The organism is Flammeovirga sp. SJP92 (genome assembly GCF_001583495.1).
Taxonomy (GTDB): domain Bacteria; phylum Bacteroidota; class Bacteroidia; order Cytophagales; family Flammeovirgaceae; genus Flammeovirga.
Genome location: NZ_LQAQ01000098.1, coordinates 1 through 57671 on the forward strand (window position 1 = coordinate 1; position 57671 = coordinate 57671).

The following is a 57671-nucleotide window of genomic DNA, read 5'->3' on the forward strand; positions in this document are numbered from 1 at the left end:
CATCGCTGATTTTCAACTGAATCAAATACCTTTTCATTATATCAATCACCCTGAATCGGGTTATCACATAGGATAACCCCTACGTGTTTTTTCCTCAGCCGTTTACTGAAGGGAGTGCAAAGGTAATAGGATGTTTTTTAAATGCAATAGGTTTATTCATTTTTTGATTTAAACAAAAATCAACAACAGTGCAGTTATCTAAAAATCAATTATTTAATTATCTCCTTTCTAAGTCAAAAAATATAGAATTAGAGAATAAATGCATTCCATTGATCCAAAAACCCCTAATTAATGGATTATCGACATAATAGAAGACCTGTCCTTTTTTGTATTTCTCTGCTGCTATTAATGTTGATTCTCCTAATGAGTTCTTCAATTCTTCTCCTATATATCCAGAAACAGCATCAGTTTTAGCAATTAAACCAATATTATACCCATGATTTAGTAATGGAAGCTTATGGTTATTCTCCTTTATAAGGAAATACTCTTTTGAAAGACCTTTAGAAATTAAAGAAGATTCAGGCAATCTTAACTCCATTATACAACCCAATGCTTTATTCTCTGTTTTCCCCTTCGCCATAAACATTGCTTCTATATTAAATAACTTCTGCATTTTCTTGCTCATTTCTAATTCATGAATCTCATCTACTACTTTTATCGCTTTCTCTAATAAAATAACCTTTCCTCCTCTTTCTATAAAACTCTTGACTAAACTAGATATTTTAGAATTATACTGTCCATCAGAAATTATTAGTGTATTAACTTTCGACAAATCGAAGCTTGTTACTTTATCGGCGTAAAAAACATTAATAGGATATTCAATCACTTTGTCAAAGTAATACCACAGACTACCAAACTTTACAGGATTTACATCTTCCCCAGCAAGAACTGCAATACGAGGAGTTTTCATTACTTCAACTTTCCTTTCCCAATTAGAATCATTGATATGAATCAACTGAGGTATTACATTATTTTCTTCGATTACTTTTTTAAAAGCATCAAATTTTCGAGACATCATTAAACCAAAATATGGAAATACAATACTTCCTTTGGGAATAATCTGTTGATTGTATTCAAAGTCTTTCATTAAGTGGCCCACTTTGATTTGTTCCTGCATCAACTTTGATATCAGTTTAACATCAGAAATAGATTCCCATTCTAAGACGAAGAAGGTAGAATCCGTCAATGCAGTTTCATCAATACCACTTTTACTTTTTAATACTTTTTTTTGAGTAACCTTTTCTATCACCTCTTCTGTTTCCAACATGTCCAAACCAAAAGCATAAGGCAATGACCAAGCTGTAAGATCATAAGTTGTAGAATCTGTAAAATCTGCCTTGGGCTCTAAAAGCACCTTCAGCATACGCCCCATTGTTTGGTCTGTTGAAAAAACAATGTCTCCTTTCTCAATTTTTCTTTTTATTTGTTTTTGCTCAAAGTAGCTGTAACCTTTAACTGTTTTACTTTTTAAAACCTGTTCTCTTACGACTCCTTGTCTTTCCAATATAGAAGACATTAATTCAATGTTCTCTGAGTTCTTCTTTGTAGGAGTAATTATATAATTTTTCACAACTCCTCTATTAGCGTGGAAAAAGGCCTCATATTCTCTCAATAATTCATTTTGATATTCTTCTGCTATTATTAAAGTCATCAAGGATGTCTCAAAATGTTTCTGAATTCTGCCTTCTAGTGTTATTTCTTTCGTTTCATCTTTCGACTTATAAGATAATCCCGCCACTCCGTGTCCTCCTTGTTCAAAAGTAAAACCTACAGCTCCATTAAAACACGTCCAGCTATCCCCATAACTTGGGTACAATAAATCGAACACTTTACGTGTGAAGTATTCCCAATCCTGAGTTTTGAAATAAGATTCATATTTTTCGGATGCAATCTTTTGATACTTTTTTTGCCATGAAGTTACCTCTTTATGAATAGGATCTGCTGATGGCCCGAAGAAATATGAATATTGTGGCATCATTTCGTGAAAATCTACAAACACCTGAGGGTACCACTTTCTATATAATTCGGTTCTTTGGATTGTTTCTATTTGTGTACCCCATGCCCAATCTCTATTCAAATCAAATAAGTAATGGTTATATCTCCCCGTAGGCCATGGTTCAAGATGTTCCCATGTAGAAGGTTTTTGATTAATAAAGGATCCTTCTTTTGCTCTAAAATTGTTTACATATCGATCCCTACCATCAGGATTTAAACATGGATCAATTATCACTATCAAATTTTCTAGAAGACCGGCGTATTTATCTTTCAAAAGTTCAAATGCTACTTTCATAGAGACCTCAGAACCTGATGCTTCATTACCATGCACATTATAACCTAACCAAACTATAGCATTAGAATGTGAAGGTTTGCCTTCTAAAAAACCTGCTCTCTGTAAATTGGATTGACGAATACTTTCTAAATTCTGAATGTTTTTTGGAGAAGATATAGCCAATACAAAAAGAGGTCGACCTTCATAGGTCTCTCCATAAGGAATATATTCGACTTTTAATGACTCATCAGCTAGATAAGATAAATAATCATGTATTTTATGATGATAGGTAAATTGAGTTCCTAAATTATATTCTAAAAATTCGGATGGCGACTTTAAAGTTTGACTGTATGAAAATGTTGATAAAAAAAATAAACAGATCCACTGAATATAGAACAGTAGTCTTTGCATAGTTTCAGTTATAATATTTATGAATAGATTAGTAAAATAGTAAGAGTATTAATGAAAGCCTAAAATCTAATCAAAAAGAATTACCTATTTCAACTCCCAAAAGGTTACTTATTGATTTTCAATGAATTCTATGTTTATAAAACAGAATATTATATTAGTATTATTAAAAATGATAACACATAATGTTAATATCTTATTTATATTTATTATATAACAGAATTATATTTCGGTTAACATAAAATTATCAATATTTTAATCTGAATATAAAAGAAGTTCAATATTTATATTAATCAATGGTGTGAAATACATTTTTTATATAATTTATTTTATATAAAAAATTTATTCATTATAATTGTACTAAGGTATCCCCTTATATAACAATTAAATAACATATTACTACTGATCATTTTTTTCAATGCGATTAAATTCCTTACTAGCATTTATGTTTTTACTTTTCACAGTAAATACATCATTTGCCATTGTCGACAGTAATGAACCGACTTCAAAGGCTACAAAGTTGGAGGAGAGTGCTACTGCGTCTAGCACACGTTACATCTTTCTTAAAACAGTAAAGAAAGATTGTTTAGAAGGAGACACAGAGATTGTTTCTTCAATCATTCAGGTAAATATCAAGAATTTTGCACAGGAGAAATTTAAGATTCTAGCAAAATTTGAGAATGAAGTTTCAAAAAAGTATCCAAAAAATGTAATTCATGTAAATCTTAACTGTATAGAAGGTGTCTATACTGATCTTAGAAGTGCTACAGATGCTAAAAAAGCATTAATTGACAATGTAGAGAAATCAAGATCTATCGTTTTAAGATAAAAAAGCGAAATCTCACAAGGAAATTCCGCTTCTTATTAAATTCTCAGAAACTATTTATTCTTAAAAACTAATTGATCGTTTTCAACATCAATTAATACTATTGAATCTTTTTGGACATCACCTTTCAAGATAGATTTTGATAAATCATTCAGAATATATCTTTGCATTACTCTTTTCAATGGTCGTGCTCCAAATTCAGGTTCATATCCCAAATCTGACACTTTATTCAAAGCATCAGGAGTAATTTCAATTTCTATTCCGTTGCTATGAATCCTATTCCGTATATCCTTGAATTGAATAGAGGCAATTTTTCTCATATTCTCTCTGGTTAGAGGCTGGAACATCAGTATTTCGTCTATTCTGTTTAAAAATTCAGGACGTACCGTATTCTTAAGTAAATCCAAAGCTTTATCCCTACAGTTTTCTAGAATTTCTTCTTTCTGAATTGAAGAAGTTGCTTTCTCAAGATCATTTATCTTATCCATCATAAAATGTGCTCCCATATTTGAAGTCATGATTACAATGGTATTCTTGAAGTCAGCAACACGTCCTTTGTTATCTGTAAGACGACCATCATCCAATACTTGCAACAAGATATTAAAAACATCAGGATGAGCTTTTTCTATTTCATCCAATAAGATAACAGAGTAAGGTCTTCTTCTCACCTCTTCTGTAAGTTGACCACCTTCATCATATCCAACATAACCTGGAGGCGCTCCAATCAGACGACTTACTGCATGCTTCTCCTGATATTCAGACATATCAATACGCACCATTGCTTTCTCATCATCAAACAAGTAATCTGCTAGTGCTTTTGCTAACTCAGTTTTACCAACACCAGTTGAACCTAGGAATAAGAAAGAACCTATTGGCCTGCGTGGGTCTTGCAACCCTGCACGACTTCTTCTTACTGCATCTGATATGGCTGTTATAGCTTCATCTTGTCCTGCCACGCGTTTTCCAAGCTCATTTTCAAGATAAAGCAGTTTTTCCCTTTCGCCTTGTACCATCTTAGCCACTGGAATTCCTGTCCATCTTGACACTACTTCGGCAATATCTTCAGAATTGACCTCTGTACGAAGCATCACATTTCCAGAAGTAGATTCAGCTTCAGCATCTTTTTGCAATACTTCCAGCTGCTTTTCTGCCTCTACAATCTTACCATAACGTATTTCTGCAACCCTGCCATAGTCACCAGCACGTTCAGCTTGATCAGCTTCAATTTTATATTTATCAATATCACGTTTCAATTGCTTTATGCCATCCAATGTCTGCTTTTCACGTTTCCATTCATCTTCTAGCTCATTAAGCTTTCCCGTTAGAATTCGAATTTGATCCGTTAATATGTTTTCCTTCTCTACATCCTTTTCCCTACGGATAGCTTCCCTTTCAATTTCTAACTGCATGACTTTTCTTTTGATCTCATCTACCTCTTCAGGCATAGAGTTCATTTGAATCCTCATTCTTGAAGCAGCTTCGTCCATCAAATCAATAGCTTTATCAGGAAGAAAACGATCTGAAATATATCTATCAGAAAGCTTTACAGAAGCAATGATCGCATCATCTTTAATTCTTACGCCATGATGTACTTCGTACTTTTCTTTTATACCTCTAAGAATTGAAATAGCATCATCAACAGAAGGTTCGCCAACAGTTACAGGCTGGAAACGTCTTTCAAGTGCTTTGTCTTTCTCTATATATTTCTGATACTCTTTTAGCGTAGTTGCACCAATAGATCTCAATTCACCTCTTGCTAATGCTGGCTTCAATAAGTTAGCCGCATCCATAGCACTATCGCCTCCTGCTCCTGCACCAATCAATGTATGGATCTCATCAATAAATAAAATGATTTTTCCATCTGCACTTTGTACTTCTTTGATTACTGCTTTCAAACGTTCCTCAAACTCACCTTTATATTTTGCACCAGCAACCAAAGCCCCCATATCAAGAGAAGCAATGCTTATGTCTTCCAAGTTTTCTGGAATATCACCTGCAACAATTCTCTGTGCTAACCCTTCAGCAATTGCTGTTTTACCTACACCCGGTTCTCCAATCAGCATTGGATTGTTTTTGGTTCTTCTAGATAAGATTTGAAGCACACGTCGGATTTCCTCATCACGTCCAATTACAGGGTCCAACTTACCATCTCTCGCCATTTGAGTTAAATCAATCGCATATCTTTCAAGCGACTGATATTGTCCCTCTGCATTCTGGTCCGTGACTTTATTTCCTTTTCTTAATTCCTTAATGGCCTTTTTTAGGTAATCTTTCGTAAAACCAGCTTGTTTTAAAAGCTGTGCAACTTTATCACTTCCATCTAATAGGCCTAATAATATATGTTCTACTGCTACAAACTCATCTTCCATCTCCCCCATAAAACGTTCTGCTGCTTGTAGTGCTTTTGCCGCTTCGTTTGATAAATAAGGATTATCGCCTGTTGATTTTGGATAGGTCTGAACAATTTGATCTACTTGCTGATCAAGATTAGCTTTATCTGCCTTTATTTTATTAGTCAAAAAAGAAATCATATTATCCTCTTGCTGGATAATTGCTTTCAGTAAGTGACCTGTTTCTATTACTTGTTGTTGTAATCCTTTTGCAATCGTCTGTGCTTTTTGCAAAGCTTCTTGCGACCGGATTGTATATTTTTCGAAATTCATATTCTATTTGTTTTATTGAAGTTATTAGAGAATTAGTATTATCCGTCTCCGGTTGTATACTCATCAATAACTGTTCAAAATGGTAAAATCAGTCATATTTTCTGAATTGTACTTAAAATTTCTTCACTGTATGACGAAAAGTCATTAATCAACTGAAAAACAGAAAAATAACTAGACATTTTGTCTTTTTTTTCATTTCTCATCAATTTGAAGATTGTATTTTATTGTGAATGATTATAAAGGTTTAGTGAAATTGGTGTCTTGCACTAAACTATGATTGTCTTCAAAATATAGATACTATTGAATCCCAATTAAATACTGTTTATAATATGATGAATTTCGTTAAATACTTTGGTCTTGCCTTAGTCACTTTTTTTATACTGATGAAGTATATCATTTTTGGAAAATAAAAAGGGTAGCAACCTTAAGATTACTACCCTGTCTATTATTAAACTTTACTTATTTTATAAGAAGTTTGGTAAATCTAATTTTTTAGAAATTCTATACGCTGCATTCATCAAACCTACGTGACTGTAAGTTTGAGGGAAATTCCCCCATTGACTACCATCTGAAGAATCCACATCTTCTGATAATAATCCAACATGATTAGCATAGCTACTCACTTTCTCAAAGTAATCAATTGCTTCTTTAATTCTTCCTACACAAGCTAATGCTTCAATGTACCAATAAGCACAAATCAAGAATGTTGTTTCTGGCGCACCAAAATCATCTACGTGCTTATAACGATAGAATAAACCATCTTTTGCCATCAATTCTTTTTCCATTCCTGCCAAGTGACGTTTAGCTCTTTCAGAGTTTGGATCAAGGTAATTCATAGTGATCAGCTGTAAACATGACGCATCCATATCTTTTGCACCTGCCGCTTGCATATAAACACCAGTCTCCTCATCATAACATTTCTCAATCATTTCAGCTGCACGCTCTTTGATTTTCAATGCTTTGTCTGCCATTTTCACATCATCAAAGTACTGTGCCATTTTATATGCTGCTGAAGCTCCTGCCCAGTGGAAAAGGAAAGTATAACAATAGTGGCCTGGACGATCTCTGAATTCCCATAAACCAGCATCTTTTTCCTCCATTGTATCAGCGATTTTCTGTAAAGTATGCTCTACTAATTTCTTTGTATGCATTCTATACTTATTCGTGAAACGCTCATCAGCATATAGAGGTAGTAAAGACGTTAGTACCTGACCATAAACATCATTTTGAATATGAGTATAAGCATCATTACCAATTCTTACAGGTTTATTTTCTCCCAAATACCCTTTTAATGGCATTTCAATCTCAGTAATTTTTTTCTGAGCTGTAATTGTATAAAGTGGCTGGTAACGATCTTCTTCCTGCTTCGTTACATTTTCAATATATTTGAAATAAGCTTCTACTTCTTCAAAGTGACCAATGTTGTTGAAAGCATTCAGGGTATAATAAGTATCACGCATCCAACAATAACGGTAATCCCAGTTACGTGTACTCTTATGATATTCTGGAAGCGAAGTTGTACCGGATGCTATAATTGCTCCTGTATCTTCGTATTGGTGTATTTTTAAGATTAATGAAGAACGAATTAATTTTTCTTGATGGAAGAAACTGATACTTGTTGATTTCACCCAGTTTCTCCAATATCTTTTTGTTCTTGTATAGAAGTTTTCAGCTGTATTTTCAATAGCCGCCTCTAATGGTGCTCCATAAGTCAATACCGTATACACAGCACCACTTAATACAAATGAGTTTCCTTCCATTACATAAGATAAAGGAATATTGGTTGTTAATCTCATTTGTTGATCAAAACCTTCAAAACGGATATGGTTACTTCCTTGGGATTTTTGAGGAGTCATTTCACCATAATGACCTCTTGGGTCACATACTACTTGTACAGAAGGTGTTCCTTGCATTGGTTCAATTTTACGAACCATCATCAAAGGCTTATAATAACGATCGTCTTGCTCGAAACGAGGGGCAAAGTCAGTTACTTTAAAATCTCCATCTTCAGTATATATTTCAGTAACAAGAATATTTGTATTGGTTACATAATACTGTTTGGTCTCCTTTATTTTAGCTAAAGGTTTAACAGAAAACTCCCCTCCTTTTTCATCGTCTAATAAGTCACCGAAAACAAAACTGCTATCAAATCTTGGCCAGCATAACCATCTAACACTTGCTTTTGTATCGATATAGGCCATAAATGCACAGTTACCGATAACACCCATGTCGTACTTGTGTGTTTTCTTCATGTTGTAATGTTTGTTTTTGTCGTATTAATTAATAAATCAGGATGTGAGTAAACTACAATTTACTATATTTTTCATCAAAATATAAAACTTTGAATTCTGAAGATCGAAGTTTATTATGTTATAAAATTTCTAAAATTGTTGAGCATAAGCACTAAGAAGAACAATAAGGCGTTGAATTTGTATAGATAATAGTAAATTTATCAACTAGAGAGGCTCTTTATTTTTTCATATATTGCCTTTCAATCAATTTAAAAACAATTACTTCAACCATGAAAAAAATAATCTTAGCTTTATTTTTAGGCTTAATCGGGATTGTTGCATCTGCTCAAGATACTACTGGACCTGTACTCACTTTTGAAGAAAAAACATACGAATTTGGTGATATTCACCAAGGAGATGTTGTAGAACATACATTCAAATTTTCAAACACTGGAGATGCTCCTTTAGTCATTACTAATGTAACTACTACTTGTGGGTGTACTGCTCCTAATTGGCCAAAAGAACCAATTCAACCTGGTGATAATGGCGAAATTTTAGTAAAATTCAATAGTAGAGGTAAAAGAGGTGTTCAGAATAAGCCAATCACTGTTTATTCTAATGCAAAAACGACTTCTAAAATTTCTATTACAACCAACGTACTTGTTGAATAATAGTCATCTTGATAAAAGAAAAATGCCTGCTTCCTTCAATTAGGAAGCAGGCATTTTTTATAACTAGAGTTTGATATTATTTTACAATATAGATCACTTCTTTTTTCAACTCCTTAATTGCAGAAGTAATATCTGAAAGATGATCTAATGTTTTCTCTGCACTTTGATCTCCCAATACCTTCAAACTATTTTTCTGTCTGAAGGTCTGCTTGATCTCGTTCCATCGTTCCAGGTCAGACTCTGTAAGAATCTCAATCAGTTCCTTAAACTTCAAAAGGTTCTCTTCTGCCGCACTTGTCAACGTCTGAGATTCGTTTTCATAATGTGAAACAACTAACTCTTGAAGCTCTTTCTCATTCATTAATGGAGAAAGTTTTTCTGCTAGTTTATTCATGTTACGATACGACCCTTGAAGCTTGAATGGAGGTTCTACTCTATAATCGTCATCTTGTGCCGCAGATGCTACATAAGCTTGATTGACTTTTAGAATAACACTTTGTACATACAACAACTGTCTGAAGATTTTAGTACTTTCTTCTTTTTCATCTGTTGAAATACTCACTTCCAATTCTAAGTTCTGAAGATCATCGTTCTTGATGGCACTCACCAACGCATATAAATCTTTCTTCGGATAGTTTGTCCACTGAGAGATAAATTGATTTGAAGTAAGACAGTTCTCGATATAACTCAACTCAAATGCTGTTTGTGTACTACCGATTACTTCACCCAAATTATAAGTATCTGCTCTATTGGCCAACATATCTGGAATCTGGAATTTATCACCTGATTCAGTATACGGGTTCCCTGCCATAATCACACAGAACCTTTTGCCTCTTAGATCATACGTCTTCGTATTGCCTTTGTAAACACCTTCAATTTTTCTTTGTCCATCACAAAGTGAGATAAACTTTTGTAAGAATTCAGGGTTACAGTGCTGAATATCGTCAAGGTAAAGCATGATATTGTTCCCCATTTCAAGGGCTAAACCAAGCTTTTCCAATTCTTCCCTTGCCGTTGCATTTGGAGCTTCTTCAGGGTCTAATGACAATACTTGATGTCCAATCGAAGGTCCATTGATCTTCATGAAAATTAAGCCTAAACGATTGGCCACATATTCCATTAAAGTGGTCTTACCATAACCCGGAGGTGAGATCAATAAGAGCAAGCCCATAAGGTCTGTTCTCTTTTTAGACCCTGCCGCTCCAATCTGTTTCGATAAGTTTTCACCGATTAATGGAAGATAGACATCATTGATCAATCTATTTCTCACAAAAGAAGATAAGACTTTTGGCTCGAAAGAAGATAATTTTACTTCTTTCTTGAAGGCATCCAATACTTCCCTTTTCTGAGCTGTATATTGCTCAAACAATGGTAAGCTATTATGAATGTGTTTCTTTATACGCGCTGAAAAATCATAGAAGTTGAACTGGTATTTTCCTTCGTTAATTAAACTATGGTCACCCAATAAACCTTCTAACTCTTGTTCATACTCTACTTTAGAAAGTGCTCTATCTGCTTTGAAAGTCTCTAGTAAAAGTAAACTTGCTTCTAAAGTATAAGAAACATAATCTTCTTCTTTCTCAGTAAATGACGCTGACTTGAATAAAGTCGACCAGCCTATTTCCATAAACGTCAATAGTTTTTCCCATTGACCTGAAAGTTTACTGATGTGCTGATCAAAAGCATCCTTTACATTTTGAGCTAAAAGCAGACGTTTGAACTCTTCCGCTAAGAAATAAGCCTTTTCACTGATTTCAAAATAACCATATGTGAGTAAATCCATCAAACAGTAACCGATCTCTTCTATAGCTGTCTCTACTTCAAGGTTCAGCTTTTTCAACATTACCTCAACATGTGGTGTAATGTATTTTAGAATAGAAGATGGATCTGCTTTTTCTTCAAATAAAGAAGAGAAAAGCGAGAAACCGTTGGCCCATTCCTGAATGATTTCTTTTTCTTTCTTCGGAATTTCCTTCAGCCAGACAATTTGTGCCAATGCTCTTGTTACAGAATCATAGCATAATGTCTTCAATGAAGTATTCATAAGTGCATATACTTTGGCTACTTTTAAAGCATCCAAATCGTGTACACCTTTTAAATAACCATCATTTAATGAAGTACCCATAAATTGCTGGATTTCCTTCAATAAGGCTTCATCCTCTTGCTCAACAATAGCTGAGGCACTTTTAGTCGCTAAAAATTGATAGGCTAAATATTCACCTCTATATACCGCTAAAGATTCAGATGGTAAAGACATGGTCCATACTTCTTTTGTACTTAAAAGACTTTCATCGTGTACTTGCTCAAAGAAATCTGTTCCTGTCAAATGATAGAATAAATTACCTTTTCTCTCAATGATTGTAGCTCCTAATTCTTGTTGTGCTACCGCGAAAGAGTGCTTTCCGAAACGGATAAAGCCAGGACCGTCAACATTTAATTCATTACGGTCTCTCAATTGTCGAATAGCTTCTTTCTGTGCTTTCTTTAAGGCACCAAGAACCTCTTCACCTTTTGAGGTTTCACCAAAATCAATCAGACTTTGTGCCGTCTCTCTTAATTTTTCAATTAAAAGATCTGTGGAGAAGTAGGCAATCAACTGATCCTCTTTTTCCATCTTTTTTGCTTTCGCTAAAATAGACTGGATCATTCGGTCAGCAGAGTTACGTAAACGTAAAACCCTCTTATTACGAACTTCTTCTAATTGAATTTTCTTTGTTTCGAAAACAGTCGCTACTTCCTCTCTCTTCTTTTCAAGCTGTTCCGCAAAATCATCAAAGTCTGCAAATTTACCTTCTAGTTCTTCTACCTGTGCTGATAGCTTACTAAGGTATTCATCACATTCTTCTGGAGTAGTAGAAATATCTAGGAAACTGGAAACAGATTGTTCTAATAAACGATACTGAGCTGTAAACTCTGCTTCTGCTTCTTGCTTTCCTAACTGATTTTTCTTTTCTCTTGCCTGTGCTTGAACATTGTTGAGAGAAGAGAATAATTGAGAGATATTATTGATGATCTCTGCCGTTTGAGTGGCATCCTTAATTTTAAGGTTAGAGACGGTTTCAATTAATAACTCTAATTCTTTACCTAAAGCAGTCAGTTCATCAATCGCTTCTTCAACATCAATTGTTTTTTCCCACTCGGGCAATTGAGTTCGAAGTTCATCAATCTTAGAAGTAAAACCTGCTAATGCATTATCTCCTAAAAGAAATTGAATGCATCGTTCTCCTAACTTTAAAGAATGTTCTTTTAACTTTTCCTCTTTTTCTTCAATTGGAGGAATCTGAATGTATCGAACTTCTTTAAGACTGACAGCCTTACCTCTTAATGCTCTTAATGAAGCGAGTCCTTGAACATAATCACGAATGTCTTTATAAATTCCACGGTCAATTTGTCGTGTAATCTTCAAACATTCCTCATCAAAGGCTTTTTGTTGATCCTCTGCATTTTTGCGTTGACGGCTTACTTTCTCGTATTCCTCAATCGCCGCAGTAGCTGTATCCTTGATTTCATCAACAGGTTCAATGATATTCCCTACATCCTCTCTGCCTAACCATGGATACATGTCAGTTACTGCAGATGCTTCTTGCAAAATATCTGAGTAAAGCCCCATATAGTTATCGGACTTCTGACACAACACATTGATTCCATTCAACTGTGCCATGGCTTTTACAACCTCCTTATTACCAAGGTTTACAAGGTAATGATCATTTTCAGTAGTAGGTTCTACTAAATCTGCATCAACAAAAGGCGACTGTAAAATTTGAAGATTATGTACTTTTCTTGGCTCTTCATCTGCTTTAAAATAGACTAGTTCCCCATTAGGGAATACAGAATAGCCATTACACTTTAAAGGAGGTTGAACCGTTTGCTCAATAACATTATAGGAAAGAAGGATATACTCTCCGGTATCTCTTTGATAGAAAATAAATAGATAATCTTCACCGTTTGGTGCCACTATTCTCTTTTTGAAGATCCAATCGTGCTCTTCTTGTTCAAATAGTTTAGACTCTCCATTTTGAAGATAATATCCATTTGAGAATACGATACCTTGTTCTTCTGGCAATAAAATACAGGCATTAGAAATCGCATTGACTCTAATTGCCGTTTTTAATTTGTCATTGTAAACAAAGTACCTCCACTCCTTTTCTCTATAAGGGAGAACTTTCAGAAGAATAATATTACCAAGATCAGCATAATGGATTTCTCCATCTTCTAATCGCTGTTCTTTTTCATCTACTTCCTCCGCTAAAATTCCTTCACCGTCTAGGGTGTTGTCTTCTATTTTAATGGTAAGATCACCTCCTACTGTTTCAACAAACACTCTGTCGAGGATTGAAACATGTGGATGTTCACCTTCCCTAAAATCACTTCTTGTTGTTCTCTTCCATTCGAAATCATGCTGAGGTGGAAAGACCACTTCATGATCACTTCTAGCATCAGCATATTTCAAAGCACCCCCTGAGATTTCCCATTTGAAGGCTTTGATATCTCCAACTCGATCGCTCAATTGGAAGAGCATGTATAAGTTTTTTCCAGCTTTAAAGAACTGTGAGAACTTTGTATCTTTTTGGTATTGATACAGTTCATTAAAGTCTTTTATAAACTGTTTATCTTCTATCAAGGATAAGGACTCATTCTTGAATGTATGGGATTCGTTATCATAAGAATAGATTCCGAATACATCCGACAATGCCATCTCTTGCCTTAATCCCAACTGAACATTGTAACCGAAAAGAAACGTATCTCCTATTGGTATCATGTCTCTGGCGATACAGTTGTTTTCTGTCATTAATCGCTCAGAAGCAATCAGTCCAATTTCTATGGAACCGAAAATTTCTTTCCGTAAATTATTAAGTTGTTCTAAAGACTTGTGAAGTTCCTTACCGCTGTTTTGTAATCGTTGTTGGAGAAGTTCATAAGTTCCGTTTTCTAACATAACCTATTTGAATTAAGAGTTAAGAGTGAAGAATTAAGAACTTACCTTCACTCTTAATTTCTCCGACAAAATTATTTGATAAAAGTTGATGCTGCAGCCGCTGCTATACCTGTTTTTTCAGCTGTTGCTAAAGCACTGTCGATCCACGTTTTTTGAAGATCATCGTTGGTCATCGTTCTCATTTTATTCAAAAGACCAGCCACGCTTAAGTTTTTGATATCTTCAGTAGTTACACCGAATTGCTCAATGTATCCTCTTATTTTACCAATGATGTTTTTTCCATCAGAAGAATCCAATAAGTTGTCTTTTACTTCAGTGGCTACGCTACTTGTTTCAAAGAATGATTCCACTGTTTCACCCATGCTGATTGACTTGATGATTTTGTCGTACACTTGACTTTCACCGCCAATGATTTTGATGTCACTGCTTTTCACAGCTTCAGCCATCACTTGAGCTTGAGCTTTCGTCAATTCTTGTTGCATTTGGAATTTCGCTAAGGCTAATTCTTTCTCTTGGTTCAATTGTAATTTGAATCTCTCCAAGTCTTTGATTGCCTCATCCATATGTGCCGTAGCTTTTGCTTCCGCCTCTATACGTTGTGCTTCTACTAATGATTTCTCTTGTAAAACTTTCGCTTCCGCTAAACCTTCTAATTCAATTGACTTCGACTTCTTCTCCATTCCTTCTGCCTCTGCAATCATCTTCTGTCTTAATACTTCCGCTTCCGCTTCACCTAATTGTTTGTTGGCTAATGCTTGTGCTTCAGAAGTAGCAGCAATGTATTGTGCTTCTGCAATCGCTTCTTTCTCTCTTGCAATTGCTTTCGCTTCATTCACTTGTGCCTCAGCAAAACCTGAAGTAGCTTGTTCTTTTACTTTCGCATCTGCTAATGTTTTAATAGCCGCTGCTTTTTGGTTTGAAGTTTCGAAATCAGCTGCTGCTTCAATTTTTTGTTGTTCAGCATGTAATTTCGCTGCTTCTTTCTGAGCCTCTGCCGCTTTCAGCTCCATCATTAAGTTCTCTTCCGCTTTTTGTTCCGCCAACGTAATTGCTACTTTCTTCTGACGTTGTGCTTCTGCAAATGCTTCTGTATCCTTAATTCTTTCTTGCTCTTCCACTACAGATTTCTCAACTGCTACTCTTTCTTTGATCACATCTTGGATATCACGCTTCTGCTCTTCCAATGTTTTCTCTTTCGCAATTTGAGCCAATTCAACAACTTTCTGCTTTTCAGTTTCAGCTAATTGTCTTTCTTTTTCTATACGCTCGTTTTCTAACGCTTCCGTTTTCTCAATATTCTTCTGAGCTACTAAGATTTCACGCTCTTTATTTTTCTGTTGGATTTCAAGTTCCTCATCCACTTGTAACTTGATTTTCTCCGCTTTCAAGCGTTCTTCTTGTACAATCGTTTCCGTTGTAGCTTCTTCTTTTGCTTTGATTGTGTCAATTTCTCTTCTCTGACGCTCTTCCGCTTCAACTCTTTGCTTCTCTAAAACAAGTACCGCTTCTTCTTTTTCAACATCCTGCTTCTTGATCTTTTTCTCTTCTTCGTTTTTGATCAAGTTCGCTTGAATTTTTTGCTTAGCAGTTAAGTCGATAATCTTTTTGATACCCTCAGCATCCAAGATATTATCTGGATCAAGGTTCTCAACATTTGTTTGCTCTAAGTAATCAATAGCACAGTCATCCAATACATAACCGTTCAAGTCAGTACCGATAATGTCAATTACTTCTTGTTTTACTTTCTCTCTTGAGTTATATAATTCGATAAAATCGAAACGCTTACCAATTGTCTTTAACGCTTCTGAGAATTTTGCTTCGAATAATGAGATCAGAAGTTCAGTATCTGATGCTCTTTCACATCCTACTGTTTGCGCAACAGTTGCTATATCTTCTAATTGATTATTTACTCGGATAAAGAATACAACTCGAATATCTGCTCTTAAGTTATCTTGGCAAATTAGACCTTGTTTTCCTTCACGACTAATTTCAATACTTTTCAAAGAGATGTCCATTCTCTCTGCTTTGTGAACTACAGGGATAACTAAACCTCCTTGAGTGATTACTCTTAATCCACCCATACCTGTTCTTACAAGGGCTTTACCTTGAGGAACTTTTTTGTAAAAACTGACGATAAAACCTAGGATACCTAGAACCATGAATGCAGCAATAGCTACACCTGCAATTAAGAGTTGTGAGCCCATAAATTGATTAGTTTAAATTAAAGTTTTAAAAATTATATATACTATGGAAAATAGTTAGATTACTATTCTGTTACTTTTTAAGATAATACACTGTTATGTTTGCTTTTAAATAATAACATATGCTTTCGAATACTTTAAGTTGCTTTTTTCATTACTTAATTCATTAAAATTTCACATAAAAAACCAGCATGCTTCTCAATATTAAATTGACTAGCATATTAAAATATAAATACACAAAAATTACTGATTGAATTTACCCATGATTAGTTGAGTCTGTTTGCTTTAAATTAAATAGGTTCTACTAAATAACATTTTTGAGTAGAATCATATTCTATAACCATGGCTTCGTCTCCTTTAAAGAGACTACTATTTTCAGAAGTTTTGATATAAATTTTCTGTTCAGCATTTCCAATAAGCACTGTTGCTTGCCCTTTCTTGACATTTGAAGCTGGTAAAACAACTTTAGATACTTTACCTACAATCTCTCTATCAACTTCATGGTTAAGCTTCTTAAAAACCAATGCAAATGGATAAACGAAAAATCTTGACAAGAAAATAGATACTATCAATATTGGAAGGAATGCCATTAAAGCATAAACTCCAGAAGTATTACCAAAATAATGATTCCCAAAAACGGAGAATACCCACATCAATGTAGATAAAACTGTTATAATGATCATTAAAGGCACTTTCCCGACAAATAAAAATTCAGCAGTCGTTGCAAATACACCATGACCTACTGCTACATCATCAATATCGTGATCAATGTCTGCATCTAGATCAACTGTGCTATCTAATTCTAGATCTAGGGTATCAGGAGATAATACTCCTACCATAACATTTAACCAGTAAAATAAGCAGATTACAACTAGAAAGGTGTAAGGCAAGTTTACCAGATTAATAGATTCGTTTAATAGTTCCATTAAGCATTACGTTAGTGTCTTTTAAATTTAGTAAGAAAAGAGAGTAATTAATCCATCTTTTCAAATGTTTACATATATTAACGTCGTAACAAAAAAAATAGTTGAGGTTTTCAGGGGCCTCAACTACTTCTTTAACAATTTATATCTTTCCGTATTACAATTTGAAATAAATCTTAATACACCCCTATTATAAGGTATGTTTTTTCATTTTCATCAAAAAACGGTAAAAGTCTTTTCTATTTACCGAATTTATCTTTTAAGAAATTGTAAGCATCTTGTGCCTCTTTTTCATTAAAAGTCGCCAATGAATCTGCTAATTCCTTTCCTTTAGGATACCCTCCGAACATGGCAGGTGCATTTCCATAATAACGTAATAATCCCCAGTGTGCAGGTACATGTTTCGGATCGATTTCTATTGCTCTTTCAAATGCCGCTTTAGACTTCGGTGCAATTTGCATCAGTTTCAACATATTGGCTCCTTTAGCTTGTTGTCCCAAACTTGCTCCATAATAATAATGGTAATCCGCATTATCCGCTACTTTCTCTTTCAATTCTTCAAAAACAACCTCCGCTTCCTCATTATTCCACTGCCCTAAATAACACAAGCCTAATAACTCTTTTGCTTTTACCTCTTTATCTACATAAGGGGACAATAAATCAGGAATATTTGAAAAATCTTCCTCTTGCAATAATTTCTCTACTTTTAGTATTAAGTCCTTATCCATTATTTCTTTCTTTTATCTCTTAGTTTCTTGAAGAATTTCATTAAAATTTCGTGGCATTCTTCTTCCAGAATACCAGTAGTATATTTTGCTCTTGGGTGAGCTAGTTTTTCAGAGTAAGACTTGAAGCCTCTTTTCTCATCACTTGCCCCGTAAACTATCCGCCCTACTTGTGCCCAGAAGATGGCTCCAGCACACATTGCACAGGGTTCTAAAGTTACATATAAAGTACAATCACTCAAATGTCTTGAACCTAAATGATTCGTTGCAGCAGTAATTGCCAACATTTCGGCATGAGCCGTAGGATCGTTAAGCTTTTCAGTTTGATTGTATCCTTTACCAATTATTTTTCCATCGGCCACTACCAATGCCCCTACAGGTATTTCTCCTTCTTCAAAAGCATTCTCTGCTTCTTTCAAAGCAAGTCGCATAAATTTGACATCCTGAGAAGAATTATCCATAAAAATTGTACTATTCTAATATTTAAAATTAAGTGAATGAGTAATCACTTTTGATTGATTTTTTGATTCAAAAGCTAAAAACCTGTTTTTTAAGAGGTTTTCAACTGCTAAAAAGGGCCTGTTTAGACGAATGATCCCATCTTTTCGATAAACACATCTTATCCTTAGACAAAGAAATTTGAATATTCTCAATATTTTCAAACATTTACAATACGGAATTTTTAAATAAAGTACTACTAATTCAACGATGGTGTTAAGTATACATTTTTTAATATTTACCCCATTATCTACAATAAAGTACTTTGAGTTAACGTTTTAAAAGCACGAAGGATGAAACATTATACGCTCTCAGACCAAGAATTAATTGCACAATACCTTAATGGTAGTGAAGCTGCCTTTGAACAGTTATTGAACAAGTATAAGAATAAGCTATTTACTAGCATCTTATTAATCGTAAAAGATGAGTATGTAGCCGAAGACTTATTGCAAGATACGTTCATTAAGGCAATAAAAATGATTCGAGCTGGGAAATATAATGAGGAAGGCAAGTTTATGCCATGGATCTCTCGTATTGCTCATAATATGGCAATCGATTATTTCCGTAAGCAGAAGCGTTATCCTACCATCATCATGGAAGATGGAAGTAGTGTTTTTGATACTTTAGATTTTTCTGAAACTTCAATTGAAGACCAAAGAATCTTACTAGAAACACAAACTAACGTAAGAAACCTTGTAGACCGTTTGCCTGATACGCAAAGAGAAGTTCTTGTAATGCGTCACTACATGGAAATGAGTTTTCAAGAAATTGCTGATTCTACAGATGTAAGTATTAATACAGCATTAGGTAGAATGCGTTATGCCCTCATCAACCTTCGTAAAATGATGGAGCAACAAAGCGAAAATTCCAATAATGCAGTTAGACAAAAAACATCTAAACAAAGAGTGTTCTAATAAAGTACTAAGTTGGCTTTACAGAGACACATCTTACACTACTCTAAGTGAAGAAGATAAAGAATTTATACTTGATGATAGTAGTTGTGAGGCGTTTTTGATTAATGGTGTCAAGGTAAAAGCAGCACTAAACCGAATTAATGAAAAACCTAGTCAGAGGACTATAAAAAATATTATGGACTATGCAAAAAAAGCAATAGACCAAGAAGATTCTTCGAACTGATAAACTAAATGGCTCTTAAAGAAAGGTTACCGAATGGTGGCCTTTCTTTTTTCTTTCATATTTTCTAAGAAGCCTTTTTCTTTTTGAAACAAAATTCATCCAAACAAAAAAAAGAGACTGCCTTCTATGTTAAAGAAGACAATCCCTTTATCTATTCCAATTCAATTTTGTGCTAGATGATATTATATTTGATACCCATACTAATCATATAGTTCTTCGACATTGCTGATACATTGGTATCCTTACTGAGGTCATTTAATGAAACGCCATACGACGTTCCCAATGATAATGCAGTTTTAGGAGAAACTTGATAACTCAATTCTGCTCCTAACTGCCCAGTTACATTAACAGATTGATCCATAATGCTATCTGATACATTGTCAGTACTGCTTTGGTCTACAATCATATTAGTTACTAATGCTGTGTGCACTGCTAGTCTTAACTTTTTCTTTTCCAATGCATATCCTACTTTCACAGGAACCGAAACTACCTTCTGATTCAATTCCCCCAGCTCTGTCAATCCTGTTTTATAGGTATAATCAGCATACTTTACGCCAGCCTCTACAAAGAAACCTTTTTCAAATTGAATTCCAGCATTAACACCAACAGTAGGTGAAACGGCAGTCTGTGAAACCACTCGATCATTTACTTTGATATTTGGATCAAGACGAGACATCCCCACTTCTGCACTAACATAGTAGTTTTTATTTCTCTTTTGTTTTGACGCTGGAACTGCTTTATTTCTTTTTACAATTCCTAACTCCGAGAATTGCTCTTCTACTTCCACCTCAATTTCAGTTTCTGGCTCAATTTGAGATAAATGTATTGGAGGTAATTCCTTCTCTTCTTCGTGAGTTAAAAATGGCATGGGCGGTGGCATATTTACTGCAACCTTTTTTATTCTTGGTAAAATATGTTTATCCAAGACACTCACTGCTTTAATGGCGTCTGCTTCATATAATGAAGGTGAAACCATAGAAGCTGTATTTACATTTTTTCCATCAAAATCAGATCCGATTGATAAAGAATGAGGAGTTTCATATTTGACTAAGAAACTCGTTAATAATCCTACAGTAATTAAAGCAGCTACTGATCTAAGAAAGGTAAAGTGATTCTTTTTTTGGTTAATCTGATCGACTTCGGCTTCAATGTCATCCCATAATCCTTCCGGAGGAGACATTTGTTCATCTTGAAAAGCATCTTTCCAGAAGTTTTCAAAATCTCCTCTGTTATCCTCTTTCCATTGCATAGTAATTTCTTTCTAGTTGTGATTCTTCAATCATTTCCTTCAAAAGTTTTCGTGCTCTCGAAAACTGAGATTTCGATGTTCCTTCTGTAACACCTGTCATCTCCGCTATTTCTTTATGCTTATATCCTTCAATAGCGTATAAGTTAAAGATAACACGACAACCGTCAGGAAGTTTTTGTAACAATGATAATAATTCCTGGAAGCTATAATCTGAAAGTGCAACTGCTTCCTCTTTTAAATCATACATATCATTTACATCCATCATAGGATATAAATATAATTTTGAACGCTGATAATTGATGGCCGTATTGACTACAATTCTTCGCATCCAATGTTTTAAAGAAGATTCATTTCTAAAGGAATCAATCTTCTTGAATATTTTCACAAAAGATTCTTGCAAAATATCTCTAGCATCTTCCTCGGTTCTTGAATATCGACATGCAACGGCCATCAACACTCCACTGTATTGTTCGTATAATTTACGTTGCATTTTTTTGTCTCCGACTTTACAACCTTGGATTAATTCTTCATCTCTTAACATGATGGATTAAGTTAAGTTTAAACTACCCTATCGCAGTATAAAAAAATCAATATTACAGCTACTACATGATGCAAGACGTTTCTTACTTAATTTGACACTATCAAGTAGTTTAACTGTTTCACCTTAAGTCAATTGTGTCGCAAGCATTGACTAATGCTCACTATTATAGACACATAAAATGTAAAAATTGAATAGAGGTTTATGATGTTGAAGGTATATAAATTTTATTATATACTGATTATTAGGTAGTTATATTTTAAATAATTTCACACCAGTTCTTAATTGATTCTAAAAAAAGACTTAATCTATCTTAAAAAGGAATGTATTTGTTAATTAGTTTAAACTAGAATTTTCCTATAAAACCAAAGTGGATTTTAGCTAATTGGGTTGTAAATGGAATGTTATTCGTTCTTCCTAGTGCATAAGCTATAGAGAATTCTCCTGACGCTGTTGAAATATTCACACCTGCTCCCACACCCACTGGAAAGTCCCATTCTTCTTCTAATCCTGTTACTCCAATGTCAGTAAAAAGGAATAAAAAGGATTGATCTCCCATATTGACTCTAGGCTCAAACGTGATATAAGAATATCGGTCTACAAACAGTTCCCCTTCATTAAAACCTCTTATAGACCTAAAGCCTCCCAATCTAAACAACTCATTTTTAAATAAGTTATCTCCAAGCATTTGAGCACCTTTTAATTTTAAATACCCTTCTAGCCATTTTGTAATGCCAAAGTAATATTCTGTTTCTAATTGCCACTGAAGTAAGGAAGAGTTTTGAGGAATTCCATCATATACTTCAGAAGGTAAAGCAGGGTTAAAGATGATATTTCGTTGACCGCCTGTAAACTTGATTTCATACCTCCAGCCTCTACGAGGTGAGATAGGATTGTCTAAGTTCTGCCATTTATAACCTATGGAGTAAAGAATAGACTGTGTGTCATTTAATGTATCCACATCATTTTCATTCAGTTCTCTTAATATTCTGCTTGACTCCCAGGTTGCTCCTAAACTTAAACTAGCTCTAGTAGATACTCTTTTTTTAATTTGAATACTGTTGTCAACCTTCAAAAACGTTGAATCCTGCTGTTGAATATTAATATTGTAAGCAAAATCAATCGTTGATCTGAACAATCTTGGATGTTCATAAGTGGCATTGAACCACTGAGAATCATTATCAGGCCTTTTCCAGTCAATAAAAAAGCGCTTTCCTGTTCCAAATGGATTCCAAAGATCCAGTAAAACCTGTCCTGTTATTAATAATTCTCCTTCATTCTGTCCATTGGGTGCCATTCCCAACATACCATCTGCTCTGCTTGCTTTTCTTTTCTCTAATGGGATCTCTACCATTGCTTTACCATATTCAAAAACAACATCAGGTTTTTGTTTCAATTTTAGGTAAGGTGTTTCCTCTAAAATAACAGTTGCTTTATCTACATTTCTTTGCCTGAATGTTTCTCCTTTTTCTAAGCCTAAGTAAGCTTCAAAAAACTTTTTATGCACTCCTAATGGAGCATTTCTTTTTACAATCAAAGTATCTAAAACTACTTCGTCACCAAGATTTACATTAAGGATACCTGATAAATTACTACCATCAAAAAATATAGAATCAATATTGATAGAAGTAAAAGGATAACCTTGATTTTCGTAATAAGAAACTACTTGTTCTTTTGCTGTATCAAGGTCTTTTAATTTTACCCATTTTTCTTTTGAATTACCTCTCCAATACTTTCCTTTTAAAATTTGTGGATTGACAGATTTGATATCAATTCTTATTTCTTCTGATCTTGGTCCTAAAAATACTTTATTGATGTAGGTAGTGTTCTCAATAAAAGCTGTATCAATTGAAGCCATAAAATAACCTTCATCTCTCCAAAAATAAAGAAGGCTTTCACTATATGCTTTACATTCTTCAATTGAATTAAAGGTACTTGGTTCTTTTTGAAAAGGTTTATTTTGAGGTTCATCCACAAAATGAATATGAACTTCATACACAGGAGTTTGTCCCCACAAAACAGTCTGAAAAAGCAAAAGTAGAGTACTCAAAAAGAATACTCTACTTTGCCAATAAGATATTATATGTTTTATTTTTTTATTCAACCACTATTGTTTTTGCTCCATGATAAGAACGGTATTCACCGTTGTACATTGCATCTGCACTTATCGGGCCTACTTTGAATTTACCTTTGCTTACTGCTCTTACAACATAGAAGTATGTTTTTGGTTTTGACGTTGCTGTCACAAAGAAGTTAACACGATCATCTCTGAAATCAACATGCTGAGGTGTAGACGCTTTGTCTCTTGTCCACTTTACGCCTGGAACAGCACCTAAACGAGGGTTTTCAATTTCAAAACCTGCTGGAAGCATATCTGTAACTACTACATTCTCAATCTTCTTCAAATCCGCTTCTAAAGTAACTCCTACAATAATTAAATCGTTTTGCATAAACTGATCTGAAGTAATTGTCTGCCCTTCACGATTATAATAAGTTCTTCTTACTTTCAAGCCTTTATCCTCTTCTGGATATTCACCTGATGCATTCAAACCTTCCAGTTCTGCAAAATAATATAACTCTCCATTTCCAGAAGCCGCAATATTCACTTGTTTGCCTAGCACTTCTTTAGTAAGTATCAAGTCATCGTTATCAAAACTTCCAACATTACTTCCTCCTACTTTTACAGAAGCTTTAACATCTTGAGAATTTGCCTTCTTCACTAATTTTCCTAATACAAGCAAACTAAATGCTCTTTCTTGTGTTGACATCCAACTTTCAGCTTTCATACTTTCTGTCAAATGCCTTGCTACTGTACCTACTTGTGCATTTTTAGGATCTGTACCTAAAAGAGCATTCAATACCAATGCCTGATCTCTAATATAAGAAGAGAAACTTCCTCCGAATTCTTTTTCAGCTTTATCCATATTCAGCTTATTTGGTAAAAGAAGGCGATATGTTTTGCGGTCACCTGCTCTTAAGTAAGTAGCAGCAAGAATATATTTTGAATTTCTAGGAATCAAATTCTGATTTTGCTTGTAGTAATTCATAGTAGCAATATCTGCTTTTCCTGCCTCTGCTAAGATATAAAGTGAATAGAAAACTGTTTTACTCGCTGCTTTTTCAACGATTCTGCTGTTATTACTGTAATAATAATAATCACGAGTACTTTTCTTCTTTACTTTCTTACTCAAGTAATCCAAAAGCTTATCCAATGTTCTTTGATTTACTTGATAACCGTTTTTCTGAGCTTCCATTAAGAAATGAGCCGCATAAGCAGATCCCCAGAAGCTTTCATAGCTTCCGCCTTGCCAATATGTTAATGCACCGTTGTAAATCTGCATACTTTGAAGCTTTCTGATTGCCTCATTGATATTGTAATCTACACTTCCTTCACTCACATCTTTTGACATTTTTGAAGAAAGATCACCTAAATACAATTGAGGGAATACAGCTGATACAGTTTGCTCAACGCAACCATATGGATATCTTACCAAGTAATTTAAATCTTCGGCAAACTCAAGCATTGGTGATTTACTCAACCAAAGTTTACCTTTTACTGAAGAGCTGATATAATCTTTCTTCAAATCTACATTTTTATTACTTCCAGCCTTAACAACTCCTGCAGATGTTGACTTCAATAATGAAGTTACAGGTCTTACATTCAGATTTGTTTTTGAAATAAAATCTTCACCGTTAGCATTAGCTACAATCACAACTTTTCCTTCACCAATTTCTTGTGCGGCAGTAAGCTTGAATGAAACTCTCTTTTCTGAGTTGGCAGGAATTGTCACTGTTTCCAGCTGAGACTGATTGACAGTTAATGCTCCTGAAACATCCACTTTTGTTTTTACCTTCAACTCTTTATCAGTGGTGTTAGTCATCATTACACTTGCATCATTCACATCAGAAGGACTTAAGAATCTAGGTAACGAAGTGCTGACCACCAACGGATCTTTCACCTTCATTCTAGCTTCTGCAGATCCAAATGCTTTTTGCTTATTGGCCACTGCCATAATTCTCAACTCACCTGAAAACTCAGGAATATCAATTTTGAATTTTGCTTTTCCATCAGAATCTGTTTTCAAAGTTCCACTCCAGAAAGCCACTAAATTCACTCTGTTATTCACCATTGGGTTTGCTCTCGCACCAAGGTTAGCCATGTCAGAACCGAAGCTATTTGCTTGTTGTTTGAATTGCATCACCAATGGGTAAACATCATAAGTTTTTACACCTAACGCTCTGTCTTGGTAGAAGTAGTTGAAAGGATTTGGTGTTTTGTAATTCTTGATTTGAAGAATACCTTCATCCACTACAGCAATTGTCATTTCAATGTTTTTCTCACCATTTTCAGCAACTACCTCAATTTCCTGTGTTTTATTAGATCTACTTTCCTTAGGAGCATTAATTTTCAAATCTAATCTCGATTCAGCGGATTCTACTTTCACCGAAGTAAAACCATGTGCAACTGTCAATGGAAGAGCATTATCTTTTGCTCCTTTTATTAAAGTTGCAGTCACAAAAATGTTTGGAAGATATCTGTCTTCAATAGGTAATTCTAATGACGCAGACTGCTCATCAGTATCTAACTCATAATGAGATAATACATCATCTTGCTCAACTGTTACTAATAATTTTCCTTTGAAAGGTGTCTTAAATAATAACTTGGCTTTATCTCCAACTTTATATCTCGGTTGTTCTGCTTCAATAGTTACTCTACCTTCTTTATCTACTTGGAAGGCATTGCTTGAAGTCATACCCCAACCGTACGCATAGTATCTTTTTGAAATATAAGTTTTAGCTTCTGGAAGTCGAATTCTTACTTCATACTCACCTGAAGCTTCTGGAAGGAAATCAAATGTTGTATTTTTACCACTCAAAGTAATCATAGTCTTCTCTAAAGGAATCTCCTTTTTACGAGAAACATAGCGGTACCTTCCATTATAAGTGCTCTCCATCACAGATTGCCATTCATAGCGTACCAATTCCACTTCTGCTTTGACACCACTTTTTACTTTTCTATTCTTATCAACAGCCACTAAAGGTAATCTTGTCTGTTGTCTTGTCTTAATGTACCAATCTTGATCTTTTACCCCTAAGAAATAATCCTGAGTTGTCACTTCAACGGTATTCAATCTTCTTACAGGTCTCCCCGATTCATCAAAAACAGTTGTATATAATTTTCCTTCCAAAATACCACTATTCTTATAAACATCATCAATCAAGAAGGTCTCAGAGAAGTTACCACTTGCATCTGTTTTTGCTTGCCTTAAATGATCCTCATAGCGTAATGAAATATTTCCTCTTAGGTTGAAATTATACTCTGATAATTCTTTCACATAAAGTGTTTTTCTACTTAATGAAAAATCAATTTCATATCCTCTGTTCGATGCAGGTGTTCCAAATAGGTTCATTGCGGTGGCATTGATTTCAAATTTGCTATCCACTCCTACTTGTTCTTTATCTGTTTTAGTTGTGACTTTAATTCTATCCGGCATAAAGTCTTCCACACTGATTCTTTTGGATGAAAGAATAATATCATTGGCAGTACTGACTTCTATGGTGTAATAACCCGTTACACCACCATCCATCAATGTTACTTCCGACTCAAAAGAACCTTCTTCATTGAGTGTACCTCTTTCTGATTTCAGTAAATTACCATCTGGTAAATACACTTTGATTTTGATTGGCTGATCTGAAATTGGATTCCAATCTTTATCTCTTGTGATCGTTTTATAATAAATAGTTTCCCCTGGTCTGTATAGATTACGATCACCATAAATATAGGTCATCAAACCTGTACTATTTAAACGCATACCTCCTACATCAAAACGCTCTGTGGCTACCCTAGTCTGATCATAGTTTAAGTAATTGAAATCATCACCTTTTTCAGCGTAAACCATTCTTATATTGAAGCCCTTTGTAGCACTTTCAAGATCTTTAAATTCTGCAACACCTTTAGCATTGGTATTTACTGAAACTAACTCCTGGTTGTTTCTACTTACTAAAGTGATTTTAGCATTCTCCACCGGAGAAGCATCTGCTATTGAATTAGCATATACTAAAACACTGTTTTTCCCCTGTTTTACTAGAAGTCCTATATCAGAAATACTGATTAGTTTTCTTGCGGCTAGATATCTTTTCTTTGAACTACGAATTTCTACCACGTAAACACCACTGAATCTATTTTCGTCTAAGAAATCTAAAGAGAATGTCTGGAAATTTCCACTTGTGGGCAAATCACCCACTGATACATTTTTTTGAGAAAAAACCTCATCTCCTAGTTTATAATATTGTGGTCCGTAATAGTAATAATCACTTTCTTGATAATTACTGTTGTCATCAAAGAAAGAATAAAGATTGTTTTTGTAAATTTTATAAATATTAATGTCTACTTCTGGAACACTGATAATATTCAAATCAATCTTTTTACTGCTTTTATTCGACATGTAAATTGATTTTTTATCAGCAAATGAAATGCTTGGATCCACTTCACCAAAAACTACTTTTTTCTTATATCTTGATCCTAATTTTGTTCTGAAAACACCTTTTACTTCTGATGAAATAGAAACTGTATACGACTGACCCGACTTGAAATTACCAACTAACTGTACACCACTTTCAATCGTTTCCACTTCAAAAGCAACTTTCGGAGACACTGAAATATTTGATTTTAATTTTTCATTGTAAATACCTTGGTTGGCTTTAATTTCAATGACATTCTGTGTTGAAAGAATTTTAGCAACCACAGAAGAAATCTGGAATTTTTCTTTCTTTGGAATAATTGATTTCAGTTGTTGTTCTTTAGAAGCTACCTTCGCATTCGGCAACATAAATCCTTTTTGAACAATAATATTGACAGCTACTTCCTTTTGAGGAAGTTCTCCTTTAATTGCTAAAACTAACTGCGTACCTCCACCTTTAGAGATTAGTTCACTTTTTAATGTTTTATCACCATCTTTTATTGTGATTTTCTCAGCAATTTTATCACTTTCAACTGGATAGTTGAAGTTTAATGTTAAGTGCGGTTCAGCTTGATTGTTTTTACCTAATGCCCAAGCAATACTTGAATAAGTTGCTTTAAGATAAGGAGTATGGAACTTATAACTTAACTGACTTTTATCTAAAGTAATTCCTTCTTTCGCAAAAGCGCTCTCTGATAATTTCAGAGTATACTCCGTACTTGGGCTGAAGCCTTGTTCAGGAGAAAAAATAACTGTGTTTTTGGCAGTCCATTTAAACTTACCTTTTACTTCAGGAGATATTGAAAAATATTCCTCATTCAGCCATTCATCATTTTTTGATTCTCTTATTTCTTGACTTAGGGTAACAGATAGGTTTTGTTGAAGAGAAATTTCACCATCGAAGTTATTATAAATAACCTTCGTTTCTTCATTTTCTGTTGTGCTAGTACTACACCCAATTAATAAATTAAAAAATAAAAGCAGTAATAGGCATGCTCGTAGTTTTTGTATCATCTCTTTAAATAGTTTTGAACATCATTTAAGTCATTATTTAAAAAAATTAAAACCTCAAATCTGTTCTTATGGAAAGTTGTCTTTTCGATCTTATTAAAGATACAAAAAAAGTCATATCGATGATATGACTTTAATATATATTACATAAATGTTTTAATATTCCCATAATAGGGCTTCGTATTCCATCAATTTATAAACAGCTTCTTGTGATTGGTAAAGCGACTGTTTATTATTTCCATACATCATGATGATTGAATTATTTTGAGGGTTTTCAAATTTAATCAATCTTCCATCGTATAACTCCAATGCAAATGCATCTCCTAAGTTTCTGTTTTGAGCCGAATTGGCTGCATTGTACCAGATAGCATCCGGGTCTTCTACCAGCTTACCATTTTCATCTCTTTTATGAAACACTAGTTCATTCAATTCTCTGTAAGAGAAAGAACCTAATTCAATATCAATACCTTTAGGATTTTCAGATGCAGGAATAATCAAGTTGATAGCCACCAAATCATTGTACATTTTTGATCTTCTCTTATCAAAAACTCTATCCACCTTTAGTTCAATAGCCCATAATCGATCAGGAGAATACTCCTCACCTGGCTTTTGTCCACTTTCATTTTTGAAAGTCATTCCATCAATATCACCCCAAGCTTCATCATCATCATCAATTGTTTCTCCAGTTGTTTGAGGAATAATCAATCGAGACAAGAATTCTTCTTTAGACAGTCTTGTTTCTAAGGTGTCACTTGTATAAGGTACAATCCTATCATTCTTTACAGCATCAATTATTATTTTAGTTAACTCCTTGTTTTTAGAAAAGAATCCATAATTGATTTTAGTCTGTAAATTAACCCTAAACCAAAGCGATTTTTTCCACATCACTTCATAATTCTGAATATTCATCACAGAGTGAGGGTTCGTCAAAGTATCTGCCATCTGAGCTTTTGACTCATTGCTTACTATGAATAAAAAAGCTGTTAGGATATATATAAATATTCTGTTCTGCATAATGATAGATGGATTATTTCATATTGTACCATACTTAATAAAAATATCATGCCACATTCATAAAGTGGTAAATTTAAAGAGGATTTACTGTTAATGAAGAAAATGATGTAAGACTAGGTTTAAGATTAAAGGAATTTTAGGGTTACACCTCTATTTTTTAGAGAAATTTTCCATAACAAAAAAGTGCCTTAAACTTTCGTTCAAGGCACTTTTATTAAAATATTTCTATTTTGAATTACATTGCTAACAACTTATCTTCTAATTTCTTAAGGATACGTTGTTTTGTCTTCAATTTGTTCACATAGTTATTACGCTCTTGGTATAAAGCATAATTCTCTGTGTTTTGCTCCGCATTTGGAGAAGATAAAATCGAAGAATACTTCGCGTTGAATTCAAATAATTCTTGTTCGTCTTTACGGATAGACTCTCTAAGGATATCTAATTTGATTTTCAATTGCTCGAAATCAGATAAGCTGTATAAGTCTGGCTCCTCGTTCTTAGCAGTACGCTCTAAGAAGTGACTCTCGAAGATTTCGTTACAAACGATACGGAAACGTAAGTTCATTTCTTTATCTTCTTGAGAAGGCTCTTTACCTAATGATTTCCAACCATTTTGTAATTGCTTAATGTTAGCAATGTTGAATGGTGCGCCATCGCTTAAGTACTTTTCAGCTGTTTCTAGTAAATCCTTTTTAGACTCTAGTGGAGCTTTGTTTGACATACCACCCATATCTCTTGTGCTATACGCTGGTCTGTCACCGCCTCCACCATAGTTGTTATCACGTTGTTGGTATCCACCATTGTCACGTTGTTGGTATCCGCCACGTTGTTGGTATCCACCATTATCGCGTTGTTGGTATCCGCCACCACCACGTTGCTGGTAACCACCATTATCGCGTTGTTGGTATCCGCCACCACCACGTTGTTGGTAACCACCGTTATCACGTTGTTGGTATCCGCCACGTTGTTGGTATCCACCATTATCACGTTGTTGGTATCCGCCACCACCGCGTTGCTGGTATCCGCCACCACCACGTTGTTGGTATCCGCCATTATCACGTTGCTGGTATCCGCCACCACCGCGTTGCTGGTATCCGCCACCGCCACGTTGCTGGTATCCGCCACCACCGCGTTGCTGGTATCCGCCACCGCCACGTTGCTGGTATCCGCCACCACCGCGTTGCTGGTATCCACCACCACCGCGTTGTTGGTATCCGCCACCGCCACGTTGCTGATATCCACCACCATCACGTTGTTGGTATCCACCACCACCGATAGAGCTGAAGAATTTTGCAGTCTCACGTTTGAAATCTTGGAATAAGAAGCCCATTTTCTTCTTAGGCACATTTCCAACTTCTCTCCATTGAGCTTGTAAATCCTTAACCTCTTGAACGTGGTCTTCACCACCGCCCATACGGTTGATCCTTCTTACTTTGATCAATAATGCTTCAAACTGATCAATGTATTCTTCGTGAAGAGCGTTTTGTTTTTCGTAGAAATCACTTCTAGCTTGGTAGAAGTCATCCATATATTGGTTAAACTTCGTAGACAGTTCTTCTTCTTCTTCTTTGATAGCAGAACCTGTCTTAATCCAGTTCATCTTAATTTCTTTGAAACGAAGAGAAGCTTCTTTCCAATCAGTGCTATCTTTCCACTGTTCAGCTTCTTTTAGAAGAGCAGTTTTAATTTCTAGGTTTTTAGCTCTGTTGACTGAAATGTACTCGTTGATTTCATCTTCTAATACATTGATGATTTCATAAAGTTCAGTAAAGTCACCTAAGCCGTTGAATGAAGCTAAGTAAGTACGCATGTGAATAAGCTTCATTAAGAATGAACCTTTGTTCTCTGCTGTGTGTACTGCTTCTTTAACTGCTAAAACTTTGTTTGTTACCATAGTGAAACGGTCTACAAAATATTGTAAACTCTCTTCTTCACTTTCTCTTACGACTCCAATTTCTCTGTCTTGGAAATGGTAATATCCTCTTAAAAATACTTTACCATCTTGTACATAGCCGTACTCTGTAATGTTCTTGTGCTCGATAATTTGGGAATCTGACATCGCTATTCGCCTGTTTGGTCTTTTAAATGATAATAAAAGCTGTTGATTAAATTATTAATAAAATAAATTGGTGAAGATAATATCAATTAATACTTAGTCATTAACGTAGTATTAAAATGTATTTGATCAACTTTAAGAATTGAAATGATCAATAGTTTCTGATAGTCTCTTACAAACCGAATTATGATAATTTTTTAAATTAACTGTAATTTTTATCTATACGTTTTTAAATTATTTTTATTAGTCAAACTATATATTTACTACGAATGAGATATATACTTAAATAAGTTATAAGAATTGTGCCACTTTATATTAAATACATGGTGTTTTTCTCACATTCTCTAATTATTATGCAATTTGCTACCTTTGATTTTGATTTGCAAATTTTACCACGATATACTCACTTTTATTAGTGATTAATTTAAGTATTCTCCTACATTTACGGAAAATAAGAGTTTTTAGTTCAATAATTTAAAGATATGAGCAACAATAACGAAACTGTAATCTTCTCAATGGCGGGTGTCACAAAAGTATACCCACCTAATAAACAGGTCCTTAAAAATATTTATTTATCCTTTTTCTACGGAGCCAAAATTGGTGTCTTAGGTCTAAACGGATCAGGTAAATCTTCTCTTTTAAGAATCATTGCAGGAGTTGATAAAGAGTATCGTGGTGAAGTCGTTTTTTCTCAAGGATATAGCATTGGTTACTTAGAGCAAGAACCACAACTAGATCCTGAAAAAACGGTGAAAGAAGTTGTTCAAGAAGGAGCTAAAGAAACGGTAGATTTACTTCAGGAATTTGAGGAAATCAACTTGAAATTTGCTGAGCCTGAGATTCTTGAAGATCCTGACGCAATGAACAAACTCATTGAGCGTCAAGGAGAAGTACAAGAGAAATTAGATAATCTTGATGCTTGGGAATTAGACAGCAAGTTAGAAAGAGCAATGGATGCTTTGCGTTGTCCTCCTGAAGATCAAAAAGTAGGTGTACTTTCTGGTGGTGAGAAACGTAGAGTCGCTTTATGTAGATTATTATTACAAGCTCCTGATGTTCTGCTACTTGACGAACCAACCAACCACTTGGATGCGGAGTCAGTATTCTGGTTGGAGCAACATTTACAACAATATAAAGGTACTGTAATTGCCGTAACCCACGACCGTTATTTCTTGGATAATGTGGCAGGGTGGATTCTTGAGTTGGACCGTGGTGAAGGTATTCCTTGGAAAGGAAATTATTCTTCTTGGTTAGATCAGAAACAAAAGCGTTTAGCGAAGGAAGAAAAGCAAGAATCAAAACGTCAGAAGACATTAGAGCGTGAGTTGGACTGGATCCGTATGACTCCTAAAGGTAGACATGCCAAACAAAAAGCGCGTTTATCGTCTTACGAAAATCTCTTAAACGAAGAAGCGAAGGAGAAAGAACAACAGTTAGAACTTTACATCCCTGCTGGACCAAGATTGGGTAGTAAAGTAATCGAAGCGAAAGGTGTTTCTATGGCTTTTGATGATAAAGTACTTTATGAAGACTTAAATTTCACGTTACCTCAAGGTGGTATTGTAGGTATCGTCGGTCCAAACGGTGCAGGTAAAACTACTTTATTCAAATTGATCACAGGTCAACTTCAACCCAACAGCGGTACTTTTGATGTAGGTGATACAGTTGAGATTGGATATGTAGATCAAGAACATGCTTTGATGGATCCTCAAAAAACTGTTTGGGAAACCATTTCTGATGGGAATGAACTCATGGAAATTGGTGGCAAGCAAGTCAACTCAAGAGCTTATGTGAGTAAGTTCAACTTTGCAGGAAATGATCAATCGAAAAAAATCAGTGATCTTTCTGGTGGTATGAGAAACAGAGTACAGTTAGCGATGACCTTAAAAGAAGGTTCCAACTTGTTGTTACTTGATGAGCCTACCAACGATTTGGATGTTAACACTATGCGTTCGTTAGAGGAAGCATTAGAGAACTTTGCTGGTTGTGCCGTGATTATTTCACACGACCGTTGGTTCCTTGATCGTTTAGCTACTCACTTATTGGTATTTGAAGGTGATTCAAAAGTACGTTACTTCGAAGGTAACTTCTCAGAGTATGAAGCGAAGAGAAGAGAAGAAGTAGGTGATACAACGCCAAAAAGATTGAAATATAAAAAATTGATGAAATAGTTTTTTTACAAACTTTTCTAAAAGATGCTTCTTTTATCTAATAATGATAATAGAAGCATTTTTTTTAAACAAAAAGAGGTTATTTTTGTAATTCTGATGAGATTCTTTTTTATTGAATTTTTTCAACAAGATTTTTGAAAAATCACTATATCAAATATAGTTAAGAATTAAATATGCAAGACGTCATACGATTATTACCTGAGTCATTAGCCAATCAAATTGCAGCCGGAGAAGTGGTGCAACGCCCTGCTTCAGTGGTAAAGGAATTGGTGGAAAATGCCATCGATGCTGGTAGTAACTCTATCGTGCTAAAAGTAAAAGATGCCGGTAAAACATTAATTCAAGTGATTGATAATGGATGCGGTATGTCTGAAACTGATGTACGAATGAGTTTTGAACGTCATGCAACTTCTAAAATAGGTTCTTCTGATGATCTCTTTAATATCAACACTTTTGGTTTTAGAGGTGAAGCACTTGCTTCTATCGCAGCAGTAGCTCAAGTAGCCGTCAAAACTAAAAGAGAAGAAGATGAATTGGGTATTCTATTAGAAATAGAAGGTTCTGAAGTGAAAAATCAAGAACCAATCAGTACTCCTAAAGGAACTGCATTTTCTGTAAAAAACCTTTTCTTCAATGTTCCTGCAAGAAGAAAATTCTTAAAATCGAATCCTGTTGAATTAAAACATATCATTGATGAATTCCAGAGAGTGGCATTGGCTCACCCTGAAATCTCAATGACCATGATTTCTGAAGATAAAGAAATCTATAATTTAAGAGCTGGAAATATTGCAAAGCGTATTGTTTCCATGTTCGGTAAATCTTATCAAGAACAACTTTATCCTTGTCAAGAGGATTTGGGAGTAATCAAAGTAAAAGGTTATATCGGGAAGCCTGAAAACGCAAAGAAAACACGTGGTGAACAGTTTTTCTTTGTCAATGGAAGGTATATCAAACACTCTGCATTGAATCATGCCATCATGACGGCTTATGATACAATACTTCCAGATAATCATTTCCCTTTCTATCTTTTATTCATTGAATTGGATCCTGCTAATGTGGATGTGAATGTTCATCCTACAAAAACAGAGGTGAAATTTGCTGATGAAAGAACAACTTATGCTATTGTTAGTGCCGCTGTAAAACAAGCATTGGCAAGCTATGGAGTTGCCCCTTCTATTGATTTTGGCATTGATGTCAACTTTGCAAAAGATGAAGAGAAAGGACCTGTTCTTACTTCTACTCCTCCGAGTATAGACAGTATTGAAATTTCCTCTAACCTTCCAGATTTACCCTCTCCTTCAGAAAGCAACTCAAATACTTTTTCAGACAATATGAGTAGCACTTCTACTCCATTGGATGATTTTGTATTGAATGTTCCTTTTGAACAAGACAATAATGGAGAAGATTTCGTAAAGGTTTCCTCTAGATTGAATTCTTGGAGTAATAAAGAAGCGGGTGATTTACCAGATTTCACACCTTGGAATCCAGATGAAGAACAAATTTCTTCTAATAATTTCTCTACTTCTGAAACTCCTGATGAACCAATTACATATAGTTCAAGAGCCAACGATATTGACCAATCTATTGAAAAGCTTTCGGACAATGAAGGTTTTCCTTCAGACAATGTAATTCCTACACAGTTACATCAGAAGTTTATTATGTATCAGGTAAAATCCGGTGTGATGCTCATGAATCAAGAAGCAGCACATGAGCGTATCTTATACGAAAAATTTCTATTACAAATTGATAATTCTTCAGGTGTTTCACAGCAACTGCTTTTCCCTAAAAAAGTAGCATTGAATCCTTCTGATTTTGTGTTATTTACTGAATTTTCTCCAGAAATCACTGCTTTAGGCTTTGGTTTTTCAATGGAAGAAAATAATGAGATTCTAATTAAAGGTATTCCGGCCATCATACAAGGTGGTGATGAACAAGAAATCCTAGAAGAACTACTTGAGCAAGTAAAACACAATCAAGAATTGCGTCTTTCTGCTAATGAAAACATTGCGAGAGCATTAGCAAAAAGAGCATGCATCAAGAGTGGTCAGGTATTAGAATTACAAGAGATGAAATCTATGATTGAACAACTTTTCTCTTGCGAGTCTCCAAACTATACACCTGACGGAAAGAAAACAGTTGTATTAATGGATACCGCTCAAATTGAGGGCTTATTCAATATCCGCTAATCCAACAACTGATCAATAGCTTCAGCTAAATTCTTATCTTTTTCTGTGACAGTATTACCTGCGTCATGTGTGGTCAGGTGTATTTCTACTGTATTCCAAACATTTGACCAATTAGGGTGATGCTGATGCTGCTCCGCTAAAAATGCTACCCTTGTCATAAAGGCAAAAGCTTCTGAAAAGTCTTTAAAAGTAAAAGTCTTTTGGAGTTTATTGTCTTTTTCTATCCAACTCATTTTCCTGTTATATGTGTTTAAAATCTTATGTGAAGTTTTTTTAAAGAAAGAATTATCTCTTCTTTATAACTAAACTAATGATAACATGTTTAAAAGAGTAATATATGGCAAATAGTTTATAGCAATAGAATAAAAAAAACCGACACCCTAAGGCATCGGTTTCTTTAAAAGCAAAGTGCTTTATTTATATTCTAGTGTTTGAAATGACGAACACCTGTCATTACCATAGCAACACCATTGTTGTTACAGAAATCAACTGAATCTTGATCTTTGATCGATCCACCTGGCTGGATTACAGCTTCAATTCCTTCTTTTTGTGCAATCTCTACACAGTCAGGGAATGGGAAGAATGCATCTGATGCCATTACAGCTTCTGATAAATCAAATCCAAAGCTTTTCGCTTTCAAGATCGCTTGGTTTAAAGCATCTACTCTTGAAGTTTGACCAACACCACTTGCAAACAACTGACCATCTTTCGCTAAAACGATAGCATTAGATTTAGTGTGCTTACAGATTTTGTTAGCAAAAAGTAAAGCGGCAGTTTGTGCATCTGAAGGTGCTTTTTCAGTTACCGTTTTCAAATCTTCCCAAGTTTCAGTTTGAAGGTCTTTGTCTTGAGCCAATACACCATTTAATAATGATTTGTACTGAACCTTACCAACAGTTACTTCTTTTCTGTTAAGGATGATACGGTTTTTCTTTCCTTTTAATAATGCTAATGCATCTTCTGCAAAACCAGGAGCGATAACTACTTCACAGAATAATTTGTGAATTTCTTCAGCTGCTGCTAAATCAATTTCTTTATTACTGATCAATACACCACCGAAAGCAGAAACAGGATCACAAGCTAATGCTTTTACATAAGCATCTTTGATATCGCTACCTAAAGCAACACCACAAGCATTTGTATGCTTCAAGATTGCAAATGCAGCTCCTTCCTCAGCTGGGAATTCATCGATCAATGCTACTGCAGCGTCAACGTCAACCAAGTTATTGTAAGAAAGTTCTTTACCATTCAGCTGGTCGAACATTTCTGATAACTCACCGTAGAAAGTTCCTTTTTGATGAGGGTTTTCACCGTAGCGAAGTGTCTTAGCAGAACGCTCAGATACTTTCAAGCTTGGAATTTCTTCTTCCTCTTCAGCTACAACACTATTGAAGTACTCAAAGATTTTTGAGTCATAGTGAGATGAGATGTCAAATGCTTTTGCAGCGAAACGTAAACGATCTTTAAGATCTGTTGCTCCGTTTTTCTCTGATAAGATTTGAGCTACTTCATCATACTGCTCTCTTGAAGATACAATTAAAGTATCTTTGTAGTTCTTAGCAGCAGCACGGATCAAAGAGATACCACCGATATCTACTTTTTCTACGATTGCTTGATGCTCAGCTCCTGAAGCTACAGTCTCCTCAAATGGATACAAGTCCACGATTACCAAATCGATGTTTGGAATATCGTATTCTGCGATTTGAGCTTGATCTGTTTCGTTGTCTCCTCTATTAAGGATACCTCCAAAGATTTTAGGGTGCAAAGTTTTAACACGTCCTCCAAGGATAGAAGGGTACGAAGTTAAGTCTTCAACAGCCGTTACTTCGGCTCCTAGTTCTTCTATAAAACTCTGTGTGCCACCTGTTGAATAAATTGTGACACCATTTTCTTGTAACAGTTTTACAATTGGCGCTAGATTGTCTTTGTAAAAAACCGAAATGAGTGCTGACTCGACCTTTTTCATATTATTTTATTGATAATCTTTGATTTGTGATTATAGCGCGAAATTAATCATTTCATGTTTAAAAAAAGACTCATAAAATAAAAAAGACCAAAAATTATAGTTTTTACACTGCAATTTTTAGTCTTTCTAATGAATTAATTATCAAGTTTAGATTAATTCACTTTCTTTTTCACCTACTGAAAAAGTTTTGTGAAGTTCTATAATCTGAGGAATCAGTAAAGTAGAGTCGTCATTATTCAATCTATAATCCGCTAGACCAAATAAATCCTCTTCTTTTTTCTGCTTCTCAATGATATCTTCAATTTGCTTTGGCGAACGATGATCTCTAGCTACTACCCTTTGAATTCTTTTCTCAATAGGTGCATCAACGACAATGACCTTATCCATTTTTTTATAGTTACCATTACTAAACATCAAAGCCGCTTCTTTTACGACATAAGGATGTTTTCTTAACTGGATTTGAGCCCAATTTTCATAGTGAGTAGCTACCCGAGGGTGAACAATTTCATTGATAGCTGTTAGCTTTTTTTGGTCATTAAAAATCTGATTCGCTAAATAAGCTCGATTTAGTTTACCATTTTCTAAATAAGCTTCTTCTCCAAAAACCTTTTTAATTTCATTTATAATCTCTAGGTCTTCGGTCATTAGCATCTTAGCACTGGCATCTGCATTATAAATAGGTGTTCCCAACACTTTGAAAACTCTACATATAAAACTTTTACCAGCCCCAATACCGCCAGTAATTCCTACCTGCATGTTTAATTTAATTTCGTTTTTTGCACTCTAAGGTGCTTCGGTGAGAGTAAAATGTTCTCGTAATTGTCATTGTCTAAAAACACCTTTGGTGTTACCGTAGAATCTGCCCAATTAATATCCTTGAAGTCAACGACCACAGGGATAGAGTCAATACTATTGATTAGGTCTTCTCTGATGATATAGCTAATATAAACATCCTTTGGATCTAATAAAAATGTTGAATCTTCTACTTGAGGAAAGTTTACTCTTAAAATACGCGTTTTTTCTGTTGAAGAGATAAAATAATGTACATCAAACTGCACTTTCACCTCATCATACTGCGAAACTACTAATCGTTTCTGATTTTTAAAAGGTGTTTCTATCGGTATGTATTCATTTAAATCTTCTGCAATCGGTTCCACATCATCCGATCTAAGAACTAACACATCAGGATACTTCGAAAGTTCCGTTGCAGGTCCCCTAAATGTTACACTATCTGGAGTGACATTGATTTTTCCTACTCTTCTATAACCATTTTGGAAATGAAATGATGAAGAATCAATTTCTATTGCCAGCCTCTTGTTAGTAAGTGTATCATAATTAAAGGACAATGTATCTTCTAGAATATAATTTACTTTTAAGCCTTTCAATACTTGTGAAAGTTCTTTTAATAAAAACTTTCCTGCCAGATATTTTACTGAAACTGGATCCTCTAGGTTTATAGTAAGTTTGCTTTTTCCTACACCTAATGATTTCGATAGCAATGTCCATCCATTACCTGTGGCATTCACGCTCACATATTGAGGCGGTTCCTGCAAAGCCACAACATTATCTTCCTTTACTTTTACATCTACAGGAATTTCTATTGTTGATGTATGATCATCATTTAAGGAATGAAAAATCCAGAAAATAAACGCGGTCATGAAACAGATCATCATAGCACTCCAGTCCCAAGTTTTTATTTCTTGGAAAAAGCTACTGTCTTCTATAAGTTCATCCAGTTTTTGTTTTGACCACTCAACGAGCTTTTCAAAATCAGGTATATGATATTTTTTATTATCAGGCATATTCTAATTTAAAACCTCTAAGAGCATGTTCCAAATCTGCTCTTTTCTCAATAGAAGTGAAGTACCAGAATTTAATTCTTATTTATTCAATACTGCAATGTACTGAAAAAGAAAAACCGTTGCACAATTTAATTTGTACAACGGCAGAAAATTTATTTTATAAGCTTTTCAGAAAGTGATTCCTTAAGCTTTTTTATCTTTTTTTGGACCAAATACGATATTAGTATTTTCAGCTGAAATTGAAGATTTCTCAAAAGTTACTTTCACACCTCTATCAATTTCTAAAACCACTGTAGAAGAGTTTACTTCAAATACTTTTCCGTGCATACCGCTTACAGTTACTACCATTTGCCCTTTCTTCACAGCATCAGAAAACTTTTGTTGTTCCTTTTGTTTCTTTTGCTGAGGTCTTATCATAAAGAAGTAGAATACTGCTACCATCCCCACGATAAAGATCAAATTCATAATATTTGCTGACTGTCCTGCAGCTTGTAAAAGTATGTTCATTGTAAGCATAATGTATTATTATTTATATGAGCCACAAAAATACAAACCTCTACTAGGTATATTTCCTAATAGAGGTTTTTTTTTGTGAATTATAAGAAAAAAGCAGAATTACATTGTTGCTTTTTCTTCTTTAGGATTCACTTTAGCTCTGATTGTTACTACATCCATACCATCTTCTACGTTGGCACTGATTGTAACTCTTTTCACTTGTGTTCCTTTTTTATGAGCACTGTTGAAAGAAACTGTTAATTCAGCTGTCTCACCTGGAGCTAAAGGTTCTTTACTCCAGTTAGGTGCTGTACATCCACAAGTAGTTCTCACATTTGTGATTAATAAAGGTACCTCACCTGTATTCTTATAATTGAATACGTGTGTTACCTTATCTCCTTCTGTAATTTCACCAAAATCAAATTCTTTTTCTTCGAATTGAAATTTAGCTACAGGCCCAGTAGGTGCTACTGTACCTTGTACTACTTCTACTTTTGTTGATTCAGCAGTAGCAGAAGATTCCGATTTCTTCTCACCACAAGCGATCATTAATGTTGCTAAGGCTAGAACTGAAAGTGCTTTTATGAATTTCATTTTTCTAAAAAATTAGATTTTACCTATAACTGATATTTATTGTAGGTTTAAAGTTAAGAATAATATTAACATTACTTACTTCACTCCTTGAAACACAATTATAAAAAACTTTTTGATGAAAAAAGGCAAGGAAATCACTTTTTCCTTGCCTTGAATCTAGAATATATTAAAATTATTCATTGTCATCCTCTAAAATAGGTTCCGCAATGCTTTCTTTAATAGCATCAACTTCTCCCATTAATTCTTCGGCACGCTTGATTGCATCATCAATCACTTTCTGGCCTTCAGATTTTGCAGCTGTAACGGCAATGTTTCTTTCTTCCATTAAGTCTTCTACAAGATCTTCTAGATCTTCACGATACTTATCTAATTTATATGAAAGACGTTCTCTTGTATTTCTTCCTTTATCTGGAGCGAATAAAACGCCTAATAAAGCACCTGCTGCAGCACCGGCAACAAAGCCTAAAAATGAATTTCCACCGTTTTTTGCCATCTTAAAAGTAATATTGTTTAATTATTTGTTATCTAGTAAGCCTTTTCCACTCTTCTTGATCTTCCCTTCGTTTTGAAGCTCTTCAGAGATTGAATCTAACATACCATTGATAAACTGCCAACTTTTTGGCGTACTATATTGCTTAGAGATCTCAATAAATTCATTTATGGTCACTTTTACAGGAATATTTCTGAAGTTCAACATTTCTGCCAATGCCATATTGATCAAGATACCATCTACTTTAGCAATTCTATCAACAGCCCATTTTTTGGATTTGCTTTCAATAATTCCTTTGAAGCTTTCCTCTTGATTTAAAGTATAAGTATAAAGGTCTTCAAAGAATTCTTTATCCTCATCCCAGTTCTTAGAAATTGAAAGGATTTCTGTCTCCTCTCCCTCACTAAGATTCTTCACAGTCTTCAACACCATACTTCTAAGTATTTTCTTGTTTTCCGACCAGTTTAAATCTTCTGCTTCAAATGTAGATTCAATCACCTCATTTTTAAAGATGAAGTCTCTAACAATTAAACGTAATATCTCCTGCTGTGTTTCAAATGAATTTGATTCTTTTAAAAGATCTTCAATTTGAGATACTATCTCCTCATCTTTCTTCAAAATTCTCAACCATTCCAACACTCTTTCATCGTCCTCAATTCTTCTTAATTTCTTTTCAGAAAGAATTTCGTTTAAAGCAGCATCTTCTCTTAACAGTTTGAAAGCGGTATTATTGTAGAACCAATCCACAAACTTTTGGTCCATTTCAGTGTTTCTAGCACCTCTTTCTGTTTTACGCTCTAATTCTTTTTTAGAAAGCACTGAGATATCAATGATATAAGACAATAGCTTTAAATACTTTGTAAATAACTGTTCTGTCTCAATCACCATTCTTTTTCTGAAATCAAGCTGATCATTCGATACCAATTCTTCATAATGACTTCTTGCATTAGAAGCTACTTTCAAAAGCTTAGCGTCTAGGTTTTCAGTAGAAGCCTCAGTATCTTCATCCACATAGTTATTGAAATACTCAATTACTTTTGCTTGCTCTTCATCAATTCTAGCTTTTTCCTCTTGGCCTAACTCCAAAAATTCTTCTCTGAATTCAGCCTTGATTTTATCAATTGTTAATTCTTTGTTAGAAGCTTTACTTTGCTTAAATGCATAAACGCTTTGCATCACTTTGATGCGTAATAATCTTCTGTTGAGCATGGATTTATATTTTTTCCTAAAAACCTAAAGAACATTTACATTTAGTTGACGGCAACGAGGATTAGAAAGTTCTCGTCAATCAACTTTATTAAGAGAGTATGTTATATAAATGATGTGGAAAAGGGAATAAATGGATAGGATTCTCTTTCAAACAGCAAACAAACATACTCTAAGATACTATCTAATTATGGCATTTCATACATGATAATCAGATATTTAAGTATTCTTAAAGATGAGATGTTTGTTTAGCAAGTCTTAGATTTTGCTTGATGAACAAAGCGTAACTTCCCCTTTAATGTTACTTGGAATGCAATAAAAAAAGGCTAGTCGTTTTATTGACTAGCCCTGCTTGGTAGCGGGGACCAGACTCGAACTGATGACCTTCGGGTTATGAGCCCGACGAGCTACCAACTGCTCCACCCCGCACTGTTTTTCTTAAATGCTGTGCAAAAGTAGAGGTTTATTTTTTACCAACCAAATAAACTTTTAAAGTAAAGAGTTAACATACTATAATGCAGAGGAGTAAATTTTAAAAATCATCTATTTCATTACATTTTGACTGCAATGGATAATATAGAAATGGTCTTAGCTCCACTTTTAACCAGTGTTCTTCCTAAAGACTCCACAGTTGCACCTGTAGTTAACACATCATCCACTATCAGGATATTCTTACCAGAAACAACTTCTGGAAGTGGAATCGTAAAGACATCCTCCATACTTTTCAACCGTTGCTCTCTAGATTTTTTGGTCTGCGATGTAGTATACTTTACACGCTTTACGGCCTTCTTATTGTAAGGAATATTGGTTATGGTAGCAATAGACTCACATAACACATCAACCTGATTATATCCTCTTTCTTTGTTTCTTTTAGTATGAAGTGGCACAGGGACAATTACATCTATATCCTCAAAAAATGTTTTCTTCTTATGATCAAGGTAAAAATCTGCAATCCACTTTCCTATCCTCTGATTTCCTTTGTATTTTAAATTATGAATTAAGCTCTGAACCACCGAAGAATTTTCAAAAACAAAAAAAGAAGCTGCTTGTTTCAAAGGTAATCTGAATTGAAATTTATTGGTGATATAGTTATCTTCAGATAAATCCCAGCTGAAAGGATAGCTAATTATTTCAAAATGACATTTAAAGCAAAGTATTTCTTCCCCCTCTTTTAGAAGCGAATCACAATGAACACATGTCTTAGGAAATAGGCTGTAGAAGATTAAATCAAAAAGTTTAGTAATATTATGCATTGAAAAAATAATTAGTTTGGAAACGTCGTTCAAAATTAGCGAATTATTCAATCAGATAAATTAATTAAAAGTTGGAAAACGAAGATTTAGAAAATATAAAAACTGAATGGTCTAGACTTATTAGTGCTTTGACAGAAGTATTTGAAAAACAACCTAATGATCTGAATAGCATTCTATTTATGATTGGGGTTCAAGAACTAGGAAAAGGACCTATTCCATTTTCAAAAGAAGAAAAACAAGATCTAATTCATATTGCCACTTGTAAAGTGCTGAGCTATTCTGGGTATTATGAATTAGAAGGATTGGATCAGGAAGGTTGGCCACACTGGAAGCTTCTTAAAAAAATTCCATCTATGGATTTACTTGCACAAGAGCAACTCATGAGATGGCACGTACTAGAGTATTTTAAAAAAGAAACAGACCTATTAGATTAGAAGAATGAAACTCATATCCTATAATGTAAACGGTATTAGAGCAGCCATTAAAAAAGAGCTCGACCAATGGGTGGCATCTGTCAATCCTGACATTATTTGCCTTCAAGAAGTTAAAGCAAATCCAGAGCAAGTTGACCTTAGTGTTTTTGAAGATTTAGGTTACAAGCATGTCTACTGGCATTCAGCTGAAAAGAAAGGTTATAGTGGAGTCGCTATTTTATCAAAAATCCCTGCAAAATCTACTAAAATAGGCATGGGAATTGATGTATACGACTGTGAAGGTAGAACGATACTGTGTGAGTTTGATAAATTCACTTTGATCAATACATATTTCCCCTCTGGTACGTCTGGAGACGAGAGGCAAAGTTTCAAATACAGCTTTTTAGATGATTATTTTAATTATATAGAAAGTTTAAAAGCAGATTATAAAAACTTGATTGTATGTGGTGATTTTAATATATGCCACAAAGCAATAGATATTCATAACCCAGAGAGAAATAAAAACACATCTGGCTTTCAACCGGCAGAAAGAGCATGGGTTACGAAGTTCATCGAAGAAGGAGGTTTTGTTGATGCTTTCAGAAAATTTGATCCTAGTCCTGGTAAATACAGTTGGTGGACATATAGAGCAGGAGCTCGCGGAAAGAACTTAGGTTGGCGTATCGATTATTTTATGGTACAGAAGGAATTTGCTAGTCAATTGACAAACGCTGTATTGCATAATGACGCCTTCCATTCTGATCACTGCCCTGTAGAAATTGATTTTTGAAATAAAATTCATAAATAATTGGTCTTTTGTAAGTAAATGATCAATTTTTTGAATATTTTTAGTCTTGTGCAGATCAGATGTATCTCTTTCAATTAAATGATTAATCCTAGTTGTACACTTTGTATAACTGTAACAAATAGAAAATTTCATTGCAGATGAAAAAGCTAATAGCTATTACATTCTCTTTATTGACTTTAATAACCTTCATAGGTTGCACCCCAGGAGATTCTGACAATAAATCAGAAGAAAATACTTTAACCCCAGCTAAAGGAAATAAGTATTACGGTGGAGTTTTTAGAGTGAATGAATCTGAGTATATCAAAAACTTATACCCACTCAGTATAATTGATATTTACTCTTATAGAATTGCATCGCAGATTTACGAAGGGTTATTTAAGTTTGATCAGCAAACGCTTCAAGTAACTCCCAGTCTTGTAGAAAGCTATGCAAAATCAGATGATCAGTTAGTTTATACTTTCAAGCTGAAAGACAATGTCTATTTTCATGATGACAAATGTTTTGAAGGTGGAAAAGGTAAAAAACTTACAGCTCAAGATATTTTCTATAGTTTCAATCTAATTTGTACTTATAACAAAAACAATCAGTATGCTCACCTATTCACAGATATTGTTGTAGGGGCTGCTGAATATTATAATGCTACAAAAGAGGATTTATCATTTATCAGAACACCAAAAGGTCTTGAAGGAGTATCAGGTTTTAAAGTAATTGACGAACACACATTTGAAGTTACTTTGATCAAACCTAACTCAATGTTCTTATACAACCTTGCTAGACCAGGTGCTTTTATCTTCCCTAGAGAAGCAAGAGAATTTTACGGAGATGACATGCGTACAAAATGTGTAGGTACAGGTCCTTTCCAAATTGCATCTGTGGATGAAGATATCAGTATCATTCTTTCTAAAAATGAAAACTATCACGGAACTGACGAGTTTGGAAACAAGCTTCCTTTCTTGAAAGCTATAGTTGTTTCATTTATCAAGGATAAGAAAATCGAGTTCTTAGAGTTTAAGAAAGGTGAGTTGGATATGATGTACAGAATTCCAACTGAAGATATTATCGACATCTTAACAGAATCTGATGAAAGCTCTGCGAATTACAAATATCGTCTTCAAAGGGTTCCAGAAATGTCAACGCAATTCTTGGCATTGAATAACCAAAGCAAGGTTTTCAGTGATGTAAATGTTAGAAAAGCTTTCAACTATGCCATTGATAGACAACGTATTTTAGAATACATCTTAAATGGTGAAGGTTACATGGAAGGATACAACGGTATCACTCCTCCAGTTTTCAAAAACTATGACATTGGTGAGATCAGAGGTTATTCGATGAACATTGATTCTGCAAAATATTACCTTGCAAAAGCAGGTTACCCTAACGGTAAAGGATTCCCAAAAATCACTTTGGATCTTAACACAGAAGGTGAGCAATACAGTAATGTTGCATTGGAAGTGAAAAAGCAATTGAAAGATAAATTGAATATCAATATCGAATTGAAATTCTCTCCTTTCGCTCAAATTGCTGAAAAGAGTATAATGGGTAGATACGATTTCTTGCGTTTAGCATGGATTGCAGATTACCCAAGTCCAGAAAACTACTTATGGGCTTACTACTCTAAAACATTGCCTGAAAATCCAAACGAGAAATCATGGCCAAACTTGATTCGTTATAAGAATCCAAAGTTTGATGTTGAATATGAGAAAGCACTTGCAGCAACTACACAAGATGAAGCATTGAAACATTTTATGAAAGCAGAGCAAATTCTTATGGCTGATGCACCTTTCATTGTACTGTGGTATGATGAAGGTTACAGACTAATTCAACGCTCTGTACAAGATTTTCCTAATAATGCGATGCAATATCGTGATTTCAGTGCCGTTTATTTTGACAAAACTAATTAATATTAATTATATTACTATAGATTAATAATAAGACTGATTTTATTGTAAAATCAGTCTTGTTTTTTCAAGGAGTAAAGGGTTTTTACACCCGTTTTATTTAAAAAGTTAATTTATAGCCCATGTTCGAAAGTAAAATCAAAGCCTATAAACAAAAGCTGTATAGAAATGCAATTCTTAAAGGTGCAATTCTAACCTTTGCCGCTGTTCTGGGTTTGCTTTTACTTTTTAGTGTTTTAGAGTACCTCAATAATTTTGGTACTACCACAAGAACAATTCTGTTCGGGTTATACATTTCTACTTTCGTTTATACTTTATTCATTTGGGTATTGAAACCTGTTGCCAAATTGAATGGTATTAGCAATCAAATCTCAGATGAAAAAGCGGCTGAAGAAATAGGAAAGTACTTTCCGGAAATCTCCGATAAATTACTCAATACTATCCAACTTCAGTCTGAAGATCAGAAGAATAGCCTTATTCAGGCTACTCTTGAACAAAGAGATCAGCAATTCTCTCCGATCAATTTCTCATTAGCCATTTCTTACAAAGAAAACTTAAGGTATTGGTATCAATATTTACTACCTGCTCTTTGTATTTTAATAGGTATCTTACTGATCAAACCTCAAGTACTTACTGAAAGTACTCCTAAGATTGTTCAGTTTGATAAAGAATTCCTTCCTGTTGCACCTTTCTCTTTCGAATTAATTTCATCAGATCTTGATGTTTTCAAAGGAGATGATTTTGAATTAAAGGTAGAATTAAAAGGTGATGCGATCCCGAATGATGTTTATATCGAAACAGACAAAGGTTCTTTAATTAAGCTTGAAGCTTCTACTCCAGGCTTTTCATTCAGTCATGTATTCAAAAAGCTACAACATCCTATCAGGTTCCGATTTAAAGCTGCGGGATACTACTCACAGGAGTTTAAGATGAATATGCTCACTAGACCTAGTCTTTCTAAGTTTAGCGTTCAAATAGAGTATCCTAGGTATACCAACAAGAATAATGAGACTATTGCTAATACTGGTAATTTATTAGTTCCTGAAGGCTCTAAAATCACTTGGCTTTTTGATACTAAAACAGCTGATTCTATTCGACTTTACTTTAAAGAACTAGTCATTAATCAGAATGCCGAGAATATTGATGACAATGTTTTCCAATTTGAATACACTTCAAGTAACTCAACAGAATACAGTGTTACTCTTTCGAATATTTACGGCACTAACAAAGACAGTATCTCCTATTACCTTAATGTCATAAAGGATCAATACCCAAGTATCAGTATGCGTCAGTATCAAGATACAGTGATGTATGACTACTTGGTATTTGGTGGTAATATTGGTGATGATTATGGTATTACTCGATTAAGAACGAGATATAGAATAAAAAGAAAGGACGATAAAAAGGCTCCAAATACTTTTGAGAAAATTGATATTCCATTTAACAAAAGAGCTATTGATCAAAGTTTCTATTATCAATTACAAACAGATCAATTCAATTTAAAAGAAGGAGATAAGTTGGAGTACTTTGTGGAAGTTTACGACAATGATGGCGTCAACGGAAACAAAAGAAGTAAAACACCTTTGTATACTTTTCAGTTGCCTACGTCAGAAGAAATTGAAAAAGATTTAGAGCAAACGAAAGAAGAGACGAAAGATCAACTAGAAGAAACGCTTGCAAAAGCAGATCAACTGGATCGTGATTTAAAGAAACTGGAAGAAAAACTAAAAGGTAAGAGACAACTTACTTGGCAGGATAAAAAAGATATTCAAAAGCTGATTGAACAGAGAAAGGCATTAGAAAAAGAAATTGAAAATCTTCAATCACAAAGTCAGGAATTAAAAGACAAACAGAATAAATTTTCTGATCAGGATAAAAGCTCAGCAGAAAAGTCTGAACAGCTTCAGAAAATTATTAATGACATCAATGATGAAGAGACAAAGAAACTTTATGAGGAATTGAGTAAACTCATGGAGCAAAATCATATTAATCAATCTCTTCAAGAAAACTTAAAAAATATTGAGAAGCAACAGAAGAATCTTAAGCAAGAGTTAGAGCGTACGATTAAGCTTTTCAAAAAACTTCAAATGCAGCAAAAAGCAAATGAGGTATCGAAGAAATTAGAAGACCTGGCACAGGAACAACAGAAGCTGGCAAAGGAAACAAAGGACTTAGAAAACAACGAAAGCGAGACTACTTCTGAAGAACAGAAAAAAGAAAATGCCGAGGAGAAAAAAGAACTTGTTAAAAAACAGGATAACTTGAATGAAAAGTTTGATAAAATCAAACAAGAAATGGATCAACTTCGTAAAATGGATAAGGAGGAACGAACTAATCAAGACTTCGAACAATTTACGCCGAATGAAAGATCAATTTCTAAAGAGCAACAAAATGCCTCTGAACAGTTAAAACAAAATCAGAAAAAACAGGCTCATCAATCGCAGAAAAAAGCTGCCAATAAAATGCAACAGATGGCCAAGCAAATGCAACAAAGTATGCAGTCTGCTGAGATGGAACAGATCAGTGAAGATCATGATGCTTTGAGGCAGATCATGGAGAATTTGATCAAACTTTCCTTCGATCAGGAAAATCTGATGGAATCCTTTAAGGAGGTTAGAAGAATTGACCCTAAATTTGTGGAATTATCACAAACTCAGCTTAAATTGAGAGATGATTCTAAATATATAGAAGATAGCTTAGTTGCGTTATCAAAACGAGTATTCCAAATCGAATCTTTTGTTACTAGAGAGGTAACGGATATGAATAAGTATATGGATGAAAGTTTAGATGCTATTAAAAGAAGAGTTCCAGAAGTAGCTGCAAGTAAGCAACAATTTTCTATGACCTCAATTAACAATCTAGCTTTGTTATTGAGCGATATTTTAGATAATATGCAACAGCAAATGAGTCAGAGTATGGCAGGACAACAGATGAATCAAAAGCAATCATCGTCCTCCCCTAGTCCAAGTCAGATGCAACAGCAGTTAAACCAACAGATGGAGAACTTAAAGAAAAGTGGGAAGTCTGGTAAAGAGTTATCAAAAGAACTTGCTAAACTTGCAGCACAGCAGGAAATGATCAGAAATGCTTTGAAGCAAAGTATGGGTAAAGGTCAGGAGCAAATGCAAGGAAAGGATAAAGATGGCAAAGAAGGTGAAGGTACTGGAGAAGGTGATGCTTATAAGAAAATCCTTAAGCAAATGGAGCAAACAGAAGATGACTTGGTCAACAAGCGTCTTACTGATAAGCTAGTAAAAAGACAGAAAGAAATTTTAACCAGAATGCTTGAGTCTGAAAAGGCGAAGAAAGAGAAAGGTAAAGATGAAGAAAGAAAAGGTGAAACAGCAAAACAGCAAAAGCAGATTCCACCGCCAGATAGTTTTGATGAGTACTTAAAACAAAAAGAAACTCAGATTGAATTATTGAGAACAATTCCTACTTCATTGAATACCTATTACAAGCAGGAAGTGAACAAATACTTTGAAAAGATAAAAGATTGAAATGCCGAGTAGCACAATGAATAAGCCATTCAAATTAAAGATACCTTCGTTAATAGAAAACGTTCGTATCGCAGAGAGTTTTATCGACCAAGCTCGTGACGAGTTTAATTTTAATGACGACATCTATGGTAACATTATGATTGCTGTAACTGAGTCAGTCAACAATGCTATCATTCATGGTAACAGAAATGAGAAAGAAAAAAATGTACATTTAGAATTAGATGTATCTGATAAGGAAATTTCATTTACTGTAGAAGACGAAGGAAAGGGATTTGATTATGATAGTCTTCCGGATCCAACGGCTCCTGAGAATTTAGATAAACCAGGTGGTAGAGGTATTTTCTTAATTAAACATTTAGCTGACGAAGTAGAATTTTCTAACGAGGGGAAAGCAATTACGCTAAGATTTTATATTTAATGGAGAACATTACTTTTTTCAATGAAGACATTGATTTTACAGTTCAGAATGCTGATGAAGTGAAACAATGGATTCATGAAGTAATTACAAAGTTTAACTTTGAGTTGATTGAAGTCAACTACATTTTATGTTCTGATGAATATCTTCATAAAGTAAATGTTGAGTATCTAGATCATGATACTTATACCGACATTATTACTTTTGATAATTCAGAATATGAAAATGAAATTGAGTCAGACATTTTTGTAAGTATTGATAGAATCAAAGAAAATGCTTCGACTATTGGTACTTCAGAAACGGATGAATTACACAGAGTCTTAATTCATGGAATTCTTCACCTTTTAGGTTTTAAAGATAAATCTGAAGAAGAAGCTGCAAAAATGAGAGCTTTGGAAGATGAACAATTAGGCATCAGGAATGAGAAATTGAAAGCTTAGTTTTTTCTTTTATCAAAATATTAAATGTTCCACGTGAAACACTTTTGATTGTTGAAGTCAATATGTTCCACGTGGAACTTTTTGTTTTTAGAAACTTGAAATTCAATAATAGATGAAACTTGATATCGATTATGTGATTATTTCTTTTTAAGTCAACTGATGAATTTCGAATTAGATAGTTAGTAATAATGAGTAAGTCTATATTGTTATATTATATACAGAGGTTATTAAAGATATCGCGAAATAGAAAATAGAGTGATTTAATAATGAGCAATTTTCACCTTACTATTCTAGAAATATCTATTTTCAAAAATCGAAAATCGGATAGTCAATGAAGAATTATTAATAAATGTATTCCTAAAGAATAAATACATCACTTCATTTATTATCTTTGCACTGCTTTATTAGTTACTACCTATCTGTTAATCAAAGTTTAACTAATAAACATTTCAATTACTGTTTCAGTTTAATACAAATAGATACGAAACAGTATGACAACTACTAATAGTCAATAGTAGTTTCCACAAAAGAAAAACATGTTCCACGTGGAACTTTTAAAATAAGGAGAAAGAATGTATCCATCTTATGACGTTATTGTAATTGGCGGAGGACATGCTGGATGTGAGGCTGCACACGCTGCTGCAAACCTTGGATCTAAAGTATTACTGATTACAATGAATATGCAAACCATCGCTCAGATGAGCTGTAACCCAGCCATGGGTGGTGTTGCTAAAGGACAAATAGTAAGAGAGATTGATGCTCTTGGAGGTATGTCAGGTATTATCACAGACAAGTCTATGATTCAGTTCAGAATGCTGAACAGATCTAAAGGACCTGCAATGTGGAGTCCAAGAGCTCAGAGTGATAGAATGGTATTTGCTCAAGAGTGGAGAGATGCTTTAGAAGCAAATCATAATGTAGATATATGGCAGGAAATGGCGACCGAAATAGTAATGGAAGGTGATAAAATCACTGGAGTTAAAACTAGCTTGGGAGTTGTTTTCAATACCAAATCTGTAGTACTGACAAACGGTACTTTCTTAAATGGCTTGATCCACATCGGTGAAAAGCAATTTGGAGGTGGGCGTAGTGGCGAACATGCTGCTAAAGGTTTGACAGAACAATTAGTACAATTAGGTTTTGAAGCAGGTAGAATGAAGACTGGAACTCCTCCAAGAGTTGATGGCCGTTCATTGAATTGGGAGAAAATGCAAGAGCAGGCAGGTGATCAAAACCCTGAGAAATTCTCTTTTTCTGACAGTACTTCTACACTAACAAAACAACGTAGCTGCTTCATCACTTATACTAGTAATGAAGTGCATGATATCTTGAAGACTGGCTTCGATAGATCACCAATGTTCAACGGTAGAATCCAGGGTTTAGGTCCAAGATATTGTCCTTCTATTGAAGATAAAATCAACCGTTTTGCAGAGAGAGATCGTCATCAGATCTTTGTGGAGCCGGAAGGATGGAACACTTGTGAAATGTATATCAATGGTTTTTCTACATCACTTCCTGAGGATGTACAGTACAAAGCACTTCGTAAAATTGAAGGTTTTGAAAATGCGAAGATGTTCAGACCAGGTTATGCCATTGAATATGACTTCTTCCCTCCTACCCAACTGAAGGCTACTTTGGAAACGAAGCTTGTAGAGAACCTTTATTTTGCGGGGCAGATTAATGGTACTACAGGTTACGAAGAAGCAGCTTCTCAAGGTTTGATGGCAGGTATAAATGCTCACAATAAGATCAATGAAAGAGAGCCTTTCGTATTGAAAAGATCGGAAGCTTATATCGGTGTTCTTATTGACGACTTGATCAACAAAGGAACAGAAGAGCCATATAGAATGTTTACGTCTCGTGCGGAGTACAGAATCTTGTTGAGACAAGATAATGCCGATTTAAGATTAACGCACTTAGGGCATCAATTAGGTCTTGCTTCTGATGAACGTTTTGAAGCGGTTCAGAAGAAAAAAGAGCAAATTGAAAAAGCTACTGAAGTCTTAAAAGAGACAAGTGTGAAGGTCAGCAATGCCAATCCTCATCTTGAAGAAAGAGGTTTACAGACGATGAACCATGGTTTGAAAGCTGATAAATTCTTGAAGAAAACGAAGGTAGATATGGCGCTTACTTTGGAAAGTGCTCCTACTCTAAAAGAAGCTTTTGAAGGTTTTGGAGAGAAAGCATTAGAGGAAGTAGAGATCCTTTTGAAGTATGAAACATACATTGAGAAGGAAGAAAAGATTGCTGAGAAGTTAACTACTTTGGAGAACTATAAAATTCCTGAAGGATTTGACTATAGACAAATCAATGCTTTATCTGCTGAATCAAGAGAGAAACTTACACGAGTTGCTCCACTTACATTAGGTCAGGCATCAAGAATTTCAGGTGTTACACCTGCAGATGTTACCATCTTAATGGTCTACCTTGACAAGCAAAAAGCGTAGTCTTCCCGATATCAAAAAAAATAATATATTTTTAGATAAAAGGCATATTTCTTTATAGAGATATGCCTTATTTTGTAAGTGCATTTTTTGTAACGAAGAATAGAGTTACAATTCTGCTTTTACTGAAAAATATGTCTTAGAAAGTCTATCATAATGAACTTAACCTTAAGAATAATAATTTCTGTATATATACTTTTTACAGTGTATGCTTGTGCTGTCATCTCCTCTCCTACAGGTGGGCCAAAAGATGAGATACCTCCAAGGTTTGGTGCCAGTACTCCATTCAACGGACAAACAAATGTGGATACCACTAAACTAAAGATCACACTTTATTTTGATGAATATGTACAGGAAGAAAAGTTAAGACAGAACTTAATTATTACCCCATACAAACCTACTTTCCAATACAAATCAAGATTTGCAAGAAACAAAGTAATTTTAAATATTCTGGATACACTAGAACAGGATATGACTTATTACTTTGATTTCGGAAACTCGGTAGTCGATGTTACAGAAAAAAACCCGGCAAAAAATGTTCGCTTTTCTTTTAGTACTGGTGATTATTTAGACTCACTAGAAGTAACGGGACAAGTCAGAGATTTACTAACTGACGAGCCAATCGAAGGAGCAATTATCGCTTTATATAATCCGTATGATTCATTAGATGTCAATACAGATCCTCCTGTTTATTTTTCAAGAACTGTAAAAGATGGTTTATTTATATTAGAAAGATTTAAGCCTGGATATTATAAAGTATACTGTATAGATGATACAAACGGAGATTATAAATATACTTTGAGAGAAGAACGTATTGGTTTCTTCAAAGACTCTCTCCTACTCGATAGAAATATTGATGACGTACAATTATATATCAGAGATTATGATTTGGTACCATTCGAATTCAAAAATGTAAAAGTTGAAAATAAAGAAGATTTGATTGTCAAATTCAACAAGTATGCTGTTGAATACGGAATAGAATTTCCGGAGAATAATTCATTTACTGATAGTATTTTCCATCAAGATCAAAAAGGAGAAATCAAATTACTTTACATTGGTGAAAGAGACATGGAAGATTCTTTAAGAATGACAGGATATGCAATTGATTCCATAGAGCAAAGAATTGAATTTGATACCATGATTTTATTTCCTAGTAGAGCTGAAATCAGAGCAGAGGAAAGAAAAGAAAAGAATAAAAAGAATGGAGGTTTGATTGGTGGAGCCCTAAAAACTTTAGGTGATGCAGTTGGAGCTACTGAAGAAGAAGAAATAGAAATTGTAAGAATTAAATTCGAAAAGAAATTACCAGAAGATAGTGATTTAATTCCAGAAGATAGTGTAGATGTTGTACTGCAATTTCCTTTGCCAATGAAAGAGTGGAATCTTGACAGTATGTATTATGTATACAGTGAAGACACCACAAGATTGGATAGTATTCTAATTGAAAAAGATTTAGAGTTTAATTTTAATCACACAGAAGTAAGTTTTCCTAAGTTTTATGCAGACTCAGCCTTCAGTCTTATTTTCACCGACAATGCATTTGTATCTGTAAAAGATGATTCAACAAAAGCCAAAACACTTAGCTTTACAATCAAAGAATTGGATAAGTATGGAATTATTGAAGGACAAGTTGTAGGTAGCCATGATAGCTTTATTGTACAATTAGTTACCCCAAAAGGAGATGTTGTACAAGAAGTACAAAACGAAAGGTTATTCTCTTTTGAATATGTAAAACCTGGTACTTACGGAATCAGAGTTTTGATTGATGAAAATAATGATGGGATTTGGTTCCCTGGAGATTTTGAAAAAAGAATTCCTCCAGAATCAACAGCATTCTTCCCTAAAGAAATTAAAGTTGAAGCCAACTGGGAAATTCGAAGAGAAGACACAATCATAAATACTGATAAGAAATAAAGTTGAGTTAAATAGTAACTAAAAATACTTTCGAAAAAAGTGAGCAGTAATGTTCACTTTTTTTTGTCTTTACAATCAAATACAGAATACTTCTCTTTATACATTGTAAACTAAAATTTATTGCATTTAAATCTCCTGATTTCTAAAATCTATAAGGCACGAATGAAGCTAAGCCATTCGCTTAACATTCTAGCCAATAGACTTCTTCTGTATAACTTACTCATCTAGTTTAATAGTGTTTCTTTCAGCCTTATGGGAAAAGTATGAAGAATTTCATGTATTGTTCTGGTAAAATGATTTTCTTATTTGGGTTAAATTAAAGCGAGTTCAAAATGTATTCAGTTAGATACTAACACTAAAAGACATTATGTTGATAAGTAATAGAATTTGTATCAAAAACCATACAGTGTCTAAACAGTAACTTTTTTAAAGTGATTCTATTTTCTAAGCCCTCTTTATTTTAAGATCAAAAAACGAGATGAAAACCATATAGATATAGTTTTGAGGGACTAAAATGAATTTCTACTCTTGAACTTTAAGAACATAATTAATTTTGATATTATGTCAGCTAATACTCTCACCAGTATTTTATTTCTCCTTTCCAAAATTAGAGTTGAACAAGATCACTCCTATTTATATTCTTTTTTGTGAATCTTGAATAAAAAGCTGGTTTACAGTAAACATAATACTATACCTTAAATGAATAAAAGGTTATCAGAATCAGGAACATTTTTTTATTCTAACTCTCCTATTGTGGATAATCAACAAAATTTACTCATAAAATAACCGTATTATCATCAAAAAATAAACATATGTAGAAAGAAGTGTGAATAACATTTTATTGTATCAAAACATTAAAAATTTATTTGATAATAGAACATATATACTATCAATTATAGGCCTTTAGATAGTTAAAAACAGCATTTATGAGCTAATTGCATATTAATCAGTGATATAGGTAATAGAACTATAATATAACTTTAAATCTTATTTACTAACATTAATTATTCAATTTTGTGAACAAGTTTTGAAGTTATCAACAGACTTATCCACAATTGAGGTATTTCATAGTATATTCACGCATTTATACACACATATTATGGTATATTAAGTAGAAAATAAATACTTAACTAACTGATTATATGATACTTAATATAATAATAGTATTATTTATAAACATATGAACAATACATGAATTCACAGGATGTTCATTGTTTAAAGCAATTTTTGACATATTCTGATACTCTACATGAGTTTATGACTTCCATAAAAGTATAGGAGCAATTGAAAATAATTGGTGAAATGGTAGTGTTGATAAATCTTGGAAATGCGCTGTGATTTTTAGGCGCAAAAATGATTGATAAATAAACAAAGTATGTATATTGATAGTATACAAAAGAGTTATTCACTGTTTTTATCCTATTTGGTTAAAAAATTGTACACAAAGGATATTTATTCATAAGTTATCCACATTATTCACAGCATTTTTACACAAAATTGTGATTAGTGAGTAATATGTTGAATAAGCGTTGATAATATCCACAGTAATTCACAAATGGCTCTTATTCACACTATTCACAAGGGTGTTTATAAAGTGATGTGACTAAAAATGGCGCTTTTAAACACATGAATTAACTGAATAACTTCTGAGTGAATAATAGTGTGAATACTGTTGAAAAGCGCTATAAATCTTTGTTTTTGAATAGTTTAGGCGGTTTATAAGGCAATAGCAAATATGTTTATAAGTGGGTAAAACCTGTTGGTATGTGCAGTTATCAACTTATAAACACCCCTAATAACAATAAAAGAGAATTTTAAATTTTTATTTTTTTATAATCTATTAAAGAGTTAAATGTTGA

At 34.1% G+C, this 57671-nt stretch carries 37 protein-coding genes and 1 tRNA gene (1 of these 38 running past the window's edge); 14 read left to right on the top strand and 24 right to left on the bottom strand.

Annotated elements, in window-relative coordinates; translation table 11 throughout:
- Positions 1-217: 217 nt before the first annotated feature.
- On the bottom strand, positions 218-2680 hold the full coding sequence (locus AVL50_RS24280) for a M14 family zinc carboxypeptidase (protein ID WP_062619326.1): 2463 nt from the start codon (positions 2678-2680) through the stop codon (positions 218-220).
- Positions 2681-3122: 442 nt separating this feature from the next.
- Here AVL50_RS24280 and AVL50_RS24285 point away from each other — a divergent pair, with 442 nt between their 5' ends.
- Positions 3123-3506, top strand: a complete 384-nt coding sequence (locus AVL50_RS24285; protein WP_062619328.1) for a hypothetical protein — start codon at positions 3123-3125, stop codon at positions 3504-3506.
- Between the two features lie 50 nt (positions 3507-3556).
- On the opposite strand, the gene clpB is transcribed toward AVL50_RS24285, so the two are convergent.
- On the bottom strand, positions 3557-6166 hold the full coding sequence (gene clpB, locus AVL50_RS24290; protein ID WP_062619329.1) for an ATP-dependent chaperone ClpB: 2610 nt from the start codon (positions 6164-6166) through the stop codon (positions 3557-3559).
- Positions 6167-6630: 464 nt separating this feature from the next.
- Entirely contained in the window at positions 6631-8418 is a 1788-nt protein-coding gene (locus tag AVL50_RS24295; RefSeq protein WP_062619331.1) for a glycoside hydrolase family 15 protein, read from the bottom strand.
- A 269-nt stretch (positions 8419-8687) separates the two neighbouring features.
- On the opposite strand from AVL50_RS24295, the gene AVL50_RS24300 reads away from it, so the two are divergent.
- The gene (locus AVL50_RS24300) at positions 8688-9068 is read left to right on the top strand and encodes a DUF1573 domain-containing protein (protein WP_062619333.1); all 381 of its coding nucleotides are present in this window, start codon (positions 8688-8690) and stop codon (positions 9066-9068) included.
- Between the two features lie 76 nt (positions 9069-9144).
- On the opposite strand, the gene AVL50_RS24305 is transcribed toward AVL50_RS24300, so the two are convergent.
- The 5 genes from AVL50_RS24305 to AVL50_RS24325 all read right to left on the bottom strand — a co-directional run bounded on the left by AVL50_RS24305 (position 9145) and on the right by AVL50_RS24325 (position 18314).
- Positions 9145-14004, bottom strand: a complete 4860-nt coding sequence (locus AVL50_RS24305) for a DNA repair ATPase (RefSeq protein WP_062619335.1) — start codon at positions 14002-14004, stop codon at positions 9145-9147.
- 71 nt (positions 14005-14075) lie between these two features.
- On the bottom strand, positions 14076-16208 hold the full coding sequence (locus tag AVL50_RS24310) for a hypothetical protein (protein ID WP_062619337.1): 2133 nt from the start codon (positions 16206-16208) through the stop codon (positions 14076-14078).
- A gap of 287 nt (positions 16209-16495) precedes the next feature.
- On the bottom strand, positions 16496-17131 hold the full coding sequence (locus tag AVL50_RS24315; RefSeq protein ID WP_082795991.1) for an OB-fold-containig protein: 636 nt from the start codon (positions 17129-17131) through the stop codon (positions 16496-16498).
- 236 nt (positions 17132-17367) lie between these two features.
- Positions 17368-17856: a hypothetical protein gene (locus AVL50_RS24320; protein ID WP_062619341.1), complete on the bottom strand. Its 489-nt coding sequence runs from the start codon at positions 17854-17856 to the stop codon at positions 17368-17370.
- The gene (locus AVL50_RS24325; RefSeq protein ID WP_062619343.1) at positions 17856-18314 is read right to left on the bottom strand and encodes a nucleoside deaminase; all 459 of its coding nucleotides are present in this window, start codon (positions 18312-18314) and stop codon (positions 17856-17858) included. The genes AVL50_RS24320 and AVL50_RS24325 overlap by 1 nt, the downstream gene beginning before the upstream one ends.
- A 330-nt stretch (positions 18315-18644) precedes the next feature.
- Between AVL50_RS24325 and AVL50_RS24330 the strand changes: the two genes are divergently transcribed.
- Positions 18645-19265, top strand: a complete 621-nt coding sequence (locus AVL50_RS24330) for an RNA polymerase sigma factor (protein WP_062619345.1) — start codon at positions 18645-18647, stop codon at positions 19263-19265.
- Between the two features lie 395 nt (positions 19266-19660).
- Here AVL50_RS24330 and AVL50_RS24340 read toward each other — a convergent pair whose 3' ends face one another.
- From AVL50_RS24340 to AVL50_RS24365, 6 genes are all read right to left on the bottom strand, one after another.
- Positions 19661-20737, bottom strand: a complete 1077-nt coding sequence (locus tag AVL50_RS24340; protein WP_062619348.1) for an outer membrane beta-barrel protein — start codon at positions 20735-20737, stop codon at positions 19661-19663.
- On the bottom strand, positions 20718-21278 hold the full coding sequence (locus tag AVL50_RS24345) for an RNA polymerase sigma factor (RefSeq protein ID WP_062619350.1): 561 nt from the start codon (positions 21276-21278) through the stop codon (positions 20718-20720). Before AVL50_RS24345 ends, AVL50_RS24340 begins: the two co-directional genes overlap by 20 nt.
- Positions 21279-21621: 343 nt before the next feature.
- Positions 21622-23325 carry a BamA/TamA family outer membrane protein gene (locus AVL50_RS24350; protein WP_157491522.1) on the bottom strand — a complete coding sequence of 568 codons (1704 nt, stop codon included), beginning with the start codon at positions 23323-23325 and terminating at the stop codon, positions 21622-21624.
- A 46-nt stretch (positions 23326-23371) separates the two neighbouring features.
- Positions 23372-28750 carry an alpha-2-macroglobulin gene (locus AVL50_RS24355; RefSeq protein ID WP_062619353.1) on the bottom strand — a complete coding sequence of 1793 codons (5379 nt, stop codon included), beginning with the start codon at positions 28748-28750 and terminating at the stop codon, positions 23372-23374.
- A 153-nt stretch (positions 28751-28903) separates the two neighbouring features.
- A complete protein-coding gene (gldN, locus tag AVL50_RS24360; protein WP_082795992.1) occupies positions 28904-29761 on the bottom strand; it encodes a gliding motility protein GldN in 858 nt (285 codons plus the stop codon).
- Between the two features lie 235 nt (positions 29762-29996).
- Complete coding sequence (locus AVL50_RS24365; RefSeq protein ID WP_062619357.1) at positions 29997-31820, bottom strand: DUF349 domain-containing protein; 1824 nt, start codon at positions 31818-31820, stop codon at positions 29997-29999.
- Positions 31821-32299: 479 nt separating this feature from the next.
- Here AVL50_RS24365 and ettA point away from each other — a divergent pair, with 479 nt between their 5' ends.
- A complete protein-coding gene (gene ettA, locus AVL50_RS24370; protein ID WP_062619358.1) occupies positions 32300-33988 on the top strand; it encodes an energy-dependent translational throttle protein EttA in 1689 nt (562 codons plus the stop codon).
- 173 nt (positions 33989-34161) lie between these two features.
- A complete protein-coding gene (mutL, locus tag AVL50_RS24375; RefSeq protein WP_062619361.1) occupies positions 34162-36174 on the top strand; it encodes a DNA mismatch repair endonuclease MutL in 2013 nt (670 codons plus the stop codon).
- Here the strand turns inward: mutL and AVL50_RS24380 are convergent.
- The 10 genes from AVL50_RS24380 to AVL50_RS24425 all read right to left on the bottom strand — a co-directional run bounded on the left by AVL50_RS24380 (position 36171) and on the right by AVL50_RS24425 (position 43980).
- The gene (locus AVL50_RS24380; RefSeq protein WP_256366138.1) at positions 36171-36431 is read right to left on the bottom strand and encodes a 4a-hydroxytetrahydrobiopterin dehydratase; all 261 of its coding nucleotides are present in this window, start codon (positions 36429-36431) and stop codon (positions 36171-36173) included. The two genes, mutL and AVL50_RS24380, sit on opposite strands and share 4 nt — an antisense overlap.
- 167 nt (positions 36432-36598) lie before the next feature.
- Positions 36599-38140, bottom strand: coding sequence for a bifunctional phosphoribosylaminoimidazolecarboxamide formyltransferase/IMP cyclohydrolase (gene purH, locus AVL50_RS24385; protein WP_044206201.1), 1542 nt, complete (start codon positions 38138-38140; stop codon positions 36599-36601).
- Between the two features lie 147 nt (positions 38141-38287).
- Complete coding sequence (gene coaE / locus AVL50_RS24390; protein WP_062619362.1) at positions 38288-38896, bottom strand: dephospho-CoA kinase; 609 nt, start codon at positions 38894-38896, stop codon at positions 38288-38290.
- Between the two features lie 2 nt (positions 38897-38898).
- Entirely contained in the window at positions 38899-39942 is a 1044-nt protein-coding gene (locus AVL50_RS24395; RefSeq protein WP_062619364.1) for a hypothetical protein, read from the bottom strand.
- A 183-nt stretch (positions 39943-40125) separates the two neighbouring features.
- The gene (gene yajC / locus AVL50_RS24400) at positions 40126-40449 is read right to left on the bottom strand and encodes a preprotein translocase subunit YajC (RefSeq protein ID WP_062619654.1); all 324 of its coding nucleotides are present in this window, start codon (positions 40447-40449) and stop codon (positions 40126-40128) included.
- A gap of 108 nt (positions 40450-40557) precedes the next feature.
- Complete coding sequence (locus tag AVL50_RS24405) at positions 40558-41031, bottom strand: DUF1573 domain-containing protein (RefSeq protein ID WP_063850896.1); 474 nt, start codon at positions 41029-41031, stop codon at positions 40558-40560.
- 172 nt (positions 41032-41203) lie between these two features.
- Positions 41204-41524, bottom strand: coding sequence for a YtxH domain-containing protein (locus AVL50_RS24410; RefSeq protein WP_062619366.1), 321 nt, complete (start codon positions 41522-41524; stop codon positions 41204-41206).
- 21 nt (positions 41525-41545) lie between these two features.
- Positions 41546-42730, bottom strand: coding sequence for a transcription antitermination protein NusB (locus tag AVL50_RS24415; protein ID WP_062619368.1), 1185 nt, complete (start codon positions 42728-42730; stop codon positions 41546-41548).
- A gap of 350 nt (positions 42731-43080) precedes the next feature.
- Positions 43081-43156: transfer RNA gene (locus AVL50_RS24420), tRNA-Met, on the bottom strand.
- A 122-nt stretch (positions 43157-43278) separates the two neighbouring features.
- Positions 43279-43980, bottom strand: coding sequence for a ComF family protein (locus AVL50_RS24425; RefSeq protein WP_062619370.1), 702 nt, complete (start codon positions 43978-43980; stop codon positions 43279-43281).
- Positions 43981-44051: 71 nt separating this feature from the next.
- On the opposite strand from AVL50_RS24425, the gene AVL50_RS24430 reads away from it, so the two are divergent.
- From AVL50_RS24430 to AVL50_RS24470, 9 genes are all read left to right on the top strand, one after another.
- On the top strand, positions 44052-44414 hold the full coding sequence (locus AVL50_RS24430; protein WP_062619372.1) for a hypothetical protein: 363 nt from the start codon (positions 44052-44054) through the stop codon (positions 44412-44414).
- Between the two features lie 4 nt (positions 44415-44418).
- Complete coding sequence (locus AVL50_RS24435; RefSeq protein ID WP_062619374.1) at positions 44419-45183, top strand: exodeoxyribonuclease III; 765 nt, start codon at positions 44419-44421, stop codon at positions 45181-45183.
- A gap of 155 nt (positions 45184-45338) precedes the next feature.
- Positions 45339-47102, top strand: coding sequence for an ABC transporter substrate-binding protein (locus AVL50_RS24440; protein ID WP_062619375.1), 1764 nt, complete (start codon positions 45339-45341; stop codon positions 47100-47102).
- A 119-nt stretch (positions 47103-47221) separates the two neighbouring features.
- On the top strand, positions 47222-50599 hold the full coding sequence (locus AVL50_RS24445) for a DUF4175 family protein (RefSeq protein ID WP_063850897.1): 3378 nt from the start codon (positions 47222-47224) through the stop codon (positions 50597-50599).
- 1 nt (position 50600) lies between these two features.
- A complete protein-coding gene (locus AVL50_RS24450) occupies positions 50601-51017 on the top strand; it encodes an ATP-binding protein (protein ID WP_223241425.1) in 417 nt (138 codons plus the stop codon).
- Positions 51017-51454: an rRNA maturation RNase YbeY gene (ybeY, locus tag AVL50_RS24455; RefSeq protein WP_062619379.1), complete on the top strand. Its 438-nt coding sequence runs from the start codon at positions 51017-51019 to the stop codon at positions 51452-51454. The genes AVL50_RS24450 and ybeY overlap by 1 nt, the downstream gene beginning before the upstream one ends.
- 572 nt (positions 51455-52026) lie before the next feature.
- On the top strand, positions 52027-53901 hold the full coding sequence (gene mnmG, locus AVL50_RS24460; protein WP_062619381.1) for a tRNA uridine-5-carboxymethylaminomethyl(34) synthesis enzyme MnmG: 1875 nt from the start codon (positions 52027-52029) through the stop codon (positions 53899-53901).
- 153 nt (positions 53902-54054) lie between these two features.
- Positions 54055-55812 carry an Ig-like domain-containing protein gene (locus AVL50_RS24465; RefSeq protein WP_082795993.1) on the top strand — a complete coding sequence of 586 codons (1758 nt, stop codon included), beginning with the start codon at positions 54055-54057 and terminating at the stop codon, positions 55810-55812.
- A gap of 1852 nt (positions 55813-57664) precedes the next feature.
- Positions 57665-57671, top strand: partial view of a tetratricopeptide repeat protein gene (locus AVL50_RS24470; RefSeq protein ID WP_062619384.1) — the 5' end (the start) only. Its footprint extends 1835 nt past the window's final position; 7 of the gene's 1842 nt are visible here — the first part of the coding sequence; it begins with the start codon at positions 57665-57667; its stop codon lies off the right edge, out of view.

Bases quoted from the DNA above. Each gene is read 5' to 3' on its own strand.
- AVL50_RS24280 (WP_062619326.1), bottom strand. From the start codon at position 2,680: ATGCAAAGACTACTGTTCTATATTCAGTGGATCTGTTTATTTTTTTTA.
- AVL50_RS24285 (WP_062619328.1), top strand. From the start codon at position 3,123: ATGTTTTTACTTTTCACAGTAAATACATCATTTGCCATTGTCGACAGT.
- clpB (WP_062619329.1), bottom strand. From the start codon at position 6,166: ATGAATTTCGAAAAATATACAATCCGGTCGCAAGAAGCTTTGCAAAAA.
- AVL50_RS24295 (WP_062619331.1), bottom strand. From the start codon at position 8,418: ATGAAGAAAACACACAAGTACGACATGGGTGTTATCGGTAACTGTGCA.
- AVL50_RS24300 (WP_062619333.1), top strand. From the start codon at position 8,688: ATGAAAAAAATAATCTTAGCTTTATTTTTAGGCTTAATCGGGATTGTT.
- AVL50_RS24305 (WP_062619335.1), bottom strand. From the start codon at position 14,004: ATGTTAGAAAACGGAACTTATGAACTTCTCCAACAACGATTACAAAAC.
- AVL50_RS24310 (WP_062619337.1), bottom strand. From the start codon at position 16,208: ATGGGCTCACAACTCTTAATTGCAGGTGTAGCTATTGCTGCATTCATG.
- AVL50_RS24315 (WP_082795991.1), bottom strand. From the start codon at position 17,131: ATGGAACTATTAAACGAATCTATTAATCTGGTAAACTTGCCTTACACC.
- AVL50_RS24320 (WP_062619341.1), bottom strand. From the start codon at position 17,856: ATGGATAAGGACTTAATACTAAAAGTAGAGAAATTATTGCAAGAGGAA.
- AVL50_RS24325 (WP_062619343.1), bottom strand. From the start codon at position 18,314: ATGGATAATTCTTCTCAGGATGTCAAATTTATGCGACTTGCTTTGAAA.
- AVL50_RS24330 (WP_062619345.1), top strand. From the start codon at position 18,645: ATGAAACATTATACGCTCTCAGACCAAGAATTAATTGCACAATACCTT.
- AVL50_RS24340 (WP_062619348.1), bottom strand. From the start codon at position 20,737: ATGCAATGGAAAGAGGATAACAGAGGAGATTTTGAAAACTTCTGGAAA.
- AVL50_RS24345 (WP_062619350.1), bottom strand. From the start codon at position 21,278: ATGTTAAGAGATGAAGAATTAATCCAAGGTTGTAAAGTCGGAGACAAA.
- AVL50_RS24355 (WP_062619353.1), bottom strand. From the start codon at position 28,750: ATGATACAAAAACTACGAGCATGCCTATTACTGCTTTTATTTTTTAAT.
- gldN (WP_082795992.1), bottom strand. From the start codon at position 29,761: ATGCAGAACAGAATATTTATATATATCCTAACAGCTTTTTTATTCATA.
- AVL50_RS24365 (WP_062619357.1), bottom strand. From the start codon at position 31,820: ATGTCAGATTCCCAAATTATCGAGCACAAGAACATTACAGAGTACGGC.
- ettA (WP_062619358.1), top strand. From the start codon at position 32,300: ATGAGCAACAATAACGAAACTGTAATCTTCTCAATGGCGGGTGTCACA.
- mutL (WP_062619361.1), top strand. From the start codon at position 34,162: ATGCAAGACGTCATACGATTATTACCTGAGTCATTAGCCAATCAAATT.
- purH (WP_044206201.1), bottom strand. From the start codon at position 38,140: ATGAAAAAGGTCGAGTCAGCACTCATTTCGGTTTTTTACAAAGACAAT.
- coaE (WP_062619362.1), bottom strand. From the start codon at position 38,896: ATGCAGGTAGGAATTACTGGCGGTATTGGGGCTGGTAAAAGTTTTATA.
- AVL50_RS24395 (WP_062619364.1), bottom strand. From the start codon at position 39,942: ATGCCTGATAATAAAAAATATCATATACCTGATTTTGAAAAGCTCGTT.
- yajC (WP_062619654.1), bottom strand. From the start codon at position 40,449: ATGAACATACTTTTACAAGCTGCAGGACAGTCAGCAAATATTATGAAT.
- AVL50_RS24405 (WP_063850896.1), bottom strand. From the start codon at position 41,031: ATGAAATTCATAAAAGCACTTTCAGTTCTAGCCTTAGCAACATTAATG.
- AVL50_RS24410 (WP_062619366.1), bottom strand. From the start codon at position 41,524: ATGGCAAAAAACGGTGGAAATTCATTTTTAGGCTTTGTTGCCGGTGCT.
- AVL50_RS24415 (WP_062619368.1), bottom strand. From the start codon at position 42,730: ATGCTCAACAGAAGATTATTACGCATCAAAGTGATGCAAAGCGTTTAT.
- AVL50_RS24425 (WP_062619370.1), bottom strand. From the start codon at position 43,980: ATGCATAATATTACTAAACTTTTTGATTTAATCTTCTACAGCCTATTT.
- AVL50_RS24435 (WP_062619374.1), top strand. From the start codon at position 44,419: ATGAAACTCATATCCTATAATGTAAACGGTATTAGAGCAGCCATTAAA.
- AVL50_RS24440 (WP_062619375.1), top strand. From the start codon at position 45,339: ATGAAAAAGCTAATAGCTATTACATTCTCTTTATTGACTTTAATAACC.
- AVL50_RS24445 (WP_063850897.1), top strand. From the start codon at position 47,222: ATGTTCGAAAGTAAAATCAAAGCCTATAAACAAAAGCTGTATAGAAAT.
- AVL50_RS24450 (WP_223241425.1), top strand. From the start codon at position 50,601: ATGCCGAGTAGCACAATGAATAAGCCATTCAAATTAAAGATACCTTCG.
- ybeY (WP_062619379.1), top strand. From the start codon at position 51,017: ATGGAGAACATTACTTTTTTCAATGAAGACATTGATTTTACAGTTCAG.
- mnmG (WP_062619381.1), top strand. From the start codon at position 52,027: ATGTATCCATCTTATGACGTTATTGTAATTGGCGGAGGACATGCTGGA.
- AVL50_RS24465 (WP_082795993.1), top strand. From the start codon at position 54,055: ATGAACTTAACCTTAAGAATAATAATTTCTGTATATATACTTTTTACA.